Raw genomic sequence first — 57,671 nt, forward strand, 5'->3', positions numbered from 1 at the left:
CTCCAGGCAATGCTCGACGTGGCGAAGGGGCTGGGTTACTCAAAGGTGGCTCCGCCATCGACGACCAGGTTTTGCAGGGTGATGTGGTGCGCGTCGCCAGACAGCAGGAAGGCCACCGCCGCCGCGATATCCCTTGGCTCAGCGAGCTTTTGCAGCGGAATGCCCAGTCGATAAAGCCGTGGGTCGCCTTCGATCAGGCGTTGGTCGGTTTCCGGACCTTCCCCCGCCAGGCTCGCGAGCATTGGGGTGCGTGTCGATCCCGGCGATACAACGTTGCAGCGCAGCCCCCGCGAGGCGAACTCCAGTCCCATGCAACGAGTCAGCATCGCCGCCGCTGCCTTGGACGAGCAATAGGCGCCCATGTTGACCCGCGGTGTGCTGCCCGCGTTGGAGGCGATCGTGACGATCGCGCCCCGACCGCGTTCGGCCATGCGGACGGCGACCGCCCGGGAGACAAAAAAAGTGCCGTGAACGTTGACCTCGAAGGTTTTCAACCAGTCGGCCGCCGTCGTCGACGCAATGTCCTTAGGGATCAATACGCCGGCGTTGTTGACCAAACCGTCCAGCGGACGTTCGGCATCAATGCTGGCAATGGCGGCCTCAACGTCGTCCGGCCGAGTGATATCGACGACTGTCGCAGACAGCCGAGGCGAGCGCTGTTCGTCCGCCAGAGCGGCCAACGCCTGAGCATTGCAATCCAGGGCATAGACCCAGGCGCCCTCTGCCAGCAACAGACGCGTAACGGCTGCACCGATACCTTGGGCAGCACCGGTCACGACAATGGCTTGGTTTTCGAAACGGTTCATGGGCGTTCGCACTCCAGGCCGCGCGTGCGCTCACTGATGAGCCGCCACCAGGCCGCGAAGCTCTGGCGTTCGGCGAGTTCCAGAAAGCTCACGGTGATGCCGCGCTGCTGCCACTTTTCACTGAGTATCAGCAGGCGAACCGAATCCAGTCCGGCGTCCTGAGGCGAGTCGAGCTCCACGAGTGACTGTGGAGTGGTTCGCAGAATCGCGGCGATATCGGCGTAGAAATCCGTTTCCTGATAGTTCGGATGTCCACTGCTCATAGTGCTTTTCCCAGTTCTGCCAGCATTTCATCGCAGGACATGATCTTGCTGGAACAGTGGGCCATGTGCCGCACCGCCATTTCATGCAGATCGAGGGAAAAATCGCCCAAGGCATCGGACACCACGAATGGCTGGATATCGGACATAAAAGCTTCGGTCGCGGTAACCAGGCAACCGATGTGGGCGTAGACCCCGCAGATGATCAGTTGGTCACGATTGCCATTTTGCATGCGCTTGAGCAAGTCGGATTTGGCAAAGGCACTGTAGCGGTGCTTGAGCAGCACTTCATCGAGTTCGGGGGTAGGTTCAAGCCCAGGCACGATGGACTTTGCGTTGCCATCTTCAGGCATTCCCGGGCCCCAGAAGTCGGTCAGCAAACCGCGTTCGTCTTTGGGTTGATCGCCGGGTTGAGCGGTGTAATACACCGGGATGTTCAAGGCGTGGCAGCATTCCCGGACGGCAGCGATGCGTTGCACCATGGCATCAACAAAGGCTTTCGACGCATAGGGCGCCACAAAATAGTTTTGCATGTCGTGAATCAACAGTGCCGCGCGGGATGGCTCAAGGGTCCAGTCCAGTGGTTTGCGTTGCAGTGCGATGCCGCTCGGAGCGGGGTATTCCATGATCTGTGGGATTGCCATGATTCAGTCCTTATGGGTTCAGGGGCCAGGGGCAGCGAGCGGCCTACTGGCTGAGTAGGGTGCGCAGTACGTTCTTGTCGATCTTGCCCAGGGTGGTTTTGGGCAGTGACGGGACGAGCCGAACCTGATCCGGGACCTTGAAGGCCGCGACCCCTTGCTGACGAACGAACGACTTGAGGGTGTTGGGCGCAACATCTGCCCCAGGGGCCAGGACCACCACTGCGCATGACACCTCGCCGAGGTACTCATCCGGCATGCCGATGATCGCGGCTTCCAAAACGCCAGGGTGGGCGAGCAGATAGCCCTCGATTTCTTCGGCGGCGATTTTTTCCCCGCCACGGTTCACTTGATCCTTGATGCGGCCGGTGACCACGAGGTAGCCATCTGCCCGGCGCATGACCACATCGCCCGTGCGGTAAAACCCGTCGCAGGTGAACGCCCGGACGTTATGTTCCGGAGCATTCAGATAGCCACGGATGGTGTAAGGGCCACGGACCAACAGTTGCCCGGGCACACCGTCGGCCACCGGCTGGTCGTTTTCATCGACGATGAGGATTTCATCGTCGCTGCTGATGGGCAGCCCTTGGGTTTGCAATACGTGCTCGTCGGTGTCGCCCAGGCCGGTGTAGCAGACCAGGCCCTCCGACATGCCATAGACCTGTTGCAGTTGACAATCGAACGCGGCCGCCAGGCGCTCGGCCACATCGTCACTCAGGCGCGCGCCGCCGACCTGCAGCAAGCGCAGGCTCGACAGGTCGTGATGGCGCGGTGCATGTAACCAGGATTGGGCGAGGCTGGGGACCAGAGAGGTCAGCGTGACGCGTTCGCGCTCTATCAGTGCAAAGGCCGCCGAACCACTCGGATCGGACGTCATCACTACGCGCCCCCCGGCATACAACACACCGAGGAAACCGGGTGAACTCAGGGTGAAGTTGTGGCCGGCAGGCAGGGCACACAGGTAGACGCTGTGGGCGTCCAACTGACAGATTTCGGCACTGGCCTTGAAGCTGTAGAGGTAGTCGTCATGTCGGCGCAGGATCAGTTTGGGGAGGGCAGTGCTGCCTCCGGACAAGGTGATCAGCGCTGGCTCGCGTGAGCTTCGTTGCGGCCAGGCGGCAGTGCGCCCGAAGAGCTTGGCAAAAGGAATGAAGCCTTCAGCGTCGCCGACAACGATCACATGCTTGAGCGATGTGACCTTACTTGCAATATCGGTGGCGATGCGGCGGTAATCGAACCCAAGCGCCTGGTCCTTGATGACGTAGGCGACCGCTCCCGAAAACTCAAAGATGTGAGTGATCTCATTCAGACGGTCGGAGGGCAGTGCGAAAACCGGAATCGCGCCGAGGCGAAACAGCCCGAAAATGGTTTCGATGAACTCAATCGTATTCGGCAGTTGCACGACCACACGATCACCGGCTTTCAAGCCGAGAGTTGCGAAGCCGTCGGCGATGCGATCCGCGTTGGTATCGAGTTGCGAGTAACTCAGATGCCGTTCGCCTTCGGTGACGGCCACCCGCTGCGGGTCAAGTAACGCGTGCCGGGTAAGGATGGCGCCAAGGGTTTCACCCGTCCACCAGCCGCTGGCGCGGTAGCGTGCCTCGAACTCAAGAGGCCAATACGGAGCGTCCAGACCTTCTGTTGGTGGCGGCGGCTCGGTCGCCATGACCGCATCCGCGGCTTGCGTCTGCTCAAGGCACTCGGCATGACTCGCCGGCCCGAACACCTTGTTCCAGCCTGCCGGGGAAGGGGCAAATTCAGGCCATAGCGACAATTGGCCAGCGTCGTTGGCCAGCAGGAAGAAACTCCCCTGAAGCTCGTCGAACGGATTGTGAAACGCTCGCAGGGTCCGAATCGCACGCGGTGGCGTGGCCGGGTTCAGGTGTTGGTAATGCTCACGCAGCACGTCTGCCAATGGCGCCGCCAGATCCGTCACGAAGTAATGCCCGCCACCTTCGATCACCGACAGCGTCACATTCGGGTTGTAAATCGCCCAGTCCTTGTAGCGCGTGTCGAAGTCTGGCGTGAGTGGATCCTCGTTGCCGACAATGACGTGAATCGGTGCCTGCAAGCGTTGCCGATCCTGCAATTCTTCAGCAAAGAAGCGAGCGGTCTGCGTGGCGTCGTGTTTGGTCATGCGGGCGATGCTTGCCATGCTGGCCTCGTCGAGGGCCTCTTTGAACCCGCCAATCTGGCGCAGGAAATCAATGATGCTTTCACCGCTTTGCCCGGAAACATTGGCGCGGACTTCCACAGGGTCCTGATCCAGCAGCATGCCGCCGATGACCAGGGCTTTGAGGTCGGCCCCGCCTTGTTCGAGGCGGCGGGCGATTTCGATGGCGATGGCGTTGCCGGCGCAATGGCCGTAGACGACGATCGGGCCGTTCAGCCTGGCGAGAATCTCCTCAACCGCACCGGCCGCCACGGCTTCCAGGTCTTGCATGGCTTCGTCGGGGCGCATGATGTCGTGCCCCGGCAGGTTGACCGACACGCACGTGAACACGTTCGCGAGCTGGTTGACCAGGTTGCGGTAAGCAAAGGCGTTTCCGCCGGCGAACGGGACGCAGACTAGGTTGAGCCGGTCTTTGTCCGCAGCCTTGTCGAACTCATGCAGCCAACGGATAACATCGGGGCCGTCACGGTCGGCGTGATCACGCAGATAGTCGGCGCAAGCGCGAGGCGTCGGGCGTTCGAACAGTTCTGTCACTGGCAGACCCAGGTCGCGGCAGATGCGGATGGCTTTGATCGAGTCGCCGCCGATGTCGAAAAAGTTATCGTCGATACTGAGCGTCTCTATCTCCAGTTGAGCGCTCCAGTTCGCCAATACACGCTCGTCCAGTTCGTCCCGGGACGGTTCGATCTGGCGCGAGCTCGACAGCGCAATCGCGGGCAAAGCCTTGCGATCAACCTTGCCAGTGAGCGTCACCGGCAGGCGTTCCAGCACGCCGATGGCGCTGGGCACCATGTAGGACGGGAGGCGATCACGCAGATAGTCGCGCAACACCGAGGTGTCGATGTCTTCGCAGGTGCTGGAGGCATTGGGCACGACGTGGGCGACGAGTTTAGGGTCGTCCGACGCATCGGTGATCACCAGTGCGATGGCATCGGACAGCGCTGGATGGCCGCGCAGATGGGTTTCTATTTCGCCCAGCTCAATGCGGTAACCGCGGACTTTGACCTGTTGGTCGGCCCGGCCGATGTATTCCAGCACACCACCGTCAAGCAGTGCCGCGACGTCTCCGCTGCGGTACATGCGTGCTCCGGGGGCGCCGAAGGGATCGGCGACGAACCGTGTTGCGTCGAGGTCGCGACGGTTCAGGTAGCCACGGGCGAGGCCGGCCCCGCGCACGTACATCTCGCCATAACTGCCCACGGGCACAGGGCGCAGTGCATCGTCCAGGACCTTGATGTCGAGGTCGTCGTAAACCGTACCAATCAGACTGCCGTTGTTGGCCAGTACCTGTTCGCGGGTAATGAACTGATAGGTTGCATTGATGGTAGTTTCGGTAATGCCGTACAGGTTCAACAACCTCGTCCGGCTGTCGGCGTGCCGTTCAAACCAGGGCTTGAGTCGGCTCAAATCCAGTGCCTCGCCACCGAAACATTGGTAGCGCAGGTTCAATTGACCAGACAGGTCGGGACGGTCGGCTTCGGCTTCCATGAAGCGGTAGAACGCAGAAGGGATCTGGCCAAAGACGGTCACCTGTTCCCGGACCACCAATTCGAGCAGTTTTTCCGGCTCGCGGGTCGTTGCTACCGGAACCAGGACCAGGCGGGCACCATGAAGCAAGGCTCCCCACATCTCCCAGACCGACGCATCGAAGATGTATCCGTGGCAGCCTGACCAGACGTCGGTGTTGCGATAATCGAACCAGTGGTGGGTGCTGGAAAACAGCCGGACCACGTTGTGGTGCGTGATGCACACCCCTTTGGGTTTGCCGGTCGAGCCTGACGTGTAGATGACATAGGCCAGGTCCTCTGCGCGAGGTCCTTGGTCCAGGTTGCTGGCAGCATGTTCCTGCAATCGATTCAGGGTTGATGGCCCATCGATGGGCAACACAGGGGAACAGGCCGTGGCGAGCAGATCGCGGCTGGCCTGATCGCAGATCACCAGTGCGGGACGCGTGTCGTCGAGGATAGTCTCGATACGCTCGGCGGGTGCGTCGGGGTCCAGTGGTACGTAATAGGCGCCTGTCTTCAAGACGCCCAGTATGCAGACGATGGTGTTGACGGATCGGGCCAGCAACAGGGCGATCGGTTGTGAACCGACCTGCCCGACCTCGCTGCGGATCAAATGCGCGAGACGATTGGCGCGCTCGTTCAGTTCCCGATAAGACAGGTGTTCGCCGTTGAGTGTGAGGGCAAGGGCGTCGGGTGTGGCTTGCACGGCCTGTTCGAATCGCTCGACCAAAGTGACCGATGGCGTTTTTGAATCACCTTCAGGTGCGAAACAGGCGTTGCCTTGAGCGAAACCCGGATCTTCTTCATCGTAGGCATCCAGCAAGCCGAGGGCGGTGTCGCTGGCGGCGGCAAAACGCTCGACAAACCGGACAAAGCGTTGCACGTGCCGTTGCAGGGTTTCATGGCTGTAAAGGGCAGGGTTGGCCATCGCAATGATGTTTAGTGCGTTGCCGTCGGGGCGGGTCTGGATCAGCAGCGATAAATCGTCTGCCGGGCCTGCACTCAGGACGTGGACCAGGCCCGGGATACCGCCAAACGAGAGGGCGGCGGAGAAAAAATCAATGTTGATTTGCGGGCCGGTCAAGCGCCGGTTTTCTCCCAGCAAATTGCAGTCGCGGCGAATGTCCTCGGCGCGGTAACGCTGATGGGCGCGCAGACCGGTCAATTGCGCTTCGACAGCCGCCAGCAATTGTTCGACGCTCTCACCTGGGTTGATGTCTAGGCGCAGCGGCAGTACGTTTGCCTGCGTGCAGGGAACGTTGGCCGCGCCGGTGTCGGAGCGATTCATCATGGGCAGGCCGATCACCACCTTGCGGTAGCCGGTGCTGCGCCCGACAAACGCCCCGAAGGCGGCGAGCAGCAGGTTGACCCAATGGGAACCCAGGGCATCTGCCCGTTCGCGCAGGCGCGCCAGGACCTGATCGTTCAGTGATTGCCGATAGTGAATGGCCTGGTGCGAGGGCTGTGCCACGTCACTGCTGAAACTGGTGACTTCACCCATGTCCTGACAGTGCTGGCGCCAGAATTCACGGTCCACTTCAAACGCCGGCGAGGCGCGCCAGGACTGCTCGTTCTCAAGCACTTGGCGCAGGCTGCCAAAGGGCGAAGACGATGATTGCCCCGGGGTTTGTCCGTACAGTTCGGCCACCCGCTTGAAGAGCATGGACAGCGCGACACCGTCCATGGCGATGTGGTGGGTCTTGAAATACCAGTAGCTGACCTGTGGTGCTACTTGCAGCAATGCGCTGGTGAAAAGAGGGCCGTTCACCAGGTCGGTGGGTTGGGCTACATCGTTGTCCATCCAGGCCCGCGCGGCGGTTTGGGGGGCGCCGTTGCCGGTGAGGTCGAACAGGGGGAGATCGACGGTCGCTTCGGCCATCACGGTTTGTGTCAAACCACTGATGCCTGCGTCGTCATGTTCATGAAATCGAGCGCGCAAGGCTTCGATCTCGTCCACGGCCTTTTGCAAGGCACGCTGGAGGCGTTGTTGATCAATGCTGCCGCTAATTTCGATATAGCTGGCAACGTTGTAAGCGGGGCTCAGCGGATCGAATTGATGTCCCATCCAGATCGACTGCTGGGCGGATGTCAAAGACGTGGTGAGGGAGGCTGACATGCCAGTTTTAACTCCGGTAGAAAACGGTGGGTGCGAGAGGGGTCATGCCTTGGGCAGGTGCTGCTGGCTCTTTACCGCGTCAAAAAAGCGCTCACACAGATAGGAACGCATGGCAGGATCGACCTGCGCATCGATGAGCACGGGCTTATCCATGGCCAGCGCTTCGGCCAGGTGCAGCCGCAGTTCGGCACCGGTTGTCGCGGTGAATGCCTGGACTTGCAGAAACAGGCCGGCGGCCGAGAAGCTCATCGGTAGCTGTTCGGTGAGTGCAAGGTCATCGGCGTCCGAGGACAGCGAAGCCCACCGTTGATTGTTCAGGACGATCACGATGGGGCTCAGGCCGAACTTGGCGGCACGCATCAACTCATTGCCGGTCATGTGGAAGGCGCCGTCGCCCACCAGCACGATGGGGCGCTTACCGGTCCCCAACTGGTAACCCATCGCGCCAGGGACGGCGATGCCCATGCTCATGTACAGCGGCGAGGTCAGGACATCGGCAGGGAACATGCCCAGGGACATGAAAAATACATCCCCGCAATCGACCACCAGTTGGGTGTCGGGGCTGACCGCGAAATGACGGTTGAGCTCATTGATGATGTCGAATGGCGTCAGTGGGCCTTCTTCCAGCGGATAGTGGGCGTCGGGTGCCTGCACGATGAAGGCTTTTTGTTCCTCGGACAGCGGCGCCAGAGAAGGTTTGACTGTGCTGATCAGTTCGGCGAACGCAATAAGGAACTCGGCCGTGGACGCATTGAAACGCTGGCGGCCGACGATGATTTTGCCGTCATCGGCATGAATCAAACGGCCACGGGCAATATGGCTCGCGATGCCCATGTTGACGTCCGAGTTGGGCTCGCCGATCAACATCAGTACGTCGCACTTGGCCAGCAGGTCTCGGGTCACCCGCGAAGGTGACGCAGGGCCTGCGTAAATGCCGCGGTAATTGGGATGCGAGATGGGGATGCCGCCGCGGGACATCGGCGTTGCAACCCAGGGCATGGCCAGCCGTTCGCACACCCGCATTGCCAAATCCGTCAACCCACGGCGCTTGAGTTCGAGTCCGGGAACGAACACGGGGTCGCGGGCCTTGCGAACCAGGGCATAGGCCTGTTCCGCGGCCTGGCGGGCGGCATGGCTGTAGCGTATTGCGGGTTCGAGGGACACCTGACGGGCAGGGGTGTAGCGGACTCGCGTCTGAAAAAGATCCCTTGGGATTTCGATGTACACCGGCCTTGAGTGCGCGATGGCCAGGGTGACGGCCTCGCGAATTTGCTCCAGGGCCTGATGAGGGTCTGTCACACAGACCTGATGCACCGTGATCTCTTTCATGATGCGGTACTGGGTTTGATGGTCGACGATCGTGTGGTGCAGAAAAATCGGCGCCTGGCGTTCACGGGCGCCCGGCGAGCCTGACAACACCAGCAGCGGAACCCGTTCCACATAAGCCTGGGCGATCGCATTGGTCGCATTCAGCACGCCGACCCCATAGGTGAAGCACACGGCGCCGGGCACGCCCTTTCCGACGGCATAACCCAGTGCGGCCAGGGTCGTGCCGTACTCATGGGACATGGTCCGCAGTGCAAGCCCGGGCGTGGTGAGCAGCTCGCGCGAAAGCTGCATGGTGAAATCGCCGGGAATGCAAAAGAGGTCGACGATGCCGCTCTCCACCAATACCCGGCCAACCAGATCCCCCAGGCTGACCTCCAGGGAGGTCAGGTTCATGTTCGCGGTTGGACGGTTCGTCATCGCTGAGTCCCCTGGTAGACCGTTGCGAGCAGCTCCTCGTCCAGATAATTGTCGAAGGAGTAAGCCAAGGGGGCGAGCGGGAAGGCTTGCAGGAACTCTTTGATCTGCAAGGCTACCCGGGCAGGTTCGGTCTTTTTGAAGTACAGGTCTGCGATAAAGCGAGCGACCACTTCGAAGTCTTTCTCTTTCATGCCGCGTCGGGTCATGGCCTGAACCCCCAGGCGGATACCGTGCACACCGGGCTTGCCCGGAATCTCGATGTTGGTGGAGCGAATGCCGCCCGCGTGCAGGCTGTTAACGCACAGGTCGAGGGCTTTTTGCAGGTCGCCCACTGCGAAATGAACTTGGTGGGTCTGGGTGAAACCGAACGATTCCCCGGTCACATCCAGCCCCAATTCGTGCAGATGACGGGCCAGCGTCTTGGCGTTACTGACGATTTGGGCGGCGTAGTCGCGACCGAACACTTCCATCTCTTTGAACGCGACCCACATCGGTGGCAACTGTTCGGCGTGGCAATTGCTCTGCAGGTGAGGACAGACCCACAGCGAAGTATCGACCAGCAACGGATGTTGGTCGGATTTGAAGCCGATGTAACCTTTTTGCGGGCCAGGAATCGTCTTGTGCGTGTTGCCGTGGACCACGTCGGCACCGCAGTTGAGCGGTGAATCAAAGACGCCGCCCATGATCAGGCCGCCGTCGTGGCTCATGTCGTACGTCAGGGTGCATGAATCCGGCAGCACGCTGCGGATCTCATCCAGTGGCTGCCAGCGCAGTTTGAACGACTGATCGAGAATGACGATCCGGATGTGGGGGTTGCGCCTTACCAGGTGATCAAGCTTCGCTACGTCAATCAGCAGGCTGGTCGGGTCCACGGGGAGGTGAAAGATCTCGATGCCCATTTTCTGGGCGAGGCTTTCGAGGGCAAAATGACCGCCGTCCCGGTGGGCAAAGTGGACGAATCCTTCGCCGGGCTTGCAGGCGGCCAGCATCAACGCTTGCTCAGCCGTGGAGCCACCGTTGGGGCGCCAGTCAAATGCCTGTGCACCGATCAGGGATTTACCCAGGGCGCGTACTTGATCGGCGATCTCATTCATGTGTCCAGGTTCAGGGAAGTGCCATTCGCCTGCTGGCACTGCAAAGGGAAAGGAGCAGTGGTAGAACGCCCCGGCGGTGGAGCCGGACGTCAGGCGGACCAGGGCGCTGGGGTAGTTTTCGTTCGCGGTCAGGCTGAGGCTGTCTTCCCGGTATTGGTGATCTTTTCCCAGCGTAGAGCTCAACCAGTCGACGATCTGGCTGGTTTGTTGTTTTACATTGCTCATTGGAGGCTCTCTGCGGTTGAGGTGAAGGCTGAGGGGCTGGCTTCGAAAAGCGACTCGCGGGGGCCGCCAACGACGTCATATTCGATCTGGCAGGCTTCACCGATGATCAGCCCGTAAAGCTGTTCGATAAGCTCTTCGCGGATGTGCTGCGTCCGGCCGCGAGCCTTGCAACGCTCAATCACTTGCAGCACACGATCGGGTTGCATGACGGCGGTCTGGTTGTCTTTCTTGCTCTGGGCCACTTCCCGGATGAGCTGCAGTCGCTGGCCGAGCAGGTCCACCAACTGATCGTCGATATGGTCTATGCGGCTACGAAAATCCCCCAGGTTCTGCCCGGATGTCCCGGTGCTTGCGGGCCGCTCGTTGATTTGTTCGAAGATCTTGCGGCTGGTGTCTCCCAGGCCCGGATTCAGGGGCGCCAAGGCATTTCGCAACACCGCCATCGACAGGTGGTAGTCCAGGCGTGAGCCGGTATTGACCATCACATCCAGCCGACTCAATTGAGCCAGCATCCGAGTCCGTATTTCCTGGGAGTACGGGTTGTCCGATTGGATTTCCCAGTACACGTCGGGATGGTTTTGCGTCATGCGCGCCAGTAGCGAGAGCATGACCTTGAACGGTGGCGGTGCGAGTTCAAGCAAGTCCGCCAATGGGGTACAAGACTCGTTCAGTGTTAAGCCGAATCCGGTGACCAGCGCGTGCCCCAATGTCTGCAACAGCGCCATGGTCCGGTCATGTTCGGATGGCGTCATCTCGAACACATTGACCGGCCAGGCGCGAAGCCACTCAAGTAAGCCGACCACGGCGTCACCGCCACGGTAAGTCACCACTGCCACCGGTCTGCCGGCCGGGGCCAGGTCCCCGGAAAACATCGGATTGATGCCGACCATGGGCTGCTTGAGAGTGGACTGGTCCACGAATGCCGAGAACTCGCTTTTGATCGACAGGGTGTCAACGATCAGGCAGTCGGAACGCAGGTGAGGCGCCAGAACGGGCAGGGCTTTTATCAGTACGTTTTGTGCCAGTGCCAAGACCAGCATGTCGGCGCTGCCGAGCTCAGCCTTGACCTGTTCAGAAGGGGACAGGACGTCGGCTTGAAGCACCCTGATGGAGTGGGCGTTGTCCGCCAGGCTGTCGCTGGGCGCGGCGATATCGAGGCCAGTGACGGCATAGCCTGCGCTCACCAATTGGCGAGCAAGTAGTTTGCCGATTGATCCCAGTACGCCGACCACGACGGCACGGCGCGGCTGGTGCGAGGTAACTGAACTCATAGTGGTGTGCTCCTCAGTTGCGTGACGGCCTCGACAACGCCGCTGGCCTTGACGATGGTTTCGATGTACTCGCCCAACGGGTCGGAGAGCGATGTGATCGCTCCACCCACACCGAAGCGGGCGATTTGGGCATCTACGGTGATCGAGCGGATCATGATGTTGAGGTCGCATGCCCCGCCCAGACCAAACCAGCCGAGCGAGCCGGAGTAGGCGCCGCGCGGACCTTCTTCGAGGCGGTCGATGATCTCCATCGTGCGTTTCTTCGGCGCCCCGGTCATCGAGCCGCCCGGGAACGTGGCACGTACGCAGTCAATCGAGCTGACCGAGGGCTTCAACTGCCCGCTGATGGTAGAAACGAGTTGATGGACGTGGGAGTAGGTTTCCACGTCGAACAACGCCGGCACGTGTACGGAACCGATGGTGCAGACCTGGCCCAGGTCGTTGCGCAACAGATCGACGATCATCAGGTTTTCCGCCCGATCCTTTTCATCGCCACGCATCTGCTCGATCAACTGGGCATCTTCCTGCGGCGAGCGGCCGCGAGGTCGGGTGCCCTTGATCGGTTTGGCCTGCACCTGCCGCTGGTTGTCAATTTTGAGAAACCGCTCCGGCGACGAACTGACAAGATGAAAGTCCGGGATCGCGAAGTAGCCCGCGTGGGGGGCGGGGGTCAGCTCGCGCATCACGCAGTAGAGTTCGAACGGCGAGTCGCAGAAAGGAAACTCAATCAGATTGGTCAGGCAGACCTCATAGGTCTCGCCGTCGATGATCTCTCGTTGGGCTTCATCGATCTTGGCAATGTATCGCTGCTTGGAGTGGCGCATGGTGGCGTGCTGCTCGATCCACTCCTCGACCTGAGGCAGCGACAGCCTGCGCTGGCGGGGTGTCGGTTCAGACGCCGCCGGTTGGTTCTGTAGCCGCTTCTGCACTTCATCGAACCAAAGCGCCGCATGCTGGCGGTCTTGATCGTCCTGGACGAGGTACAACAGATAGCAGCGTTGCTCGGCATGATCGAACGCAATCATGCGCGTGGCCAGGATGAACGCCGCGTCGTGGGAGTGGGATGCATAGGCATCGGCGCCGATCGTTTCACTCTTGAGCTCGTAGCCCAGCAGGCCGACATACCCCAGGTTGAAATCGAACGGCAGAAGGTGCTGGTGTTCGCAGCGGTATCGGGTCAACCGGGATGCCATCAGTTGAAAGAAGTCAGGCGTGGTTTCTCGGGTGACGCCGTCGCTGCGCTCAATACAAGCGCTGCGCGAGGCCTTGTCATAAGTGATCGTTTCCGACCAGCGCCCATGGGAGTCGCCCATGAATGAAAAACGCGAAAAGCCGGGTTTGACGACACTGCTTTCTAAAAAGAAATGGCGTGATGAGGCGAGAAATTCGCTGCGAAACACACGCAACGGATCGGGATTGCATTTGAGCGCTCTGACTTCGACTTCAAAGGTTGTCATTGCCCCCTCCTGATAATTGTGATGCCGGATAGCGGCAGGTTTAGCGGGGTAGACGGTCGAGCTTGTGCCGATGCGCGATGTCTCGAAAGTTGCGCAACAGGTCAAGTCCGGAGTCAGTGCAGATGGATTCGGGGTGGAACTGGATGCCATAGAGCGGGCGCTCTTTATGGCGGATGCCATGAATCATGCCGTTCTCGTCCCAGGCGCTGAGCTCAAAAGGACCTTTGAGCGACTGGACCACCAGCGAGTGATAGCGAACCACCGGCATATCGAGGGGCAAGCCCTTGAAGACCCCTTCATTGTTGTGGCGTATACGCCGAACCCGGCCGTGCATGGGTTCCGGTGCGTGGCTCACTTCCATGCCATGTATGTGCGCGATGCATTGATGGCCGAGGCAAACCCCCAGCAAAGGAACATGGGCATCACGAATCACGTCTTCACTGATGCCGACATCGACCCGGCGCGTGGGCGTGCCGGGGCCGGGCGAAACAATGATGCAGTCGTAGCGACCCAACTCAATATCGTGGGGTGAAGCGTCGTTGGTGATGACGTCAGGTTCTTCGCCAGACACTTGCCCCATGTATTGATAGAGGTTGTAAGTGAAAGAATCGAAGTTATCTATTATCAAGGTCTTGAACATGGGGCGGGCTCTCGGTTCTGAATGCTCAAGTCGTGACGTAGTTACGATCCGAGAAGGCATCTTTAACCGTGTCCAGTTCCAATATGCCAATCTGTTTAAGCAGTCGGTAAATGCGCTGCAAGATGGACTTTTTCATGCGTTCCTGATCCGTTGAGAAGTGCGGATCGGACTCAGTAATTACCTGTTCTGCCTGAACATCGGATAGACCGCAGTTCGCCAGAATCAGTCGCTCGAAGCGCCGGCTCAAATCGGCCCCAAGGAAGTCATCCAGATAAGCCGGGAGCATCGTGCCAAATCGTTCTTGTGTGGCACGAGGCAGTTGCGGCCAGCGTTCCTTCATAAGATCGGCGAAGAAACGCGAGTGCCTGCCTTCATCACGAACATGGTCCATCATTAGTGTGGTAAAGGATTGCGCCAGTTCGCGCTCACGGCCCAGGTTCGCCACTTCATCGGTCAGCACATTTTCGGCAATAGTGACGGCCAGCAGCTGGAAGTCCATGCGCATTTCAGGCGGTAATGACGCATAAGCGCGTGCTGTGGCGTCAAGTTTACGGTTGGTCTGAGGAACTTCCAGAGGTTCAATCGCACTCTTTTTCTTCATCTGGACGATGTAGTCAAGTGCGACATGAGCGTGATAACCCTCATCGATGATAACGGTCAGTGCTTGCAGTTTTGCCACGTCGCTGATGCCTTGGATATGGTTATGAAGCATGTCCAGGCAGCATTGAATGACAAACTTGGTTTCGAGCAGACCCACGCCGTAAAGAAATTGATAGGCGGCTTGCGTCAGGATGTAAGAGCGGGCCTCGGTCCCCAGCGCTGTTATCAGCGGATGCTCGCAAATGGAGCAGCGGGCAACTGGGTAAATCAGTTGATCACTGCTGTAGTCCGGAACACAGATGCGAGGTGTCGAGCGTACGGTCGCCTTGGCATACCACGTATCAGTAATTTTATTCAATGATTCAGTTGCAGGCATTGCAGCTCTCCAGGTTGTCGAGGTTTACCGTGGCCAACTTAAGCTGACAGTCTTGTTTGCGCCCATCGGTGGGTAATGAAAAGAGGGGTGGATCACTCCACGGTAATCCACGAAGCAAATAATTTTTTCCCCTCGCAACCCGTTACTTTGCCCGCGCGGGAAGCATTGAAGCCGACATGGCGTAGCAGTCGTTCAATCCCCAGGGGGGAAACGGTAATTAACTTGTTGGCCCCTTGTTCGGCTGCGCTGGCGAGGGTGGCGCGCATGAGATCAATGGCGGCATCGGAGGAAAACTGACCGCTGACTTTTTTGTCATGGGTCTTGAAGTTCATCGCCGCAAAACGCGACAACTCCAGGATATGTTTTGATTGGGGAGGGGCCTGCCCGCTCATCAGCTCTGGAAACACTTCGCTCAGCAGGTAAGGGCGGGTGGTGCTCAGAAGGCGGGCGGTACCGATGATTTGCTCGTCATCATTTTGAGCAACAATGTAGACGGTGTCCTCACGGTCGAACTGATCGTATTCCAGGCCTTCGGAACAATTCAGTTTCCATCCTAAATGTTCTACGAAAACCTTGTGGCGATAACGTCCTATTGCGGTCATTACAGTCGGAGAAAGTGTTGACGATGTTCCAGAAGTAAAATGCAATTGTAATCACCTGGCAGAGAAGGCTGCCGAGTAATTAGATATAAAAAAAGGCGGTGCTGTAACCTACTATAAATCGTAGGTTGACCCTGCTTTTCCTAGTGTGGTAATTTTGATCGCTCTTGAGAAGTTAGTGGTTTTGCTCTGCGTTTGGCCTGTGCAGGATAATCATGGGCGTGCATAGGCGTATTTAGCTATTTGAGGTTTTTTCGAAGGCATGACTAATAAGTCAAAATAATAATCCGAGCATGACGGCGCGGACAGCGGCGGCCGTTTTATTGCTGGTTTTAAGTTTCAGGATGGCATTCTTTATATGAAAGTCTATGGTGTTTTTTGAGACTGTCAGAATATCGGATATCTCAGACGCCGATTTACCGTCAGCGGTCCATTTCAGAACTTCTCGCTCACGTTCGGTAAGGTCGGCGGCGTAGCGTTCTTTGTAGCGATTGTTGAGCGCTCTTGACAGTAAAACATGGGCCACGCACACCAGCCACATCAGCTCTTTTTCATGGAGAGCTAGCTCCGCTGAAGTCAGTGCCTCGCTGGGGCGAGAGACACTAAACATGCCTCCGACTCCCAGTGTGTCCAGATGCGATTGCGACCAACCGACACGAATACCGAATGATTGGGCCTCTTCCCAGAGTTCAGGAGTTTTGGAAAAGAGTGACTCGGTCCAAGTGAGAGGTTCCTGTGAGTGCCTGCCGTGCAAGACCGTCGGGTCGACTTTTAAATACTGAGCTGAAGCATACCGCGCTTTCCAGGCATAAGGGTAGTTGTCGAGCACGACTACCTTGGGGGCAGATAAGGGAAGTGGTAATTGCAAGCCATAAGCGCAATATTCAAAGCCTAGTTGTTTAGTCGCTATTGTTATTTGCTCGAATATACTTTTTTCACATGTGGCGCATTCGACAATATGCCACATGTCACTCTGCCATTTGTTCATCGATACTTCCCTATATCTTACTGAGTGTCGATGCCACAGTCCGGTGCGCATCATTTTACGGCGCCGCTTAGGTTTTTCATACCGGGTGCCGTTGAACGAGGCGTAATTTAACATGCTTACAGATTGGATCCAAATTTGCTCGATGAATTTTTTTTTAAAGCTTGGCCGGCGTTTTTAGGAAGCGCTGATCAACTTGCGCTGCGCCAGCGTACAGTGGGACGCAAACTACAAAACCTTCGTTATCAGTGCGTCGAGGGCCATCAATGGGGGGGAAATCGGTTTTTTCTCAACCTCTGGATCTTGCTCACTGCGTCGTGGGCATCCGCGATACGAAGATCGTAGGTGACGAACAGCATCGCGATGTCGCTGTTTTTCACATTCCAGCCTTCTGGCTCGTCGACTCTTTTGAGTGCATCTGGTGCTTGGAGTTTTCGTTATATTTGGTCAGGAGGTTCAGTAAGCATTGCAGAAGCTTCAGTTTGCCCAGTGTGGCGATTGACTTACTCGGAACTCCCATCGCTTCTAGAATCCTTTTGAGAAAACCGCGGGCAGCTTCTGCCAAATTTCATGCATGGATTTGCATCGTGCGAGAAAGGCTTGCTGAGTCATTTCCAAAGGCGCGGCCTGAGCGAGCTTGGAAAGTTGCGGATAATGTAGCCAGCCATTGGCCGCTATCTCCTTCCGTGAGAACCCGAGCAGATCGTCTGCAGGCTGTTCGATGCCTAGCGATGCCGCAAGTAGAGAAAAGTTTTCTTCAAGGGATAGGATTTGTTTGAGGAACCTATCAACCTTGGAAACGATGTGTTCCTCAGTCAGATCCTGCTGTTTTACGAGCACTGGATCCAGCGCGTGGGCATGAGCATGTATGGTTTTCCGATCTGAAACACCCTTGTAGAGATCCCTCAGTTCTACAAGGATTACGTTCCTACCTACTCGCTGGCACCCAGTGAACGACAGCCGGGTGAGTACACAGACGATTTGTTCGCCACTTCGCAGCCGAAATGCGACCAAGGTGATGGCGGTGCTGGACGAGATCAATGGGCGGTGGGGTAGAGGTACGCTTCGTGCTGCCAGTGTGCCGAGTAATCCTGACTGGGGCATGCGACGAGAGACGTGCCAACTCACTGGCGTCGTGCAAAGCATTCGCAGCCTTCTGGCGAATAACCGATCGTATCCACTCCTGGAATGCTGTTTTCAGCCTGAAAAACACAACATTCCTGTCACTCAGCATCCGAAGCCCAAGCAAACTCACACAGCTTGCTTCACCTTTCGATGCACCCACTGTGCCTCGCTTTGCAGTTCCAGAACTTGCCAATGGAAGCGCTCAAGCGAAGCATTGTGTCCGACGCTGATCAGGATCGTTTCCGGTAGCGTCTGTTTGAGCATTTGATAGCAGCGCGCCTCGTTGGCCGAATCCAGTGCCGAACTGCTCTCGTCGAGGAACAGGATTGTGGGGCGGGCCAGCAGGGCGCGGACGAACGCGCAGCGTTGCAGTTCGCCGATGCTGAGGGTCTGCGACCAGTCTCGCTCCTCATCCAGTTGATCGCTCAAGTGGTGCAGGCCGACTTGCTGCATGGCCAGGCCCAGCGCGGCATCTTCTTCGTGTTGGGGAGGATTGGGATACCAGAGCGCCTCGCGCAGGCTGCCCAGCGGCAGATAAGGTTTTTGCGACAGTGTCAGAGCTCGTGCACGGTCATAACAGGTGGAGCCAGAAGCATGATGCCAAAGCCCCGTGATCGTACGAATCAGTGTCGATTTGCCGTAGCCGGACGGCGCGCTGATCAGAAGACTGTCGCCAGGCTCGAGTGAAAGGTTGAAACCTTTGAACAATTGCCGGCCGTTCGGCAGCCAGATGTCCAGATCCTTGATATCGAGGCCGCTGTCCTGTTGCTCGAGCCTGACCTTCGACTTGACCTGGACGTTATCCAGTCGGTCCTGGAAGCCGATCAAGCGGTCGATCACCGATTTCCACTCCGACAGCTCTGGAAATACGCTCACCAGATAGGCGATGGCCGCATGCACTTCGCCGAAGGCGGCGCTTATCTGAGTCAGGCGACCGAGGGGAAAGGCGCCCGCGAAGAACTGCGGCGCCATGATGAACATGGGGATGACCGTAGCGCTGTTCAAATAGAAGGTCGAGTAGCCCATGATCAGCTTCTGTTTTTTTACCAGCGCCCAGAAGTTTTCCAGGGCTGCGCCCAGGCGTTGGTTCAAACGTGCGTTCTCCAGGTCCTCGCCCCGGTATTGGGCGATCGAGTCGGCGTTTTCCCGCAGGCGGATGAGCGAGAAACGGAAATCCGCTTCGCGCCGCTGTTGCATGAAATTGAGGCTGGGCAGCGCGCGTCCCAGCCAGAATGCGATGCCGGTGCCCACTATTGCATACACCAGGGCCACCCACACCAGCAGTCCCGGGATGACCAATGATTGGCCGTTCAAGGGCACGCTGACGAGGCTGGAAGCCTGCCAGAGGATATGCAGGAAGGAAAACAGCGACACCACCGAAGTCAACAGTCCCAGACTCAACTTGAGCGACTTGATGATAAAGAGGTCGATGTCCTCGGCGATCCGCTGGTCGGGGTTATCGACGTCCGTCTCGGTCAGCTTCAGCTTCTGGTAACGCTGGCTGTCGAGCCATTGATCGAGCAGGTTGCGGGTGGCCCAACGACGCCAGCGTATCGTCAGCTTCTGCTGGAAATGGAATGCGCCTACAGTGAAGGCGGCCATGCCGATCTGCAGCAGGATGAACTGCAGGCTGCCCAAGATGAAGCCGGCGTAATCCATGGCCTGCAATGCGTTATAGAAATGCAGGTTCCAGAAGTTGGTAAGGATGTTGATCCCCACCAGGCACAGGGTCATGAGCACGGTGGCCAAAAGCAGCAACAGAGCCGGGTACTTCTCCTCGGATGCCCAGAAAGGCCGCGCGAGACGCCAGAAATTGCGGAGTGTGTGCATGTGGTCTTGATGAGCCCGGTCGCTAGCGACGTTGAGTTTGCAAGGGAGGGAGGATAGGATCGGCCAATGCTAATCGTTTGCATTAATTAGGGAAAGCCACGGGTGTCCGCTATCGAATTTCCAGAATGGCTTAATCAGGCGTGGCCGCCGATACAGCGTGTAATCCAGCAGCCTGGTGATCAGCCTTCGATAGCATTGCATCGGCTCGCCGACCCCATCGTGCTGCAACCATTGCTGACCCGGTTCGCGCTGCTTTATCCGGGAGTAAATCGTGCGGCCGTGGTCTCACAGTGGTCGATGAACTATTTGGGGATCGTCCTGCCGGCGACCCTGGCCTGTGTCCTCACGCGTCATTGCGCGGTCGATTTCTGGGGGGAGGAAGCGGTGCTGTTGCACGATGACGGTCAACCTCTGGCGCTGGGGTTGACTGGCCCACTACCGACCTTGGCAGCCGAAGACCGTGCAGCCTATTGGTCGCGGTTGATCCATGAACACCTGGCGCCGCTTTTTACCACCCTGGCCGCCGCCGGTGGCCTTGCGCCGAAAATACTGTGGGGCAACCTGGTCGCCTTCTGGGATGGCGCCTTCGCGAGAATGGATGCCGACTTGTCCAGGGACGGCTTCGCCGAGACGCACCAGTGGCTGGAGCAGGTCATGGTGAACGACGGGCGTCTGAAGTTGCGGGGCCTGCAACGCATGGTCGAGTCACCTGCGCCGCAGGTTTGTCCCCGCCTTGCGTTGCGCCGGCATTGCTGCCTGCATTACCAGTTGCATGAACCCGTCGAAGGCGAACCGCCAGTCCTCTGCGAGTCATGCCCCAAGCTGCACCGCCTGCCTGTGGAAGAACAGGTGAGCTACCTGCATTACATCTATCAGGACGGTTGAGCGGGCGCTGACATCACTCACCCCCATCAGGCATAAGCCGCATGGGCTTCGACCTGGGTGAGGCGGCCGTTTTCCACTTTCAGTACCCGGTCGGCCTGTTGGAAGTAAGCGTCGTCATGGGTGATCACTATCACGGTCTTGCCCCGGGCTTTCAGCTCCGGTAACAGCTCCATGTAGAACACCCGCTTGAAGGTCGGATCCTGGTCGGCGGCCCACTCATCGAACAGATAAAACGGCTTGTCGTCCAGATACGCCGACACCAGCGCCAGTCGCTTGCGTTGGCCCGTGGACAGCTCCACGGTGGAAAAGCGGTCGTCGACGATGCTGACTTTATGCCCTAGACCCAAGGCCTTCACATAACGCGTTGCTTCGGCGGTGCGGTGCTCGGCGTCCGGTCCGTCGTCGCCCAGCAAATGTTCGAACAGGTGGAAGTCGGCGAACACGGCGGCAAAGTGCTGACGGTATTGCTCGCGGTTGTCGTCGTCCACCTCCACGCCGTTCAGCACCACGCAGCCGGCTTCCGGCGCATACAGCCCAAGCATCAGCATCGACAGCGTGGTCTTGCCACTGCCGTTGCCGCCGACCACGAACACCAGTTCGCCCTGTTCCAGCGTCAGATCCACCGGCCCGAGCATGAAGGGATGATCCTCGTGTTCACCGGGATAGCGGTGGCACACACCGTTGAGTAGCAGGCGCATGGGGCCTTCGCTGGCGAACACATTGTCGACCGGGGCGGCGGCCTGGGCTTCGGTGCTCAGTTCGGCGTCCAGCTGGCGTATGCGGTTCAGGGCAATACTGGCCTGACGCAGCGAGGGCAGGGCGATCATCAGGTCGGAAATCGGCCGTACCAGATACAGCAGGGTGATGGTGAAACTGGTCAGCACGGTGATCGGCTGCGGCAACCAGAACGGCACGATGAACAGCAGCACGCCGAGGTTGAGGTAGAACAGCAGCGTGCCAAGGTTGGCCACCACCGAATACCCGGCCATGCCGCGCAGGAAACGCAGGCGAAACTCGTCGGCGCCCGGGCGGATGACCCGCTCGACAAAGGCCTCGCCACGGGCGTTGTTCAGTTGCAGTTCCTTGCTGCCTTCGATCAGGCTGCGAAAGTGCTGGTAGAGCACATCCTTTTGTTGTCGCACCCGTTCCAGATGGCTCAACGGCCCGCGTTCGGCCAAGTGAAACGCAATCAAACCGACCAGCAGGAACAACGCCAGAATCGCCAGCAGTGACCACGACAGCCAGGCCAGATAGGCAAAGCACGCCAGGGTCACCACGGCGTTGACGAACAACAGCGGCACCCACTCGAACGCCGCGGTAAAGGTGTGTACGTCTTCGGTGAGGATCACCAGCAAACGGTGTTTACCCATGCCTTGCAGACGCTTGAGCGGGGTGGCGAGCAGCTTGCGCGACAAGTCGATGCGCATCTGGAAAATCGCACTTTGGGTCAGGTGCAGCAGCGACAGTTCCGAGCAGAGTTTGCTCAGCAACATGCCCAAACACAGCCCGAAAAACCCCAAGGCCAGTTCCGGCAATTGCTGCGGATTGGCCAGCCCGCGGTTGATCAGGATTACCAGTCCCGCACTGGCCAGCCCGCCCAGTGCACCGGTGATGGAGGCCAGTGCCAGCAGGCGTGCCGATTGGCGGTAGAGATAGAGAATCAGGTTCATGCGACGGTTTCCGTCGAGGCCATGGCCAGCGACTTGTTGAGTTGTTCATGGAAGGCAGACTGTCCGAGGATCGTGTCGTGATCAGCGGCGACCTGATGATGACAGGTTCGCTGACTGATCGCGTCCCATTGCGCCGGCAGGGTCGGGCGCTCGATCAAGGTCTGATCGGCCCACCAGAGGTGCAGGGTGGCACGCACGGACGGCACTGAATAGCCGTTGACCCAACGACGTGCGTCGGCCATCACTTCCAGCGTTTGCTCGACATAGGGCAGCGGTGCCTTGAGGCTCAGGCCGTTGGCGTTCGCCCATTGCAGCAGGGCGAAACGCAATTGCTCCACGCGACCCAGTTCTGCGGTTGCAGCGTGCAGCTGCGCCAGGCATTGCGCGGTGAGTCGCTGGCGACTGTCGCTGCTCAATTCTTGCTGAACGATGGCCTGCAGCGCATCCCACGCCAGCGTTTCATCCTCGGCGTGGAACGTGCTGTCGAACAACCCCAGCCATTCGACTGTTTGCCCTTGCGCCTCCAGCTGCCGGGTCAGCTCCAGCGCGAGCAAGCCGCCCATGGACCAACCGCCCAGGCGATACGGACCCTGAGCCTGAATCTGGCGGATCTGCGGCAAGTATTCGCTGGCCAATGCAACGAGGTCCTGACTGCGCAACGATTCGGGCAACGCAATGCCATACACCGGCATCTCCTTCGGCAATCCGGCAACCATCGGCATGTAATGGTGAACCCCGCCCGCTGGCTGATGCAGACAGAACAACGGTGTCTGTGCAGTTTCACCGGCTTGCAAGACGATGACCGCCGCAGGGTCGTGGGGCTGGCTAATCTGCTCGGCAAGGCCGATCAGCGTCGGGTGCTGGAAGATCACGTTGACCGGCACTTCAATGCCCAGGGCCGCGCGCAACCTGGCCGTCATGCGCACCACCAGCAACGAATGGCCGCCGAGGGCGAAAAAGTCGTCGTGGCGACCGATCACTTCGGCTTCCAGCAGCTCTTGCCATAGCGCTGCGAGTACCTGTTCGATATGACCCTCAGGCGCTTCATAAGTCGCGAGGCTATGGTTCGGCGCCCGGGCCAGCAAGCCGCGATGATCGACCTTGCCGTTGGCGGTGCGCGGCAGCTGCGCCAGCCACTGAATGTCGGCGGGAATCATGTGCGTCGGCAACAGCGCCGCGAGGGATTCGCGCACGGCACTGGCCTGAAGTTGAGTGCTCGCTTCGATGAAAGCACGCAAGCTCGGTTCGGCCTGGGTGGTATCCAGCAACACCACCGCCAGTTTGGCGCCGCTGACGTTGCACAGCGCGGTTTCGATTTCGCCCAGCTCGATACGGTAACCGCGCAGTTTGATCTGCGAATCGGTGCGCCCGAGGAAATGCAGTTGCCCGTCCAGATCCTGCCAGGCGAAATCGCCGGTGCGGTACAGACGTTGGCCTTCAAGGGAGGGATGACGGGCCTGGATGAATTTCTCGGCAGTCATCTGTGGCAAGCCCAGATAACCGTCGGACAGTCCCGGCCCGGCAATGTGGATTTCGCCCTTGAGCCCACGGGCCACGGGTGCACCCTCGCTGTCGAGCAAGTACACCCGGGTGTGGGCGATGGCACGGCCGATCGGCACGCAACCCTGATCGGGCCGACACAGGGCGACAGTGCTCCACACCGACGCTTCCGTCGGACCGTATTCGTTGTACAGCTGTGCATCGGGTTGGCGGCGATAGTGGTTGTCCACCAGCGCCGGCGGGCAACTTTCTCCGGCGACAATCGCGGTGCTCAGCGCACTTGCGGTATCGCCCAATTCGTCCAGTAACAACGCATACAACGAAGGCAGGGCCAGCAGGTGCGACACATCGTGACTGCGGATCAACCGGGCCAGTTGCAGCGGATCTTTCTGTTCGGTTTCGCTGGCCAGGTGCAGACAACCGCCCTGGCTCAGGCTCCAGAACAGCCCGGCGATGGAGCTGTCGAAGGCGAACGACGACAGCAGCAGGAAGCGTTGCACCGGCCGCGGATATCCCGCCAGCCGCGCCGCCAGCGAATGCAGGGCGTTGGCATGGCTGATCACCACGCCTTTGGGCTGACCGGTACTGCCGGAGGTATAAATCAGGTAGGCCGGTTGATCTCGGGAAACGCTGGGCTCCTCTTGCAACGGCACCACCGGCAGCGCTTGATCAATCGCCAGTGCGCTCGGTTGCCAGTCCACCGGCAGGTCTTGCAAGCGGGCGCGATGAGTCAGCACCAGACGGGCCTGGCTGTCATGCAGAATATGCTCGATGCGCTCAGCGGGATAAGCCGGGTCGATCGGCACGTAGCAGGCCCCGGCGCGCAGGATGGCAACCAGCGCCACCACCGCATCGATATCGCGTGGCAGGAAATGCGCGATCCGTGCACCAGGTTCCAGGCCTTGGGCGAGCAGTTGCTGGGTGAGGGCTGTGACGCGCTGATCCAGCTCGGCATGGCTCAACGTCCCGCTTGGGCCAGTGACCGCCGGGCGTTGGGCATGGGCGGCCGAGCCCTGGGCGAAGCAGGCAGCCAGGTTGGGCAGGGCGAAGGTGGCGGCATAACGCTGTTCTTGCGCCGGGCTCAGGGGCGGCGAAGCGCACAGCGCTCCGGTCACTCGTTGTTGCTCGACGGTGCTGCAGGTTGCCAGTCGGCTCAGGCTGATGAATGGTTCACGCAGGCTGTGCTCGATCACGCTCAGCAACTGTTCGGCGAGGAGCTCGATGTGGGCAGGCGTGTAGAGCGCGGCATCAAAATGAAGCGATAAAGCACTGGCAGAATGGGGTTGATACTGCAACAGCAATGCACAACCGGCGCTGATACTGTCGGCCTGTTCGATCTGCCAACCGGCATCGTTCAGCGCACTGTGCGGCACGTCCGCGAGTTCGCGGAAACCCACGCCCGGCAATGACGGCACGTTGCTCAAGTGGCTCGGGTAGCTGTCCCGAGCATCGTTGAGCAGGCCGACACGCTCGGTCAGTTGCTGGCACAACGCGGCAAACGATAGCTCGGATGGGGTATCGAGTGTCAGCGGCAATGGTTCGGAAAACAGACCGAGAGCGTCGCCCAACACGTCCGGACGCGTCTGGTTCTCATAGGCCAGGGTCAGGCGTTCGGCTTCGCTGTAGCGCTGCCACAAGGTGACCCAGGCCGCGAGCACGACCGTGCCGGTGCTGACGCCGAGGCTGGCCGCTTGCTGATCGAGGTGTTGCAGGGTCGAGTCGTCGAACGACAGCTGCATCCGCGCCATTTCGGCAATCCCGATAGCCGGATTCTGGCGCTGCCAAGGCAACGGCACATCCGCGACCATCGCGTTGAACTGCTCATCCCAGAACTGGCGGCCCTGGTCGTCCACCGACTCCAGGCGCCACGCCGCATAGTCGGCGTATTGCAGCGGCGGCTCTTGTGGCGCCGCTTGCAGATAGCTCTGCGCCCATTCTTCGCAGAAATAACCCAGGCTGGTGCTGTCCAGGTGCAAGGCCGGCAAGTGCAAGGTTGCCGACTGGGTGTCCACATGCAGTTCGATGCCCAACGCCTGCCAATCAGCGACCGAATCGTCGATCACCTGCATCGGCAACGACAGGCCCGGCAGTTGTTGATAACGGGTACGCAGGATCTCGTGGCGTTGCATCAAGGCCAGCAAACCGGTTTTCAGCCGTGCGCTGTCCAGCGGCTGTTCGCTGCGAATACGCAGCGTGGCCCGCTGCGCTGACGGAGCCAGACGAGTTTGTTGCAGGCGCCACAGGTGCGCCTGTTGCGGTGACAGTTCGAAGCCTTCGAATGGTGTGTTTTCGTGAGTCTGAGTCATGCTGAGACCTGTAAAAAAAAGTGGGACATGAGCGCAAGGGTCGACGGGCCGAAGGCAATCATTGTTCGGCATCCTTCACGACGCTGCGACGACGGGCCTGGCCCAGAGTGCTCTGACGCGCGCTGCCGGCTTCACGCAGCGCGGCTTGAGCCTGGTCGCGGCGGGCCTGTTGCAGTTGATTGAGTGGCACCAACAACTGAGCGACGCTGGTGTCAGCGTTCAGCACAAGTTGCTCCAGCAGGCAGACGAACAGACGGTCGAACAGTTCGATGTAGGCACTGGTGTAACGCCCGGTGTCGTAGTCGTAGACCACCAGCAGGCCGTCGCCGTCATCCACGACGTTGATCAGCAGGTCGACATCCGAAGCTTGCGGTTCCAGCTCTCGCTCGCTGATCGCCAGCCCCGACAAATGCAGATCCTGCTGGCGGGTGTTCTGCACCACCAGTTTGATCTGGAAGAACGGCGTGTACCGCGCGTCCCGCTGCGGCAGCAGGTCGGCCACCAGGGCATCGAACGGCAAGTCCTGATGGGCAAAGGCATCCAGCGCCACACGACGGGCATCGCCGAGCAACTGGTCAAACGTCTGCTGCGGCGTGACGCGACAGCGCAATACCAACTGGTTGACGAAGAAGCCGACCATGTCTTCGGTCTGTTGCTGATGACGGTTGGCGATGTCGGTGCCCACCAGCAGGTCTTCGCGTCCGGTTTGCTGATAGAGCAACACGTTCAGCGCACTGTGCAGCATCATGAATGGCGAGGCCTCGCGAGCGGTCGCCATCTCGCCGATGGCCCGTGCCAGCGACGCTGACAAGCGACTGCGGTGCCGCGCGCACCCGCTGTGATCGCGAGTCTGGGCGCCGGGCAACAGCAGCGGCGCCGGGCTGGCGTGCAGCTGCTGGCGCCAGTAGGCCAGTTGTTGTTGCCAGACCGGGCCCGGCAGGTGCGTGCGTTGCCACATGGCGAAGTCGGCGTATTGCAGGGCCGGGGTGTCGATGCGAGCAGCGGCGCTGCCGAAACCGGCGTAGTCCAAAGCCAACTGATCCACCAATTGCGCGATGGACCATGCATCCACCGCGATGTGGTGCATGGCGATGGCCAGCACATGAGTCTGCGCGTCCAGTTGCAGCAAACGTGCACGAATCAATGGTGCCTGCGTCAGGTCGAACGGTTGACCGAAGACCTCGGCCAATTGCGCCTGGATGGCCGGCTCCTGTTCCTGCGCCGCGATCTGTTGCAGATCGCTGACAGGCAGAGCAAATGCCTGCGCCGCTTCGATCCGCTGCCAGGGCTCGCCATGATCGCTGTGCACGGTGCTGCGCAATACTTCATGGCGGGCGATCAGTTGCTCGAATGCCAGGCGCAGGGCTTCAACATTCAGCGCCCCGCTCAAGGTCAAGGCGAATGGAATATTGAAACCGCTGGAGCCAGGGTTCAACTGCTCAAGGAACCACAAACGCTGTTGGGCAAACGACAACGGCAGCGGCTGCGAACGGTCGGCCGCGGTGATCGCGGGCAGGGCCAAAGGCATGGCTTGCAAGCGGGCGCTGTCGATGGCGCGTGCCAGGTTTTTCAGCACCGGGTGATCGAACACCGCACGCAATGGCAGGTCCACGGCGAGTTGGCTGCGAATTCGCGAGACCACCAGCGTCGCCAGCAACGAGTGTCCGCCGAGGGCGAAGAAATTGTCGTCGGCACCGATGCTCGCCACGTTGAGAATCTGCTCCCAGATCGCCCCCAGTTGCTGTTCGGTGTCGCTGCTCAGCGGTTGTTGTTCGCTCAAGTCGCTATTGTCCAGCGCACGTGCGGTCAGTAGTTTGCGGTCAACCTTGCCGTTGGCGTTCTGCGGCAGCGCATCCAGTTGTTGCCAGTGGGCCGGCACCATGTACGACGGCAAGCGTTGGCTCAGCCATTCGCGCAGCACGGCTACCGGCGTGTCGTCGCCGGTCCAGTAGGCGACCAGTTGCAGGTCGCCACGCTGGTCGGCGTTGACGATCACAGCCACGGCGTGCACGGCGGGATGACGTCCCAAATGATCTTCGATTTCACCCAGCTCGATGCGGTGACCACGGATTTTCACTTGCTGATCGCGGCGACCGAGGAACTCGATCACGCCGTCCGCACGCCAGCGTCCCAGGTCACCGGTGCGGTAGAAACGCGCACCGGGTTCGAACGGGTGTGCCACGAACGCGGCTTGGGTTTTCTCCGGATCGTTGAGATAGCCGCGACCAACACCGACGCCACCCACGCAAATTTCACCGGGCACGCCCACTGGCACCGCACGTAATGCCGCGTCCACCAGGTACAGATGATTGTTGGCGGTCGGCCGGCCAATCGGCATGGCGTTGCCGCCTTCTTCAGGCACGGTGGTCAGCGGGTGGAACGCCACGTCGTCCGAGCATTCCGCCGGACCATAGGCGTTCATCAGCGGTACATGGGCGAAGCGACTCAGCCAGGCCTGGGCCAGCGCCGGTGGCAGGGCTTCGCCGGTCGGCAGCAACCAGCGCAGCGCCGACAGTTGCGTGTCGGTGCTAGCGAGGTCGAGCAGGGCGCGGATCATCGTCGGCACGGCTTCGAGCACCGACAGTTGCTCGTTTTCCAGCGCTTGCAGCAGGCGCTCGGGGTCGTGGGCAATCACGTCCGGCAAGATATGCACGGTGGCGCCAAGGATCGGTGCGGCGAGGAACTGCCACACCGAAATGTCGAACGCCGGGGAGGCGGTCTGGGCAATCCGGTCCGCGCTCGACAAGCCCAGGGTCGGCACCTTGCCGAAAATGTTGTTGAGCATGCCCCGTTGCTCGACCATGGCCCCTTTCGGCGTACCGGTGGAGCCTGAGGTGAAGATCACGTAGGCCAGATCGTCGGGGCTGCCCGCCACGTTCGGCGGCGTTGCATCGCCCGCCAGCCACAGGGTTTCGGTGCGCAGGCGGCGCGGGGTCGCGGTGCTCGCGGCCAGTGCCGGGTCGATGACCGAGTCGGCACTGTCACTGGTCAACAGAATCGTCGCCCCGGACAGTTCGAGAATCTCGCTCAGGCGCTGTGGCGGATGCTTGATGTCCAGCGGCAAGTACGCCGCACCAGCCTTGAGCACGGCGATCATCATGCTCAGCAATGGCAATCCGCGTTCAGCGGCCAAGGCCACCAGCGTGTCGCGACCGGCGCCGGTTTCGATCAATGCACGAGCCAGGCGGTTCGAACGCTGATCCAGTTCGGCATAACTCAGACTGTCGGCGCCACACACGGCTGCAATGCGCTGCGGATGCTCCGCTACGTGCCGGGCGAACAGTTCGGCATAGGTTTGATCCAGCGGGAAGTCGAGTTCACTGCGGTTCCAGTCCACCAGCAGGGTCTGGCGTTCGTCCGGCGTCAGCAACGACAGCGTGGCCAGCGGTGCATCAGGCTGGGCGACCATTTGCGTGAGCAACTGACGCAGATGGCCAAGCATGCGCTGTACGGTGTCGGTGTCGAAACGTGCGGCATCGTAAGTCAGGCGAATGCCCAGGCGATCGCCGGGGTAGAGCACCACGGTCATCGGGTAGTTGGTGTGCACCCGGTCTTCGTAGATGTCGACGTTGAAGTCGACCTGGCGGTCCGACAGACCTGCGTCGAACGGCGCGTTTTCGAACACCACAAGGCTGTCGAACAACGAACGACCGTGCTCGATTTCACTCCAGCGCTGAATGTCCACCAGCGGTGCATGTTCGTAGGCACGCAACTCGTAGTTGTGCGCGAACAGCGCTTGCAGCCACGGCACCACGGTTTGCGAATCGTCGACCTTGACCCGCAGCGGCAGGCTGTTGATGAACAACCCGACGATGTCTTCCACGCCCGGCAAATCAGTCGGACGTCCCGACACCGTAACGCCGAACAACACGTCATCGCTGCCGCTGTAACGGGACAACAACAAGGCCCAGGCGCCCTGAATCCAGGTGTTGGGCGTGAGCTGGTGCTGTTGGCACAACGCGGTCAAGGCGCGGGTGTCGGCAATCGACAGGGTGACGTCCAGGTTGGCCACCGCTTCGACCGCTTGCTCGGTCACGGCCGGGCGATCCACCACCAACGGCGTCGGCGCGCTGAAACCGGCCAGTTCGCGGGTCCAGAATTGTTCGGTGATGGACGTATCCTGGCATTGCAGCCAATGGATGTAATTGCTGAACGACGGTAACAACGGACGCGCCACAGGCTGGCCGAGTACGCGGGCCTGGTAATGGGCGAACAGGTCGGCCATCAACAGGCCGAAGCACCAGGCATCAGTCAGGATGTGGTGGAAGCTGCGCACGATCAGGAACTCCTGATCGGCCACCTGGAACACCCGCAAGAAAGTCAGCGGCGGGCGGCGCATGTCGAAACCCTGACGGCATTCGGCGTCCAGCACGGCATCCAGTTGACGCTGGCGGCTCGCTTCGTCGAGGTGCCGCCAGTCGTACCAGGCGAAGGCCGGATCGGTGTCGTGATAGACACATTGCAGCGCGGCCTTGCCGTCCTGCCACCAGAAACCGGTACGCAGCATCGGGTGCCGGGCCAGTTGCCGGGCCCAGGCGAATTCGATGGCGCTACGGTCCAGTTCGCCATCCCAGCGATAACGTTGCTGCATCAGGTAGATGCCGCTGTCGGGACGCAGCAGGGTGTGCAACAACATGCCTTCCTGCATCGGCGACAGAGGCAGCAAATCGTCGATGCCGGCCCAGTCGAAGTTGGCACCCAAGGCCGTGAGATCGTGGCCGGCGGCGCGGCACAGCGGGAACGCGTGGGCACCCGGGATGGCTTGCTCGGCATCGGCAGCCAGCAGGGCCAGATGCCGCTCCAGTGCTTGAGCCCAGTGTTCGGCGCCTGGACCACGGCAATCGATGTGCAGTTGACCCTGTTGCAGGCTCACGGACAGGGTCAGCCCGGCGCCATCGATGGGCGCGCTGGCGGCGATGACCTCGCCCAACGGTCCTTCATGGGCCAGCCATTCACCGGCCATGACGATATGCACAGTTGGCTGCGGCAGGCTTAGCAGCGGTTCATGCAGGTAGTCGTTGTCGGCCAGATAACGCAGCACGCCGTAGTCGTCGCCAAAGTGCGGGGCGGCGGCCAGTTGCGCGTCGACCTGCGCGAGCAGCTGCGCGGCGCTGGTGCCGGGTGTCACGCTCAAACGCAGCGGAACGGCGTGGCTCAGCGCGCCAATCACCGTCGCCGGGTCGAAGTCGGTACGACTCAGGGCGCTGCTGAGCGGCAAACGTGCGCGCTCGCAGCGACCGCGATCCAGGCTCAGCCAGACGTCCTGTTCGGCACTTTGCTGCGCCAGTTCCGCCGCGACGGCGGTGGCCACCAGCGAAGCCCAAGGCGCGTGGCTGCGGCGTTGCAGCAGGTTCAGACGGGCGCTCAGTGGCACCGGGATCTGCACGCGGCGTCGTTCAGTCGCCCCGTTGTCCTGCTGCGTGGTCGGTGGCAGGGTTTCACCGGCATATTGCAGCCAGTATTCCCAGGCCGATTCCAACCCGTCTTCATCGCGGGCGCAGCGGTTTTGATGTTCGGCCCATTCATCCAGATGGCCGCCGTGACGCGGCAGTTCGATCGCGCGGTCATATTGCGCTTGAGCCACAGCCAGCGCCAGGTCAGTCATCAACAACGCCCAGGAAGCAGCATCCAGGCGCAGTGCATGGGTAACCAAGAGCACGGCGTCGCCCTGTTCCGACAGGCATGCGTGCCAGCCTTCGCCCGCCGCGTGATCCAGTGTGGCCAGTGTGGTTTCGGCCAGTGCGTTCAGGTTGTCAGTGTCGAGCGGCTGACGGCTGGCGCTGACCGGTTTCGGCGTGCTCGGCAGGGTTTGTGCCCAGCTACCGTCAGTCTGTTGGGTCAGGCCCAGCTGCAGTGCGCGGTGTTGCTGTTGCAGAGCCAGCACGGCGCGGTTCAACACTTGGAGGCTGATCGGCACATCAAGCGCCACGCAGCGCCAGTCTGCTGCCAATGGGCCGGCTTCGAGACGGGCGTGTTGACCTGCGGTCAGCGGTACATTGCGCGCAGCGTAGGTGGTGTCGCGGCTGTAGCTCGCGCCTTGGCTGATCACCGCGGAGATTTCAGCGATGGTGCGGTTTTCGAACAACTGCTTAGGCGTCAGCTTCATGCCGCGCTGATGGGCGCGGGCGATGATTTGCAGGTTGAGAATCGAGTCGCCGCCCAACGCAAAAAAGTTGTCATGAATCCCCACGCGCTCGACCCGCAACACGTCCTGCCAGATCTCGGCGAAGGCGATTTCCACCGCATCGCGGGGGGCCTCGTAGTTGTCCTGGCGGGTCGGTGCATCGGGCAATGGCAGACGGGCGATGTCCGGTTTGCCGTTAGCGTTCAGCGGGATGGCGTCCAGGGCGATGAAGTCCGCCGGCACCATGTAGTCCGGTACGCGCAGAGCCAGATCGGAGCGCAGTTTATCGGTCGAGAGAGAGGTGCTGGCTACCAGCCAGGCCACCAGTCGCGCGGGTTCGTCAGACGGTTGCACCACGCGCACCAGCACTTGCTGGATATTGCTCGACAGGCGTTTGATCTGTGCTTCGACTTCGCCCAGTTCAATGCGGTAGCCGCGCAATTTAACCTGGTTGTCGACGCGCCCAAGGAACGCGAGTTCCGCGGATTCCAGCCAGCGCACACGGTCGCCGGTGCGGTAGGCGCGGGGCAGATCGGCAACGGCCGTGAAGCGTGCAGCGGTTTGCACCGGATCGCCCAGGTAGTCGATGGCCAGGCCTTCGCCGCCGACCCACAATTCACCCGGCATACCGACCGGCACGGCGTGGCCCTGGCTGTCGAGTACCCGCAGTTGCCGGTTCGGTTGCGGATGGCCCAGCGGCTGTACGCCGGCCAGTGGCTGTTCGATGCGCGACAGGCAAATGCCGACGGCGCTTTCGGTCGGGCCGTAGTGGTTGTAGACCGCGAGTTCCGGACGCAGCGCGCCGATAGTGTCCAGCAGCGAGCCTTGCAGCGCTTCGCCACCCAGTAGCAAGGCGCGGCGCGGTAACAGACGAGCATCAGGGTGCGCGGCGAGCAAACCGTGCAGGTGGTTGGGCGTGAGCTTGACCAGGTCCGGCGTGAATTCGCCAAAGCACTGCGCCAGGGCATTCGGGTCGGCGCGGGTGTCGTCGTCCACCAGCAACAGGCTGCCACCGCTGACCAGCGCCCCGAACAACTGGGTGTAACCAAGGTCCGCCGCCAGGGTCGACAGCAGCGCATGGCGCCACGGTTGTTCGGCCTCGGCGCAACCCAGTTCGGCCAGAATGCCGCTGACATAAGCAACGATAGCCCGATGGGACAAACGCACGCCTTTTGGTGTGCCAGTGGAGCCGGAGGTGTAGATCACATAGGCGCAGGCCTGTTGATCCACCGCTGGCAGGTCGATGCCGGTCGCGCGGGCTGAGGCGTCGATCACCTGCGCAGAGGCGGTGTCGAAGGTCGGCGCGCCAATGATGAAGCCCTCGTCGGCGCTGACCATCAGCGCACTCAGGCGCGAGGCCGGTTGGCCCAGGTCCAGCGGCAGGAAGCACGCGCCGGCCTGCATCACCGCCAACAGCGAGACCACTGCGTCGTTGCAACGGGGCAGGGCCAGGGCGACGCGATCACCCTGTTGCACACCGCGCTGACGCAAGGCGTGGGCCAGTGCGGTCGAGGCTTCAAGCAGCTCGCCGTAGCTCAATGCACCATGGGCGTCGCGCACCGCTTCACGCTCGGGATGGCGGCGGGCCTGAGCGGCGATCAGTTCATGCAGCGCAGCATCCGGCACTTCAAGCGTCGCGCCGTTGCCCCAGGTGCGAGTCAGGTTCAGTTCCTGCATCGGGCACAACGGCACGTTGGCCAGTGGCCGGTTGGCGTCGCGGCTCAGTTCGTCAAGCAGCGTTACCAACTGCTCCATCAGGCGCGCGCCGGCCGCATCGGACAAGCGTTTGCGTTGGTGCACCAGATGCAGGTGCAAGCTGTCGCTTTCCATTGAAGCGATCAGCGACATCGGGTAGTTGTTGCGCCCGCCAGTGTGGCGCAACGGCGCGGTATGTTCGGCATCCGGCAGCCCGACAAGGCCGTCGTCGATCTGATCCAGCTCCCGGGGGAACGGGAAGTTTTCGAACACCATGATCGCTTCGAACAACTCGCCACCGGGCGGCAGCGCGGTCAAGGCCCGCAGACTGGCGAGCGGCGTGTGTTCATGCTCGCGCATCTCGGCGTTCCAGTCCTGGATGCCGGCCAACCATTGGCCAACGGTTGGCGCATCGTCCCAGCGAACCCGCAACGGCAAGGTATTGATGAACAGACCGACCATGCGCTCGACGCCGCTCAGGCGCTGTGGACGCCCGGCCACGGTGACGCCGATCAGGGCCTCGTCGCTGCCGTTGTGGCGACCCAGCAAGTAAGCGTACGCCGCTTGCAGCAGGGTGTTGACGGTGAAGTTGTTGTCACGGGCGAAGCTACTCAGGCGCGCAGTCGTTGTCGCATCCAGCACGCGCTGGTGTTCGGTGCAAGGCAAGTGCGCCTCTGCCAGCTCGGCGAGCAAGCCGCGCGGGTCTGATTCGGGCACGCGGGTGGTGTTGGCGAAATCCGCCAGGCGGCTGCGCCAGAACTCATCAGCGGATGGGCGTTCATCGAGGTAGGCCACGTAATCCTGGAACGGTCGCACCGCTTCCAATGCCGCGTTTTGCCCGCGACGGGCCGCGCGAAACAGATCGCGCCAGTCCGCCAGCAGCGAGCCAACGCTCCAGCCGTCGAGCAACAGGTGATGGTGCGTCCACACCAGCGACCACTGCGCTTGTCCGTTCACATCGTCCAGACGCGCCAGGGTCAAGCGCATCAGTGGCGCGGCGCTCAGTTCGAAGGCTTGTGCGTGATCTTCCGCCGCCAGGGCCGGCAGCCCTTGCGGGTTGCCGCGCAAGTCGACTTCGCGCAGCGGCAGATCGACTTCCTTGAGGATGACCTGATAAGCGTCGTCCAGCTCTTCCCAGAGAAACGCCGTGCGCAACACCGCGTGGCGCTGCATCAGCGCAATCCAGGCCTGACGGAACGCGTCGAGGTCGAGCTCACCGGCCAGGCCGATGCTCATTTGCTGGTAGTAGACCCGCGACTCGGGCGCATAGGCCTCGTGGTACAGCAGGCCTTTTTGCAGCGGCGTCAACGAATAGATGTTTTCGATTTGGTCATGCATGGCAGCAGTGTTCAATCCAGGAAATCGTAGAGGCACGTGCGCCGCGAGCGGCGCACTCCGAAGTCAAATTCAGGGCGATGGCGGGGCTCACTTCCTCGGCCCCAGGCGTTTGAGCAGCATGTCCAGAGACTTCTGGTTCATGCCTTTGGCCAGCGGGAAGTCCGAGGGCATCAGCGCCCCCGCCTGTGGGTCGAGGCAATGCCCGACCAGCGCTTGCAAATGCTCCAGCAAGCGAGCGGGCAAGCGACTGTCGGCGCTCGGCGTGACGCTGTGCCAGTGGATATGCAACACGCCGTCTTCCAGCCAGGCCACCACTTCACGGCCATGGCTCACGCGGTTGGCCAGTGCCACTTCCGGCGGCGCGGTCAGGCTGCTGGCGCGCAACCAGCCCTGTGGCGTTTGCTCATGCCCCAGGTAGTTGAACAACACATCGCCACGGCTTGGCGGCAACGCGCCGCGCTGGCGCAGCAGCCCGTGGCCGAGGCCATTGCCCGGCACGGCGCGCAACGCTTCCTTGGCATCGCGCACTCGTTCGCCAGGGGCACCACTGGATTTCACCCGCAACGGATAGAGGGTGGTGAACCAGCCGACGGTGCGGCTGACATCCAGGCCCTCGAACGGCGCATCGCGACCATGGCGCTCCAGATCGACCACGATGTCGGCGCGGCTTTCGGCTTCCGCCAGGGTGGCGGCGAGGGCGGCGATCAGCAGCTCTTCCGGTTGTGTGCGATAGGCGGCGTGGGACTCGGTCAGCCATTGATGAGTGCGCGCCGCATCCCAACGGGCCGACAAGGTTTGACGCTCGGCGACCGTGGCCACGGGCGCGGTGTTCACTGCGGTCTGGGCATTCCAGTAGCGCTGTTCGGCGCTGACCTTGCCGGCATGGGCGTGCAGGTATTCGGCCCATTGACGGTAGGACGTGGTTTTCGCCGGCAGGCCTGGATTCTCGCCTCGCTCCAGCCCTTGATACAGCTGCTGGAAATCTTCCAGCAGCGGTGTCCATGACACGGCGTCGACGACCAGGTGATGCGCGACCAGATACAGGCGTTGCGGTTCGCCCTCCAGCAATGCCGCCGCGAACAGCGGGCCATGTTGCAGGTCCAGACTTTGCGCGACTTGCTGCAGTTGCTCAGGCTGTTCGCAGCAGATCAAACGAGCGGGCGATACCGGTGCGATGTGCGCCTGCCATTGCCCGTCAACCTCGGCGAAACGCAGGCGCAAGGCATCGTGGTGGGCCACCAGCCGATCCAGCGTCGCCTGCACCAGGGCCGGCTGCAGACGACGATCGCTATCGGCCAATACCGACTGATTCCAGTACGCCGCTTGCGGCTGTTGTTGGTCGAAGAACCACTGATGCAACGGCATCAACGGCATCGCACCGGTCACATCACCTTGTTCGGCCAGAGTCAGCAACGGACTGGCCACCTGCGCCAGTGCCGCCGGGGTCGGCGAGCGGAACAGGTCTTTGGGCGTCAGCGAGTAACCCTGTTCGCGCAATCGCGAGATCAGTTTCAAACCGAGAATCGAATCGCCGCCCAACGCGAAGAAGCTGTCCGAAGTCCCGACTTCACGGCCACCGGTCAGGGACTCACCGAGCAGTTCACCGAACAGTTGGCAGAGCAGGGTTTCCAGTTTGTTGCGCGGTGCGGCGTAATCTTCCTGGGTCTGCGGCAGTGGCAGGGCAGCCAAGGCCTTGCGGTCGATCTTGCCGTTGGTGGTCAGGGGCAAGGTCGGCACTTCAACCCACACCGCCGGTACCATGTAGGCCGGCAATTCGGCGGCGAGCAACGTATCGAGGCCTGATTGCGCCGCGTTGCTGCTGTAGAACGCTACCAATCGATTGTCGATCACCAGGGTGCAGGCACCGGTGATGGCGGGCTGGCTCAGCAGAGCCGCGTCGATTTCCCCCAGCTCGATGCGCTGGCCGCGCAGTTTCACTTGATGGTCGAGACGTCCCAGGTATTCGATGTTGCCATCGGCGAGGAAGCGGCAACGGTCGCCGGTGCGGTACAGGCGATCACCGTCGATGAACGGGCTGGCGAGGAAACGTTCCTCGGTCAGGTCCGCACGTTTCAGGTAACCGCGCGCCACGCCGACCCCGCCGATGTACAGCTCGCCGATGCTGCCGATCGGCAGTGGCTGCCGGGCCTCGTCGAGGATGTACAGGCGCAGGTTGGCGATCGGTTTGCCGATCGGCACGCTCACGTCATCCACCGAGCAGCGCCATACCGAGACGTCGATCGCCGCTTCGGTCGGGCCATAAAGGTTGACCAGTGCCGCCGGGTGTTGACTCATGAAGCGGCGCACCAGATCCACCGGCAGTGCTTCGCCGCTGGCGAACACCTGACGCAGGCTGTGGCAATGGACCAGGCTCGGCTCTTCGACAAACGCGCGCAGCATCGACGGCACGAAGTGCAGGGTGGTGACCTGTTCCTGCCGGATCAGCTCGCTGAGGTAGGCCGGGTCACGATGGCCGTCCGGGCGAGCGACCACCAGCGTGGCACCGGTGATCAGCGGCCAGAAAAACTCCCACACCGACACGTCGAAGCTGTACGGGGTTTTCTGCAACACGCGGTCGTTGGGGCCAATCGGGAAGGCGTCCTGCATCCAGTGCAGACGGTTCATCAAGGCGCCGTGTTCGTTCATCACGCCTTTGGGTTGGCCGGTGGAACCGGAGGTGTAGAGCACGTAGGCCAGGTCGCCCGCCTCAACGCTCAGCGGTTCGCCCGCGGGCGCCTGGGGCAAGGCGTCGAGGGTCCAGGCGGTGTGCCCGGCCGGCAACTTCGACCGCCACTGTGGCTGGGTCAAGGTGACCCGGGCATCGGCGTCCTCGATCAGGAAGGCCAGGCGCGCGGCCGGCAACTCCGGATCCAGCGGCAGCCACGCGGCGCCGGCATGCACGATGCCGAGCAGGGCGACGACCATTTCCACGGAGCGCTCCATGCACACCGGAACAATGGCCTCGCGGCCGATTCCGGCCGCACGCAAGGCGCGGGCAACGGTTTGCGCGCGCTGATCCAGTTCGGCATAAGTCAGGCGCTGGCCGTCGAACACCAGCGCCGAGGCGTTGGGGCTGAGGGCCGCTTGTTGAGTCAGGGCCGTGTGCAGGTTGGTCGGGCCGGTGTAATGACGCTCGGTGGCGTTCCAGCGATCCAGTTGCTGCTGATCCTGTTGTTGCGGGAACAACTCGACCAGTGCTAGCTCAGGCGTTGTCACCAACGCGTCCAGCAGGGCACACCATTGCGCGCTCCAGCGCTGCATCGTCGCCTCGTCAAACAGCGCCGATTGATATTCCAGCGCGAGGGTCATGTCGACGCCGTCGTCCTGGACTTCCCAGCTCTGTTCGAACTTGGCATCGATCACCGGCAGCGTCTGCTCTTCGATGTTCAGGCCCGGCCATTGGCTGCTGTCCATGCGACCGTGGTTGAGGGAGAACATCACCTGGAACAACGGCGTGCGGTTCAGGTCGCGGCGCTGGGCCACGGCGCCGACCAGTGTGGCAAACGGCAGGTCGGCATGGGCCTGGGCCGCGCGCAGATCGGTCTCGAGGCTGGCCAGCAACTGCTCGGCCGGAGCCTGTTGATCGACGTCGCTGCGGATCACCAGGGTATTCACCAGACACGCCAGCAACGCTTGGGTTTGCGGTTGGTCGCGCTGGTCCGCCGGGGTGCCGAGGCGAATGTCGCGTTGACCGCTGTAACGAGCCAGCAACGCGCTCAGTGCCGTCGCAAGTACCACGTAGCTGGTGGTGCCGCGTTGACGGGCGAACTGGCGGATGGCTTCGGCACGCGAGGCGCCGAGGCTGACTGTCAGCAGTTGGGCGCGACGATCCGCTTCGGCGCCGCGTAGATGGTCCAGGGGCAGGTCGAGTTGGTAATCGTCCTCGCCGAGGTGGTTTTTCCAGTAATCCAGGCTGTCATTGCGTCGAGCCTGGGTGTCCGGGTGCTGTTGCCACAGGGCGAAATCGACATAGTCGACCTCCAGCGCCGTCCAGGCGGGCGACTGCCCTTTAAGGCTGGCGGTGTAGGCCTGGGCCAATTCGTCGATCAGCAATTGCATCGCCCAGCCGTCGGTGGCGCTGTGGTGCAGGCAAACCAGCAACAGGCTTTCGTTGCTGTACTGCCGTTGCAACAGATGCGCACGCCAAGGTGCGGCGGTGGCCAGATTGAACGGCGCCATCAGCTCGTTCTTTGCGTTGGCGCAAGTCGCTGTCCAGTCCTGCGTGGCGACCGACGTGACCTCGAGCGCCGGGCCTTGATCGTCGATCAGCAGCTGCGGCTCGCCCTGGACTTCGACAATGCGGCTGCGCAGCACCAGATGGCGCTCGCTGACCTGCTCGAATGCCTCACGCAAGGCCGGGACCTGAAGGTCGCCGCGCAAAGTCAGGGCGAATGGCATGTGGTACTCGCGCGAATCCGGCACCAGACGACTGAGCATCCAGAACCGTTGCTGAGCCAGACCCAGCGGCAGTTGTGCCGGACGCGGTTGTGCGGTGATCAGCTCCCCTGGCATCGCCGCGCGCAGATGACCGGCCAGCGCCGCCACCGTCGGTTGGGCGAATACCAGCGCCAATGGCAAGGTGGCGCCCAGGCGTTCACGGACCCGAGCGACCAGTCGCGTGGCCAGCAAGGAATGCCCGCCGAGATGGAAGAAGTGATCGTCGATCCCCACCAACGGGCATTCCAGCACTTCGCTGAACAATTCGCATAGCACCGTTTCGGTGGCGTTGCGCGGCGCGGTGTGTGGTCGGTCGCTGTTGGTTTCCGGCAATGCCGTGGCGGCCAACGCCTTGCGGTCGAGTTTGCCGTTGCTGTTGAGCGGCAGGCTGTCCAGGTGCACCCAAAGGCTTGGCAGCATGTGCGAGGGCAGGCTGTCGCTCAATGCCGCGCGCAGTGCCGCTTCATCGGCGTCACCACACCAGAAGCTCACCAGACGCTGATCGAGTAACAACGTCGCCGCGTCGCGAACGCCCGGTTGCATGAGCAGTTCAGCATCGATTTCCCCCAGCTCGATGCGCTGGCCGCGCAGCTTCACCTGATGGTCGAGACGCCCCAGGTATTCGATGTTGCCATCGGCGAGGAAGCGGCAACGGTCGCCGGTGCGGTACAGGCGATCACCGTCGATGAACGGGCTGGCGAGGAAACGTTCCTCGGTCAGGTCTGGACGTTTCAGGTAACCGCGCGCCACGCCGACCCCGCCGATGTATAGCTCGCCGATGCTGCCGATCGGCAATGGCTGCAGGGCCTCGTCGAGGATGTACAGGCGCAGGTTGGCGATCGGTTTGCCGATCGGCACGCTCACGTCGTCCACCGAGCAGCGCCAGACCGAGACGTCAATCGCCGCTTCGGTCGGGCCATAAAGGTTGACCAGCGCCGCCGGGTGTTGGCTCATGAAGCGGCGCACCAGATCCACCGGCAGTGCTTCGCCGCTGGCGAACACCTGACGCAGGCTGTGGCAATGGACCAGGCTCGGCTCTTCGACAAACGCGCGCAGCATCGACGGCACGAAGTGCAGGGTGGTGACCTGTTCCTGCCGGATCAGCTCGCTGAGGTAGGCCGGGTCACGATGGCCGTCCGGGCGAGCGACCACCAGCGTGGCACCGGTGATCAGCGGCCAGAAGAACTCCCACACCGACACGTCGAAGCTGTACGGGGTTTTCTGCAACACTCGGTCGTTGGGGCCAATCGGGAAGGCGTCCTGCATCCAGTGCAGACGGTTCATCAAGGCGCCGTGTTCGTTCATCACGCCTTTGGGTTGGCCGGTGGAACCAGAGGTGTAGAGCACGTAGGCCAGGTCGCCCGCCTCAACGCTCAGCGGTTCGCCCGCGGGCGCCTGGGGCAAGGCGTCGAGGGTCCAGGCGATGTGCCCGGCCGGTAACTTCGACCGCCACTGTGGCTGGGTCAAGGTGACTTGCGCATCGGCGTCCTCGATCAGGAAGGCCAAACGCGCGGCCGGCAATTCCGGGTCCAGCGGCAGCCACGCGGCGCCGGCATGCACGATGCCGAGCAGGGCGACGACCATTTCCACGGAGCGCTCCATGCACACCGGAACAATGGCCTCGCGGCCGATTCCGGCCGCACGCAAGGCGCGGGCAACGGTTTGCGCGCGCTGATCCAGTTCGGCGTAACTCAGGCGCTGGCCGTCGAACACCAGCGCCGGGGCGTTGGGGCTGAGGGCGGCCTGTTGAGTCAGCGCCGTGTGCAGATTGGTCGGGCCGGCGTAATGACGTTCGGTGGCGTTCCACTCGACCAGTTGACGTTGACGCTCAGACGCCGCCAACGGTGACCAGTCGCCGAGGCGAGTCTGTGGCGCATCGAGCATGGTTTCCAGCAGCGCTTGCCACTGCGCCAGCCAACGCCGGGCGGTGGTTTCGCTGAACAGCGCGGTGCGGTATTCGAGCAGCACCGACAGCACTTCACCATCATGCACTTCCCAGTTCAGGTCGTACTTGGTGGCTTGGGCGGTCACCGCCCGTTCGCGCACTTGCAACGATGGCCAGTGACTGGCCGACGCGTCAGCGTTCTGCATCACGAATAGCACCTGGAACAGTGGCGTCTGGCCGAGGCTGCGTTCCGGTGCGAGCTTTTCGACCACCTGATCGAACGGCACGTCCTGATGCTGTTGCGCGTCCAGCACGCGGTTGCGCACCTGGCTCAGCAAGCCTTCGAAATCCAGCGCCGGATCGAGGTCGGCGCGCATCACCAAGGTGTTGACGAAGCAACCGATCAGCGGCTGCAATTCGGCCAATGGACGTTGGGCAACCGGGCTGCCGACCCGCACGTCGCGCTGGTTGGCGTAACGTCCCAACAACAACTGCGCCGCGCTGAGCATCAGCATGTACAGGGTGGCACCGCGTTGTTGGGCGAACTGACGCAAGCGTCCCGCCAGTTCTGGCGGCAATTGCAGCTGTACCGCGCCGGCGGCAGGGTCGAGCTGGTTTGGACGACCCTGTTCGGTGGGCAAGTCCAGCAGATAATTGCCGTCTTCCAGTTGTGTGCGCCAGTACTCGAGTTGACTGTGGAACAGCGCCTGTTGTCCTGATTCACGCTGCCACAGCGCGTAATCCGGGTATTGCAGCGCCAGGTTCGGCAGTTCGGCGACGGTGCCTTGGCTTTGCGCGGTGTAGAACTGCGCCAGTTCATTCAACAGGTTCTGGCTGGATGCATCGTCGGTGGCGCAATGGTGCACGGTCAGCAACAGCAAGGCCTGGGCGCGACCGCTGCGGTGGATCAGCGTGGCACGGATTGGCACTTGGGTCGCCAGGTCGAAACGTTGCCCGGTTTCGGCATGGATGGCCTCATCGGTCAGCTGTTGCCAGGTGCTGTCGGTGGCCGCTTCCAGTGCTGCCACGCGCAAGGTGACATTGACCTGTGGTTCGATGACCAGCGCCAACTCACCATCGGTATCGCGCACGATCCGGCTGCGCAGGATTTCATGACGTTGAACCACGCTGTTCAGGGCCCACTGCAAGGCCTGGGTGTTCAGCTCACCGTCGAACTGCACGGCGCTGACCACGTTGTATTCGCCACCGCCCACGCTCAGTTGTTCGAGGAACCACAAGCGTTGTTGTTCGAACGACAATGGCAGGCGCGCCGGGCGGGCCGCCGAGACGAAAGTCGCCGCCGGGGTTTGCCGCGGATCACCCAGTAATGCAGCCAAAGCATCAAGACTCGGGTGTTCGAACACTGCCCGCAGCGGTGGAACCGTGGCGAACTGTTGGCGCAGACGGGCAAACAGCACCGCCGCCAGCAGTGAATGACCGCCGAGGTAGAAGAAGTGACTGTCGCGGCCGATCTGCGTCAGCGGCACATTCAGCAGCTCGGCCCACAACGCGGCGAGTTGCTGCTCGGCGACGGTACGCGGTGGGTCCTGGGCGTCTGGCGCCGCTTGAATGTCCGGCGCTGGCAGGGCCTTGCGATTGAGCTTGCCATTGTCGGTCAGCGGTAATTCATCGAGCAGCACAAATGCCGACGGCACCATGTAATCCGGCAGGGCGGCACCGATGGTTTTGCGCCAGGCGTTAATGTCGGCCTGCTGGTCGCAGGTGACATACGCCACCAGACGCTTGTCGCCGGGCATGTCCTCACGGGCCAGCACCACCGCCTGACGCACGCCCGGCTGGGCACCGATCAAGGCTTCGATTTCGCCCAGCTCGACGCGGAAACCACGGATTTTCACCTGATGATCCATGCGCCCCAGGTATTCGAGCTGGCCGTCGGGTAGCCAGCGCACCAGGTCGCCGGACTTGTACATGCGCGCATTCGCCAGCGGCGAGAATGGATCGTCGATGAATACCTTCGCGGTCTGCTCGGCGCGGTTGAGGTAGCCAAGGGTCACGCCGGCACCGCCGATGTGCAGTTCTCCCGGAACGCCGACCGGCATCGGATTGAGAAAAGCATCGAGCACGTAAGTGCGCACGTTGGCGATTGGTCGCCCGATGATCGGGCGTGCCGGGAAGTCATCCACCGCACAACCGGTCGCATCCACGGTGCATTCGGTCGGGCCGTAGGTGTTGAAGAAGCGGCTGCCGGCAATCGATGGCAGACGCTTCCAAAGTTGTGCATCCACCGCGTCACCACCAAACAGCACGAAGCGCGGCAAATACACTTCGCCGCGGCGCACGCCGTCACTTTCGAGCAAGGCCTTGAGCTGCGCCGGGGTGCACTCGAAGGCTTGCAGACGGGTTTCGCGGAAAAACTGCGCCAGGGCCTCGGGGTCGTAGCGCACCTCTTCCGGGGTCAGGTACAAGCTATGGCCATCGAGCAGCAGGATGAGCTCGGCCACCGAACTGTCGAAGGCAAACGAATAATTGAAACTGGTGCGCATCGGCTGATCGGTATAGCGCCGATACAGGCCATGGATGCGCGCCCACGCCAGATTGACCACCGAGCCGTTGGTGACCAGGGTGCCCTTGGGCTTACCGGTCGAGCCGGAGGTGTACATGATGTACGCCAGATCATCAGGACCGGCCAGCGGCGCGAGGTTGTTGTCTGGCTGATCGGCGAACAGGGCAGCGTCGCTGTCCAGGCGCAGACGCGGCAGTTCGGCGCCCAACTGTTCCAGCAAGCCGTGCTGACCGAGGAACAGCGCCGGTTGCGCGTCTTCAAGCATGTACGCCAGACGATCCACCGGGTAGGTCGGGTCCAGCGGCACATAGGCGCCACCGGATTTGAGAATGCCCAGCAAACCGATCAACAATTCCAGCGAACGCTCGACACACAATGCCACCGGGCGATTGGCGACCACGCCGCGACTGCGCAGGTAATGCGCCACCTGGTTGGCCCGGCGGTTCAGTTCGGCGTAGCTCAGGCTTTGGCCTTCGAAGCACAACGCATCGCGATCCGGGGTGCGCTCGGCCTGCTGTTCAAACAGCTGGGCGAAGGTCAGGTGCTGGGGCACCTCCATCTCGGTGCGGTTCCACTCGACCACAGTGCGTTGCCATTCCGCGGCCATCAGCAGCGGCAGGGCGGCCACCGGGCGTTGCGGCTCGGCGAGCATGTGTTCGAGCACATGCTCCAGGCGGGCGAGGGTCTGACGGGCGCTGTCGGCGGCGAACAGGTCCAGCGCAAACATCAACTCCAGCTGAATCGGCGCATTGGCCGGGCACAGCACGTGCAGATCCAGATCGCATTCGGAGTGCTTGAGCGGGGTGTCCAGCGCTTCGAATTCCAGCCCCGGGAAACGCAAGCGCGACTCCATGGCCAATTGCTGCGCGACCATCACTTGATACAGCGGTGCATGGCTGAGGCTGCGGGGCAGTTGCAGGTTGTCGACCAATTGCTCGAAGGGCAGGTCTTGATGCTGCAAGCCTTCGCGCAAGCGCTTGGCCACTTGACCCACCAGCGCGGTGAAATCCGCGTGCGGTTCAAAGTCGGCACGGATCGCCAGGTTGTTCAGCAAAATGCCGAGCAGGCCTTCGGTACCCGGTTGTTCACGGTGGGTGACCGGGGTCCCGATCAGCACCGTGGCATCGCCACTCAAACGGTGCATCAACACCGCGAAACCGGCGAACAACACGGTGAATGGTGTGGTGCCCAGACGACTGGCAAAGGCTTGCACCCGGGCACTGAGGTCGGCGCTGAGTTCACGCTGCACGATCCCGGCGCGGTAGGTCTGCACCGAGGGCCGCGGATAGTCGGTGGGCAGGGCCAGCAATGGACTGCCTTCGCTGTTGCGACGGTCCAGGGTGGTGGTCCAGTAATCGAGTTGGCGCTTGAGTTCGGCACCTTGCAGGTGCTCGCGCTGCCACAGGGCGAAGTCGGCGTATTGCACGGGCAAGGCCGGCAATTCGGCGGGGGCGCCGTTGCAACGGGCTTCATAACCCAGGGCCAGTTCGCGCAGGGCAATGGTCGCCGACCAGGCGTCCGAGACCAGGTGATGCAGGGCGATGCCCAGTACGTGTTCACCCGGTGCAACACGTAGCAATCGCGCCCGCAGCAACGGCGGCGAGGTCAGGTCAAACGGTTGCTCGAAGGTTTCCTGCAGCGCATTGAATTGCGCCCCTTCGCGAGCCGTGGCGGCCAAACCCGACAAATCATCGAACGGCAATGCAATGTTCAGCGATTCACTGATGTGCTGGCTAGGTACGCCGTCGATGCTGCGGATGCCGGTGCGCAGGATTTCATGCCGCACCAGCAAGTCATTCAGGCTGGCGTGCAGCGCTTCGACATTGAGTTCACCTTTGAGGTGCAGGGCGAAAGGGATGTTGAACAGCGTCGTGCCCGGTGTCAGTTGCTCGATGAACCACAGGCGCTGTTGTGAGAACGACAGCGGCAACAGCGTCGGTCGCGGCTGGGCTTTCGGCGTGCTGATCATGGCGGCTTGCGGTGCAGCGGCATCGGCGTGGCGGGCGGCGATGGCGACGGCCAGCAGTGCCACTGTCGGTTGTTCGAACAACACCCGCAGCGGCAAGTCGAGTTTGAAATGGCTGCGCAGGCGCGCAACGATCTGGGTGGCCAGCAGCGAGTGCCCGCCGAGGGTAAAGAAGTTGTCTTCCACGCCCACTGTGTCGCGTCCCAGGACATTGGCCCAGACGTTCGCCACGGCGGTTTCCAGTTCGTTGCGCGGCGCGATACTTTCCAGGGTGTCGGCCTGCCAGTGCAGTTCCTGGGCGGCTAGCGCCTTGCGGTCGACCTTGCCATTGTTGTTCAGCGGCAAGCGCTCAAGGCACACGAACGCGGCCGGGACCATGTACGGCGGCAATTGCGCGCGCAGGTGTTCGTTGAGTCCGTCGCTGCCCAAGGTGTCGTCGTGGGCTGACCAGTAGGCCACCAGCCAGGCTTCGCCGACGCTGTTTTCCCGCAGCAATACGGCGGCTTCGCGCACATTCGGGTGCTGCGCCAGACGGTGTTCGATTTCGGTCAGTTCGATCCGGTGGCCACGCAATTTCACCTGCTGGTCGCGGCGGCCGAGGTATTCGATCACGCCATCGGCACGCCAGCGCCCCAGGTCGCCGGTGCGGTACAGGCGACCTTCTAGCTGAGGATGGTCGATGAACGCATCAGCGGTGCGCTGCGGATCGTGCAGGTAGCCGCGACCGACGCCGACGCCTCCGACACAGATTTCCCCGGCAACGCCAACGGGCACCGGCCGCAAGGATTCGTCCAGCACATACAGACGGTTGTTGGCGGTCGGCTGGCCGATGGGCATGTGGCTGACGTTGGCGTCCGGCGCTTCGAAGATCGGCTGGAAAGCCACATCGTCGGCGCATTCGGCCGGACCGTAGGCGTTCATCAAGGCGATGTCGGGGAAGCGCGCAAACCAGTCCCGGACCACGGTCGGCGGCAGGGCTTCACCGGTGGGCAGTACCCAACGCAGGTCAGGCAGTTGCAGGTCGCACGGGCACAGCGCGAGCAGCGTGCGCATCAGGCTCGGGACAATTTCCAGTACGCTAAGGCGTTCGCTGGCGATCACTTGCAGCAGGCGTTGCGGGTCGTGTGCCACGTCGTCCGGCAGGATGTGCACCGTGGCGCCCAGTACGGGCGCGGCGAGGAACTGCCATACGGAAATGTCGAAGGCCACCGACGCGGTCTGTGGAATCCGGTCTTCGGCGTTCAGCCCCAGGGCCGGCACTTTGCCGAAGATGTTATTGAGCATGCCCCGTTGTTCGATCATCACGCCTTTGGGCGTACCGGTCGAACCCGAGGTGAACAGCACGTAGGCCAGGCTGTCCGGGCCGCCGAGCAGTGGCAACGGCGCCTCATTGCCGGATGTCCAGCAGGCTTCGGCCAACAAAGCTTTTGGCGCCTGATCGAGCTCGCTGAGCAATTGGTCGAGCAGGGCATTGCAACCTTCGCTGGCTATCAGCAACGGTGCGCGGGACAGGCTGAGGATTTCCCGCAGGCGCTCCGGCGGATGATTGACTTCAAGCGGCAACATCGCGGCGCCAGCCTTGAACACGGCAATCATCATGGTCAACAGCGCCAGGCCACGGGGGGCGACCAGCGCGACCAATTGATCTTCACCGGCACCGGCTTCGCGCAAGGCGTGCGCCAGGCGAGTGGCTCGCTGATCCAGTTCGGCGTAGGTCAGGGACTCACCGTCGCAGATCGCGGCAATCTGCCCGCCGCGTTGGGCGACCTGCGCGGCAAACAGTTCGGCGTAGCTTTGATCCAGCGGGAAGTCGTGCGGGTTGACCGCCCATTCACCCAGCAGTTGCTGACGCTCATCGACAGCCAGTAATTCGAAACTGCCCAGCGGCGCGTCCGGTGCGGCCAGCATGCCGCGCACCAGGCTGGCGATATGGCCGAGCAAACGCTGGATGGTCGACGCCTCGAAACGCTCGCGGTCGTAGGACACGCGAATGCCCAGCTGCTCGCCGGGCAAGATCACCACGGTCAGACCGTAGTGGGTGTGCACGCTGTGATCCATGCCTTCGAGGCTGAACTGGAAACCGCCTTCCAGAATCTGCTCATCGATCGGGGCGTTTTCGAACACCAGGATGCTGTCGAACAGGGTTTCGCCGCGGGGGAAATCACTCCAGCCCTGGATGTCGGTCAGCGGCGTGTGTTCAAAATCACGCATGTCGACGTTCAGCCCTTGCAGCGCGCTCAGCCACTGGCCAAGCGATGCTTCGGGATCCACCGACACCCGCAGCGGCAGGGTATTGATGAACAGACCGATCATCTCCGCCACGCCGGTCAGCTCCGCCGGACGCCCGGCCACGGTGACGCCGAACAGCACATCCCGTTGACCGCTATAGCGCGACAGCAGCAACGACCAGACCCCCTGGAAAAACGTGTTCGGGGTGATCCGGCGGTGACGACAGAAGGCGCCCAGTGCCTGGGTTTCCTGCTCGTTCAGGTGAACCAATTGATCGTCCACCAGCACCGCATCGGTGTAGCGGTCGCGGGCCACGCCATTGTCGACGGTCAGGGGCGTGGGCGCATTCAGCCCTTGCAACTGGCCGCGCCAGAACTGCTCGGCCTTGCCCGCATCCTGGCGTTGCAGCCACTGGATGTAATCGCGGAACGGCCGCGGGCTCTTGAGCTCCGGCGTGCGGTCGTTGCACAGCGCTTCATAGACCTTGAGGAAGTCCACGGTCACCAGGGAAATGCACCAGGCGTCCATCAGGATGTGGTGGAAGCTGCGAATGAATTCGTAGGATTCATCGGCCAATCGCACCAGGCGGAAGCGAATCAGCGGCGGCTTCGAGAGGTTGAAGCCGACCTTCTGCTCGTCTTCCAGCAGCGTGCGAATCCGCGCTTCCTGTTCGTGCGCAGCGAGCCCGCGCAGGTCGAGGGTGTCCAGCGGCACCTTGACCTCGCGATGGATGACTTGCACCGGTTGCTTCTGGGTTTTCCACTGAAAACTGGCGCGCAGGGAAGGGTGCAGCGCCACCACCTGGCGCCAGGACTCAAGGAACGCCACTTCATCAATGGCACCGCCGATTCGGTAGCGATCCTGCATCAGGTACACACCGGAATCTTCGTGCAGCAGGGAGTGGAACAGCATCCCTTGCTGCAACGGCGACAGCGGGTAAATGTCTTCGATCGGATTGCTGCTGGTTTTTTCGGTGGTCATTGAAAACGTCCTGCAAAAAAAGGGGCGACGATGTGGCGAGGTAGGCAGTCGATCAAAATTCGTTCTCGTCGAGTTCAGCCATCAGCGCCTGCATTTCGTCATCGGACAGGCCCGAGGCGCTGAACTCGGTGCTCTGGGCTTCAGGCTGCGCACGGTTGGCGCTCACTGGCTGGGCGACTTCGGCCATGGCGGCAATGGTCTGGCGCTCGAAGACATGCTTGGCCGACAGCGCGATGCCTTGCTCATGGGCCTGGGCCACCACTTGCAGGCTCAGGATCGAATCGCCGCCAATGGCGAAAAAGTTCTCGGTGACGCTTACGGTCGGCAGTTTCAGGACCTTGGCGACGATGGCTTGCAGGGTGGTTTCCATTGCATTGCGCGGCGCCACGTGGGTGCTTTCGTCGAACTGATCCGGGTCGGGCAACTGGCGGGTGTCGAGCTTGCCGTTGGGGGTGCGCGGGAAAGTCGCCAGGGTCAGCACCCGGGCCGGCACCATGTACGAGGGCAGGCGTTCACCAAGGAAACGCTTGATCGCTTCCGAGTCCGGCGCATAACCATGGGCGGCCACGATGTAAGCCAGCAGACGCTTGCCGGCGGCGTGTTCTTGCACGATCACCGCGGCTTCGCGCACGTCGCTGTGGCTGCACAGTTGACGCTCGATTTCCCCGAGTTCGATGCGGTAGCCGCGCAACTTGACCTGATGGTCCTTGCGGCCGAGGAATGCCAGGCGTCCGTCCGCCAGCCAGCAGGCCAGGTCGCCCGTGCGGTAGGCGCGGGTGCCGTCGGCGAGCGTGACGAAGGCTTTGGCGGTTTCTTCGGGTTTGTTGCGATAACCGCGGGCCAGGGTCGGGCCGGCGAGAACGATTTCCCCCGGTTCGCCGATGCCGCTGCTGATGCCGTGTTCGTTCAGCACACGCAGATCCATGCCGGCAATCGGCCGGCCAATGGTCAATGTCCGGCTCGGGTCCAGCACTTCATAAGTGGCCCAGACCGTGGCTTCGGTGGGGCCGTATTCGTTCACCAGTCGCGCCTTCGGCAAGGTCTTGCTGTGCTGGGCGATCAACGACGGCGGGCAGGCTTCACCGGCAACAATCCAGCACTCGAGGCTGTCGGTACTTTCGGCGCGTTGCAGTGGATCGAGCAGGGCTTGATAGAGCGACGGCAGCGACAGACCGTGACTGACCCGATGCCGGGCAATCAACTGGGCCAGACGGGACATCTCAAGTTCTTCGCCGGTAGCCGGCAATACCAGGCGCCCGCCCTGGGCCAGTGTCCAGAAAATCCCGGCGACCGAGCTGTCGAAGGCAAACGAGGACAACAACAGGTAGGCACGCACCGGCGTCTCATAGGAGGCCATGCGCACCTGGGTGGAGAAGCTCAACGCACTGTGGCTGATTTCCACGGCTTTCGGTGCGCCGGTGGAACCGGAGGTGTAAATCAGATACGCCAGATCGTCCGCGCCGGGCAGGGGCAGTGGCGGCAAGTCGCTGGACGGGGACGCCGTCAAGTCGTCGAGCACGAAGCGTTGCAGTGTGGCGGGCACGCTGTCGGCCAACTCCGCGCTGACCACGATGTGCGCAATGGCGCTGTCGGCGAGCATGTAGGCGCGACGATCCGCCGGGTAGGTCGGATCAACCGGTACGTAAGCCCCCCCGGCTTTCAACACCGCAAGCATGGCGACAATGGCGGCGTTGCTGCGGGCGAACAGAATGCCTACGGGCACGCCTGCACCGATACCGGCCGCCACCAGTTGATGAGCCAGATGCGTGGCGCAGGCATCGAGGCGGGCGTAACTCAAGTCGCCGTCCTTGTCGCTGAGGGCGATGGCGTTCGGCTGCTGTTGAACCTGACGGGCGATCAGCTCGACCAGCGTCACCGATTCGATCAGCGGCAGGTTCGGTTGGGCGTCGATAATCTGCGCTTGCAAAGGCCCTCTCAGTGCTTGATGAGCCCAGGCTTGCTGCGGCTCGGCCAGTGCGCCCAGCAACAGTTGCAGCCATTGCTCGGCGAGGCAGGCCGCCGCGTCGGCGCTTAATGTATGGCGGTCGTAAACCACGTGGGCGTACAGGCTGTCGGGCAATTGACGGACGTTCAGACAGGCCTTCGCCGGGTTCATTACAGCGCTGGCAAAACGCTCCCGGGCATCGCCCGAACGCCAGGCAAAGGCGTAGCCGCCATTGAGGTCCTGGGTGTAATAGTCCTGCCAGCCAACCGTGCGCTCGACCATGGCCGCGACATGTTGGCTTTGCTCCAGCAGCGTCGCCTGGCCATCCAGATCGATGCGCACCGGCAGGCACTGCTCGAACAAGCCCAACGCGCTTTCCAGTTCCGGGCCGCGGCTTTCGTGGATCAGGGTGATCGGAACTTGCTGCTGACCGGCCAGGCGTCCGAGGACGGCGGCCCAGGCGGTCAGCATCAGGTTCGAGGTCAGGGCCGGGTGGCGGGCGAGGTCGGTGGGCAAGGCCAGGTCCACTCGCGCCGGGGCAAACCCGTCGCCGCTGCTGGATTCAAGCGACAGCTGCAAGGCCGGCTGTTCGGTTTCGCTCAGTGGTTTCCAGAAGTTCACCCCGGGATGGTTCGGCTCGTCTTCTGTCAGGCTCCAGCGCCACTCGGCGTAATCGGCATATTGCAGCGCTTCGGCCAGATCCGGGGTGGCGTCTTGCAGCAGCGCAGCGGCCAGCAGTTTCAGGCTGGCGAGGTCGAAGTGGCTGCTGACAGCGGCCAGGTCCAGCACCGACTGTTCGTCCGACAATCGCACCAGAGTCACGGACAGCGGAGTCGTCCAGTCACGGGGCTGTGCGGCAAGGCTGGCCAGTGTGGCGTCCTGATCGGCGAGGCTGTGCTCACGCAGATCCTGCACCGCCACAGGCAGCGCGCCGGTGTCGTGAATCACCTGTACCGGGTGGCGCAAACCTGGCACCGGCATCAGGCGCGTGCGCAGGATTTCACTGTCGGCCATCAGCGCCAGCAAACGGCTGTTCAGCGCATCCAGATCCACCGGTTGGTACAGCGACCATTGCAAATGGCAGCTGAAGGGGTGTTCGGCCGCGCCGTTGATGTGGGGGTATACAGAGGCCTGTTGCGGCGAAATACGAAAACCTTGGAGTCCGCTCATGTTCAACTCGACTAAAAATGGGGGTTAAACCTGGGCCATGGCAGAGGTGCCGAGGCTCGCTGACCGGTTGTCAGGTGAGCCTCTTGCAAACAGCGGATGTGCCCTTGAAAAGTCAGACGGCGACGTCGCTTTGCAGCAGGGCTTCGGCCATGCCGGTCATGATTGCGCGTTCGCCGGTGAAGGGTTCACGACCGTGCACCGCGAGCATGTTGTCGATGAACAACACGTCGCCCTGCTGCCAGCTGAACCGCACCAGCGAGTCGAGGTAGGCCGCTCGCAGCGACTCCAGTACGTGCGGTTCGATCGGTTCGCCGTCGCCATAGAAGGTGTTGGTAGGCAGGTCGAGGTCGTTGAAGTTGCTTTGCAGTGAGTCGCGGATCGCCGGGGGCAAGGTACTGATGTGGAAGAAGGTCGCGTGGTTGAACCAGACTTCTTCACCGGTACGCGGATGACGCACCACCGCCGGCCCGCGCTGGCGGGTACGCAGGCGGTTGTTTTCTTTCCATTCCACTTCGATGCCGACGCTGGCGCAGTAGGTTTCCACCTCTTTGCGGTCTTCGGACTGGAACACGGTCTGCCACGGCAGGCCGAAACCGTCGCCGTAGTTGCGCACGTACAGCACGCCTTTTTCGCGGAAGCGCGCTTCAATTTCGGGGCTGATGCTGGCCTTCACCGCGCGGGTCGAGCCGATGGGGGTTTCGCCGCCGGTCTCGGACGGGATGTGGCAGTAGAAGAACAGCCGCAGCGGGAAGCGTGGCGAATAGGAATGTTCGTTGTGGGGGAAAATCATCTGGTCGGCCGGGTAGTCGGTCGAGGTGTAGATGTTGCCGCCGACCCGCGTGCGCGGCGAGGCGCGGAACATGTATTCCAGCGCGCCGGGGGAGAGGGCGGCGATCACCTGATCGAATTGCTCCACGGACAGCACCGAGAACCCGCGAAACAGCAGGGCGCCGTATTGCAGCAGTTTTTTCTCCAGGGACTCGCGTTCACGAGTCGCCCAGGCAACCAGATCGACGCCGCTGACCGCCGGTTCGATCACCAGCGGCAAGGCGTGGTCCGGGTTCAGGAGGCGCTCGCTGACCAGTTGCTGTTCCGAGACGTTCATGGCTTTGCGACGCACGCCGCCAAGGGCGCGAGACTGTGGGGGCACGATAGACATAAAGGCATCCAACTCGGTTAAAGGGTCAGTGAGCGACGTTTGGTTTGCTTCATCTGGCTGCGACCGGCCAGGGCTTGGGATTGTTGGCGTTCACGCTGCAACGCCTGATCCAGGGTATCCAGCCGTTCGGCCAATGCGGGCAGCGGTTCGGCCAGCAGGTTTGGGGCCTCGCCCAGCAGGTACGTCCACAGGTGTTGCAGGCGCAGGGCGCGATCCTGATCGAAGTATTCGCCGCGGTACTTGAGGGTTGCGTCGATGCCTGCGGCGCCATGCACCAGATCGAGCACCAGGTGGAAATCGCCCGGCGCCTGGGCCACATCCAGAGCACTCATGTGCGCACCGGCGATATCGGTCGGTGTTATCCGTGACGGTTGATAGTTGAGCTTGACCTGGAACAGCGGCGAGTGACCGGGGCGGCGCTGCGGTGCAAGCGCCGACACCACCAGATCGAAAGGCAGGCCTTGGTGGGCGTAAGCCCGTCGCGCTTCATCGCGCACCCGTTCCAGAAAACCGCCCAGGGTCGGTTCGCCGTGCAGGTCACAGCGCAGGGTCAGCTGGTTGACGAAGAAGCCGATGACATCGTTGTGTTCCGCCAGCGGACGGCCGCTGACATCGGTGCCCAGCAGAAATTGCTCCTGACCGCCCAGTTGCTTGAGCACCAGTTGATAGCTGGCCAGCAGCAACATGAACAGGGTCATGCCTTGTTCGCGGGCCAGTGCCGTCAAGGTTTCGCACGTGGCCTGGGGCAGGGTGAAGTTCAGGCTGTGTTCGCCGGGGATCTGACCGCTGCCACCCAGTTCGAGGGTTTGCGGCGCTGTCGCCAGATGTTCGCGCCAGAACTGTTGTTCGGTGGCGATGCGTTCGGCGCTCCAGTGTTCGGCTTCCCATTGGGCGAAATCCAGATACTGCACCGGCTGTTCGCCAGTGACCGAGCCGGCCAGTTCCGCCAGCAACACTTGCGCCGAACGTCCATCGAAGGCGATGTGGTGCAGGGTCAGTAACAGGTCGTGTTGCTGGTCATTGCGGCTGAGCAACTGGGCGCGCAGCAGCGGCCCTGTCTCGAGCTCGACCGGTGTGGCGTGTTCGTTGGCCAGGCAGTCGCTGAGGGTTTGCTGTTGCTGTGCCTCGCTCTGATCATGCAAATCGTGCCGGGTCAGGGGTACGGCGATGGCCGGCAACACCTGTTGCTGCGGGCCATCGACACCATCGCGATACACCGTGCGCAACACACTGTGACGGTTGACCAGGGTATTGAGGCGCAACGCCAGGGTTTCGACGTCGAGCGGTCCTTGCAGGCTCAGGTGCAACACCAGGTTGTGCCGGGTATCGTCCGGGTTCAATTGGCGCAAGAACCACAAGCGACTTTGCGCAAATGATTGCCGACTTTGGCTGACGCTCGCACGCGCGATCGATGTGCTGGTCACGGGTGCAGGCCCGCTCAGGAAAACCTGCAAGGCCAGCGCCCATTGCGCCAGGGTCTGTTCGCCGAACAGGCTTTGGGTGTCGAGACTCCAGCCCAGATCCTGGTACAGGCGAGCGGCAAAATCGGCCACGCTGATAGAGTCCAGGCCGAGGCCGATCAGGCTGAGTTCAAAGTCTGCCGTCAGATACGGATTGACCTCGCGCAGGGTTTGCTCAAGCCATTGACGGCACGCGGCCTGCGCGAGTTGCGGCGCAGTGCCCACCAGATGTTTCAGTTGAACGAGGTCAAGGGTTTCGCTGTTCGAGGCGATCGGCCCACCGCTCTGGGCGATGATGCTCAAGGTGCCCGCCGCCAATTGCTTGCGTGCGCCCTGACGGGCGATCTTGCCGCTGGTGGTCATGGGAATGGTGCCGGCTTCCACCAGAACGATCTGGTCGATGCCACAGTCGGCGGCTTCGCGCACGGCGTTTTGTATCGAGGCGAACAGCGCCGGATGTCGCGTCGGATCGACGAACTTACGCTGGGGCTCGGCGACGATCACCAGTTTCTCGCGCCCCAGCAGCGGGTCCATTTCCGAGAAAGCGGCGATGCGCCCGGTACGGATGCCCGGCTCGGCATCGGTAATGGCGAATTCAATGTCGTGGGGGTACAGGTTGCGGCCGTTGAGAATCAGCAAGTCCTTGAGCCGACCGCAAATGACCACTTGGCCTTCGTGCATGAACCCCAGGTCGCCGGAGCGCAGGTAATAACCCGGTTCACCCACGATTTGCGCTTCGAAAGCCTCGCGGCTGGCTTCGGGGTTTTTCCAGTAGGCCTCGGCATTGCTCGGGCCTTGCAACCAGACTTCACCGATGTGATCAGTAGCGCAACGGTGGTGATTGTGCGGATTGACGATGGCAATGTCGTGCAGTGCCTGCGGATAACCGCAGGCGACGAACTCCACGGCAGCGGCATCGGCGGCAGCCAAGACGGCGCGACCGGTTTCCAGCACAGCTTTGTCCAGGCGCAATACCACCGGCAACGCATCGGCCGGCGTGGCACTGACACACAGCGTCGCTTCGGCCTGGCCGTAACCGGGGCTGATTGCCAGCGGGTTGAGACCGCAAGCGGCAAAGCGCTGGGCGAAGGCTTCGAGGGTGCCGGGGTGGATCGGTTCGGCACCGTTGATTGCATGTTGCCAGGCGCTGAGGTCGAGCTGTGCGATGAGGTTGTCGCTGACCACGCGGTTGCACAGGGCATAGGCGAAATTGGGGGCGAAACTGGCAGTGGCGCGGTAGCGGCTCAACGCTTGCAGCCAGGTCGACGGTGCGTTGACGAAGGTCTGCGAGGCCATCAGGTAGCAAGGCATGCCGCTGTAAAGCGGGGCCAGCATGCCGCCGATCAGACCCATGTCGTGGTACAGCGGCAGCCAGTTGACCATGGCGCCATGCTCATCGAAACCATAGGCCTGGCGCATCAGTTCGACGTTGGCGATCAAGTTGCGCTGGCGTACTTCAACGCCTTTGGGCGTGCCGGTGGAGCCCGAGGTGTATTGCAGGAATGCCACGGTCGCACCGTCGACATCCGGACGTTGCCACTCACTGGCCGGCGGCGTACCGAGGTCCTGGACCGTCAATACGTCGACCTGGCCTTCCATCAGTTCCAGCAAACCCTGGCAATGATCCGCCGGGGCGAGGATCAGCGACGGGGCTGCATCCACCACCACGTTGCGTACCCGGTCCAGGTGACGCGGTTTGCGCGACGGTGGCGGGAACAGCGGCACGGCGATCAGGCCGGCATATAAACAGGCGCAAAACGCCCGGGCGTAGTCGAGGCTGCTGGGCAGCATCAATAACACGCGATCGCCCGGCAGGTAGCGCAATTGCAACGCTGCCGCCAGCGATTGCGACTGCTCGTGCAATTGGGCAAAGGTCAGGGTTTCGCCGATCTCGACGCCGTCTGGCAAGAAGTGCAAGGCAGCACGCTGCGGGAAGTGCAGGGCGTTGGCCTCAAGCACGTCGATCCAGTGTTTGAATGAAAACATGTGCAATTCACGCCATGGCAACGATGACTTTGCGGTCACCGGTGTAAGGGTTGCGGCCGTGAGCGACCAGTCGATTGTCGAGCATCAGGATGTCGCCGGGCTGCCAGGGAAAACTGATGGCGGTCTGGCGGTAAACCTCGCGCACGGTGTCCAGCACATCGTCGGGAATGGCCGAGCCGTCGCCGAAGTAGACGTGGCGTGGCAGGTTCGCTTCGCCCACCGCCGCCAACAGGCTGGCGCGTACACCCGGTTCAATGGCCGAAACGTGGAACAGGTGCGCCTGGTTGAACCAGACCCACTCACCGCTATCGGGATGCTGCAGCACGGCGGCGCAACGCTGACGGGTGCGCAGGTCGCCATCGGCTTTCCATTCCCACTCGATGTCGTTGTCCAGGCAGTAGCGTTCAACCTGGGCGCGGTCTTGGGTGTTGAAGACTTTCTGCCAGGGCAGATCCAGCGCGCCGCTGTAATTGCGCACATAGAGAAGCTCGCGGCTGGCAAACAGCTCGCGGATCTCGGCAGGCATGCGCTGGTAGATCAGGCGGCTGTCGGCAATCGGCGTTTCGCCACCGGTTTCACTGGCCTTGATGCAGTGGAACCAGATGCGCGAAGGCCACGGCCGGGTATAGGCCTGCTCGTTGTGCAAGGGGATGAATTGATGAGCCGGGTATTCGGTGGAGCTATAGACCCCGGCGAAGACTTTGCTGCGCGGCGTGGAGCCGAATTCGTAGCTGGCCAGCGCTGCGCCGAAACTGGCGGCGAAGCGCTTGAAATCGATGGGCGTTGGCACGCTGAAACCGCGAAACAGGACGCCACCGACAGTCGTCAGCATCTGGTCCAGGGTGGCACGAATCGAAGTGTCCAGGTCATGGATCGATTGTCCCGGTTTCGCCTCTATCAGCACCGGCAACGTTGTCTCGTGGCCAGCCGCTGGAGCATCGGGCAAGGGTTCGAAACGC

The 57,671-nt window shown here is 61.8% G+C and carries 23 protein-coding genes and 1 pseudogene (1 of these 24 cut by a window edge); 2 read left to right on the forward strand and 22 right to left on the reverse strand.

Translation table 11 applies throughout. The annotated features are described in order from the left end of the window. Window positions 1–35 precede the first annotated feature (35 nt). The 13 genes from ABH909_RS14050 to ABH909_RS14110 all read right to left on the reverse strand — a co-directional run bounded on the left by ABH909_RS14050 (window position 36) and on the right by ABH909_RS14110 (window position 17,337). On the reverse strand, window positions 36–806 hold the full coding sequence (locus tag ABH909_RS14050; protein ID WP_429433967.1) for an SDR family oxidoreductase: 771 nt from the start codon (window positions 804–806) through the stop codon (window positions 36–38). Next, window positions 803–1,069: a hypothetical protein gene (locus tag ABH909_RS14055; protein ID WP_429433970.1), complete on the reverse strand. Its 267-nt coding sequence runs from the start codon at window positions 1,067–1,069 to the stop codon at window positions 803–805. The genes ABH909_RS14050 and ABH909_RS14055 overlap by 4 nt, the downstream gene beginning before the upstream one ends. Beyond that, window positions 1,066–1,710 (reverse strand): isochorismatase family protein, encoded by a 645-nt coding sequence (locus ABH909_RS14060; protein ID WP_429433973.1) that lies wholly within the window; start codon window positions 1,708–1,710, stop codon window positions 1,066–1,068. Before ABH909_RS14060 ends, ABH909_RS14055 begins: the two co-directional genes overlap by 4 nt. Window positions 1,711–1,753: 43 nt before the next feature. Next, complete coding sequence (locus ABH909_RS14065; protein ID WP_429433975.1) at window positions 1,754–7,504, reverse strand: amino acid adenylation domain-containing protein; 5,751 nt, start codon at window positions 7,502–7,504, stop codon at window positions 1,754–1,756. A 42-nt stretch (window positions 7,505–7,546) separates the two neighbouring features. Continuing rightward, window positions 7,547–9,250, reverse strand: coding sequence for a thiamine pyrophosphate-binding protein (locus ABH909_RS14070; protein WP_429433978.1), 1,704 nt, complete (start codon window positions 9,248–9,250; stop codon window positions 7,547–7,549). Beyond that, the gene (locus ABH909_RS14075; RefSeq protein WP_429433981.1) at window positions 9,247–10,569 is read right to left on the reverse strand and encodes a hypothetical protein; all 1,323 of its coding nucleotides are present in this window, start codon (window positions 10,567–10,569) and stop codon (window positions 9,247–9,249) included. The genes ABH909_RS14070 and ABH909_RS14075 overlap by 4 nt, the downstream gene beginning before the upstream one ends. Next, window positions 10,566–11,840 (reverse strand): chorismate mutase, encoded by a 1,275-nt coding sequence (locus ABH909_RS14080; RefSeq protein ID WP_429433983.1) that lies wholly within the window; start codon window positions 11,838–11,840, stop codon window positions 10,566–10,568. The genes ABH909_RS14075 and ABH909_RS14080 overlap by 4 nt, the downstream gene beginning before the upstream one ends. Then, the gene (gene pabB / locus ABH909_RS14085; protein WP_429433986.1) at window positions 11,837–13,297 is read right to left on the reverse strand and encodes an aminodeoxychorismate synthase component I; all 1,461 of its coding nucleotides are present in this window, start codon (window positions 13,295–13,297) and stop codon (window positions 11,837–11,839) included. Before pabB ends, ABH909_RS14080 begins: the two co-directional genes overlap by 4 nt. Before the next feature lie 40 nt (window positions 13,298–13,337). After that, on the reverse strand, window positions 13,338–13,937 hold the full coding sequence (locus tag ABH909_RS14090) for an anthranilate synthase component II (RefSeq protein ID WP_429433988.1): 600 nt from the start codon (window positions 13,935–13,937) through the stop codon (window positions 13,338–13,340). A gap of 25 nt (window positions 13,938–13,962) precedes the next feature. Beyond that, entirely contained in the window at window positions 13,963–14,913 is a 951-nt protein-coding gene (locus ABH909_RS14095) for a diiron oxygenase (protein ID WP_429433990.1), read from the reverse strand. Window positions 14,914–15,005: 92 nt separating this feature from the next. Further along, window positions 15,006–15,560 carry an acyl-homoserine-lactone synthase gene (locus ABH909_RS14100; protein ID WP_429433993.1) on the reverse strand — a complete coding sequence of 185 codons (555 nt, stop codon included), beginning with the start codon at window positions 15,558–15,560 and terminating at the stop codon, window positions 15,006–15,008. Window positions 15,561–15,786: 226 nt separating this feature from the next. After that, the gene (locus ABH909_RS14105) at window positions 15,787–16,500 is read right to left on the reverse strand and encodes an autoinducer binding domain-containing protein (RefSeq protein WP_429433996.1); all 714 of its coding nucleotides are present in this window, start codon (window positions 16,498–16,500) and stop codon (window positions 15,787–15,789) included. A 522-nt stretch (window positions 16,501–17,022) separates the two neighbouring features. Then, a complete protein-coding gene (locus ABH909_RS14110) occupies window positions 17,023–17,337 on the reverse strand; it encodes a hypothetical protein (protein WP_429433998.1) in 315 nt (104 codons plus the stop codon). Between the two features lie 117 nt (window positions 17,338–17,454). Here ABH909_RS14110 and ABH909_RS14115 point away from each other — a divergent pair. Then, a pseudogene (locus tag ABH909_RS14115) lies at window positions 17,455–17,611 on the forward strand (DUF4113 domain-containing protein); the annotation flags it as partial. A gap of 137 nt (window positions 17,612–17,748) precedes the next feature. Here ABH909_RS14115 and ABH909_RS14120 read toward each other — a convergent pair. Further along, window positions 17,749–19,452, reverse strand: coding sequence for an ABC transporter ATP-binding protein/permease (locus tag ABH909_RS14120; protein ID WP_429434001.1), 1,704 nt, complete (start codon window positions 19,450–19,452; stop codon window positions 17,749–17,751). 195 nt (window positions 19,453–19,647) lie between these two features. Here ABH909_RS14120 and fhuF point away from each other — a divergent pair, with 195 nt between their 5' ends. Then, complete coding sequence (gene fhuF / locus ABH909_RS14125; RefSeq protein ID WP_429439895.1) at window positions 19,648–20,337, forward strand: siderophore-iron reductase FhuF; 690 nt, start codon at window positions 19,648–19,650, stop codon at window positions 20,335–20,337. 26 nt (window positions 20,338–20,363) lie between these two features. On the opposite strand, the gene ABH909_RS14130 is transcribed toward fhuF, so the two are convergent. The 8 genes from ABH909_RS14130 to ABH909_RS14165 form a co-directional block, all read right to left on the reverse strand. Next, complete coding sequence (locus tag ABH909_RS14130; RefSeq protein ID WP_429434004.1) at window positions 20,364–22,007, reverse strand: cyclic peptide export ABC transporter; 1,644 nt, start codon at window positions 22,005–22,007, stop codon at window positions 20,364–20,366. Further along, window positions 22,004–25,813 carry a non-ribosomal peptide synthetase gene (locus tag ABH909_RS14135; RefSeq protein ID WP_429434007.1) on the reverse strand — a complete coding sequence of 1,270 codons (3,810 nt, stop codon included), beginning with the start codon at window positions 25,811–25,813 and terminating at the stop codon, window positions 22,004–22,006. The genes ABH909_RS14130 and ABH909_RS14135 overlap by 4 nt, the downstream gene beginning before the upstream one ends. A 58-nt stretch (window positions 25,814–25,871) precedes the next feature. Beyond that, complete coding sequence (locus ABH909_RS14140) at window positions 25,872–34,970, reverse strand: amino acid adenylation domain-containing protein (protein ID WP_429434009.1); 9,099 nt, start codon at window positions 34,968–34,970, stop codon at window positions 25,872–25,874. Window positions 34,971–35,057: 87 nt separating this feature from the next. After that, window positions 35,058–48,992: a non-ribosomal peptide synthase/polyketide synthase gene (locus ABH909_RS14145; protein ID WP_429434012.1), complete on the reverse strand. Its 13,935-nt coding sequence runs from the start codon at window positions 48,990–48,992 to the stop codon at window positions 35,058–35,060. Between the two features lie 52 nt (window positions 48,993–49,044). Next, on the reverse strand, window positions 49,045–52,107 hold the full coding sequence (locus tag ABH909_RS14150; protein ID WP_429434014.1) for a non-ribosomal peptide synthetase: 3,063 nt from the start codon (window positions 52,105–52,107) through the stop codon (window positions 49,045–49,047). Between the two features lie 112 nt (window positions 52,108–52,219). Beyond that, a complete protein-coding gene (locus ABH909_RS14155; protein ID WP_429434017.1) occupies window positions 52,220–53,266 on the reverse strand; it encodes a TauD/TfdA family dioxygenase in 1,047 nt (348 codons plus the stop codon). Window positions 53,267–53,283: 17 nt separating this feature from the next. Beyond that, entirely contained in the window at window positions 53,284–56,712 is a 3,429-nt protein-coding gene (locus tag ABH909_RS14160) for a condensation domain-containing protein (protein ID WP_429434020.1), read from the reverse strand. A 7-nt stretch (window positions 56,713–56,719) separates the two neighbouring features. After that, window positions 56,720–57,671, reverse strand: partial view of a TauD/TfdA family dioxygenase gene (locus ABH909_RS14165; RefSeq protein WP_429434022.1) — the 3' portion only. It continues 26 nt past the right edge of the window; only the last 952 of its 978 coding nucleotides appear in the window; the start codon falls outside the window, past its right edge — the gene reads right to left on this strand; it ends in the stop codon at window positions 56,720–56,722.

Origin of the sequence: Pseudomonas sp. BS3782 TE3695 (genome assembly GCF_050435305.1) — a bacterium.
GTDB lineage: Bacteria > Pseudomonadota > Gammaproteobacteria > Pseudomonadales > Pseudomonadaceae > Aquipseudomonas.

Bases quoted from the DNA above. Each gene is read 5' to 3' on its own strand.
- ABH909_RS14050 (WP_429433967.1), bottom strand. From the start codon at position 806: ATGAACCGTTTCGAAAACCAAGCCATTGTCGTGACCGGTGCTGCCCAA.
- ABH909_RS14055 (WP_429433970.1), bottom strand. From the start codon at position 1,069: ATGAGCAGTGGACATCCGAACTATCAGGAAACGGATTTCTACGCCGAT.
- ABH909_RS14060 (WP_429433973.1), bottom strand. From the start codon at position 1,710: ATGGCAATCCCACAGATCATGGAATACCCCGCTCCGAGCGGCATCGCA.
- ABH909_RS14065 (WP_429433975.1), bottom strand. From the start codon at position 7,504: ATGTCAGCCTCCCTCACCACGTCTTTGACATCCGCCCAGCAGTCGATC.
- ABH909_RS14070 (WP_429433978.1), bottom strand. From the start codon at position 9,250: ATGACGAACCGTCCAACCGCGAACATGAACCTGACCTCCCTGGAGGTC.
- ABH909_RS14075 (WP_429433981.1), bottom strand. From the start codon at position 10,569: ATGAGCAATGTAAAACAACAAACCAGCCAGATCGTCGACTGGTTGAGC.
- ABH909_RS14080 (WP_429433983.1), bottom strand. From the start codon at position 11,840: ATGAGTTCAGTTACCTCGCACCAGCCGCGCCGTGCCGTCGTGGTCGGC.
- pabB (WP_429433986.1), bottom strand. From the start codon at position 13,297: ATGACAACCTTTGAAGTCGAAGTCAGAGCGCTCAAATGCAATCCCGAT.
- ABH909_RS14090 (WP_429433988.1), bottom strand. From the start codon at position 13,937: ATGTTCAAGACCTTGATAATAGATAACTTCGATTCTTTCACTTACAAC.
- ABH909_RS14095 (WP_429433990.1), bottom strand. From the start codon at position 14,913: ATGCCTGCAACTGAATCATTGAATAAAATTACTGATACGTGGTATGCC.
- ABH909_RS14105 (WP_429433996.1), bottom strand. From the start codon at position 16,500: ATGAACAAATGGCAGAGTGACATGTGGCATATTGTCGAATGCGCCACA.
- ABH909_RS14120 (WP_429434001.1), bottom strand. From the start codon at position 19,452: ATGCACACACTCCGCAATTTCTGGCGTCTCGCGCGGCCTTTCTGGGCA.
- ABH909_RS14130 (WP_429434004.1), bottom strand. From the start codon at position 22,007: ATGAACCTGATTCTCTATCTCTACCGCCAATCGGCACGCCTGCTGGCA.
- ABH909_RS14135 (WP_429434007.1), bottom strand. From the start codon at position 25,813: ATGACTCAGACTCACGAAAACACACCATTCGAAGGCTTCGAACTGTCA.
- ABH909_RS14140 (WP_429434009.1), bottom strand. From the start codon at position 34,970: ATGCATGACCAAATCGAAAACATCTATTCGTTGACGCCGCTGCAAAAA.
- ABH909_RS14145 (WP_429434012.1), bottom strand. From the start codon at position 48,992: ATGACCACCGAAAAAACCAGCAGCAATCCGATCGAAGACATTTACCCG.
- ABH909_RS14150 (WP_429434014.1), bottom strand. From the start codon at position 52,107: ATGAGCGGACTCCAAGGTTTTCGTATTTCGCCGCAACAGGCCTCTGTA.
- ABH909_RS14155 (WP_429434017.1), bottom strand. From the start codon at position 53,266: ATGTCTATCGTGCCCCCACAGTCTCGCGCCCTTGGCGGCGTGCGTCGC.
- ABH909_RS14160 (WP_429434020.1), bottom strand. From the start codon at position 56,712: ATGTTTTCATTCAAACACTGGATCGACGTGCTTGAGGCCAACGCCCTG.